The organism is Mycolicibacterium arseniciresistens (assembly GCF_030519285.1).
In the GTDB taxonomy this organism is placed as follows: Bacteria; Actinomycetota; Actinomycetes; order Mycobacteriales; family Mycobacteriaceae; genus Mycobacterium; species Mycobacterium arseniciresistens.
The window spans coordinates 1-55,679 of sequence record NZ_JAUMSQ010000004.1; the positions used below are offsets into that span (position 1 = coordinate 1).

The 55,679-nt window shown below is 67.8% G+C and carries 51 protein-coding genes and 1 tRNA gene; 23 read left to right on the forward strand and 29 right to left on the reverse strand.

Features of this window, described 5'->3' with window-relative positions; all coding sequences use genetic code 11:
- A partial coding sequence (locus Q2100_RS01095) for an SRPBCC family protein (RefSeq protein WP_302912486.1) occupies nt 1–468 on the reverse strand: 468 nt, incomplete at its 3' end.
- 2 nt (nt 469–470) lie between these two features.
- Nucleotides 471–2,828: a xanthine dehydrogenase family protein molybdopterin-binding subunit gene (locus Q2100_RS01100; RefSeq protein ID WP_302912487.1), complete on the reverse strand. Its 2,358-nt coding sequence runs from the start codon at nt 2,826–2,828 to the stop codon at nt 471–473.
- A 401-nt stretch (nt 2,829–3,229) separates the two neighbouring features.
- Between Q2100_RS01100 and Q2100_RS01105 the strand changes: the two genes are divergently transcribed.
- The gene (locus Q2100_RS01105) at nt 3,230–4,120 is read left to right on the forward strand and encodes a CE1 family esterase (RefSeq protein WP_302912488.1); all 891 of its coding nucleotides are present in this window, start codon (nt 3,230–3,232) and stop codon (nt 4,118–4,120) included.
- Here Q2100_RS01105 and Q2100_RS01110 read toward each other — a convergent pair.
- Both Q2100_RS01110 and Q2100_RS01115 read right to left on the reverse strand, forming a co-directional pair.
- Nucleotides 4,109–5,350, reverse strand: coding sequence for a glycosyltransferase family 4 protein (locus tag Q2100_RS01110; RefSeq protein ID WP_302912489.1), 1,242 nt, complete (start codon nt 5,348–5,350; stop codon nt 4,109–4,111). The two genes, Q2100_RS01105 and Q2100_RS01110, sit on opposite strands and share 12 nt — an antisense overlap.
- Nucleotide 5,351: 1 nt before the next feature.
- A complete protein-coding gene (locus Q2100_RS01115) occupies nt 5,352–6,875 on the reverse strand; it encodes a tyrosine-protein kinase domain-containing protein (protein ID WP_302912490.1) in 1,524 nt (507 codons plus the stop codon).
- A gap of 331 nt (nt 6,876–7,206) precedes the next feature.
- Here Q2100_RS01115 and gmd point away from each other — a divergent pair, with 331 nt between their 5' ends.
- The 8 genes from gmd to Q2100_RS01155 all read left to right on the forward strand — a co-directional run bounded on the left by gmd (nt 7,207) and on the right by Q2100_RS01155 (nt 16,879).
- Nucleotides 7,207–8,202: a GDP-mannose 4,6-dehydratase gene (gmd, locus tag Q2100_RS01120; protein WP_302912491.1), complete on the forward strand. Its 996-nt coding sequence runs from the start codon at nt 7,207–7,209 to the stop codon at nt 8,200–8,202.
- Nucleotides 8,195–9,184: a GDP-L-fucose synthase family protein gene (locus Q2100_RS01125; protein ID WP_302912492.1), complete on the forward strand. Its 990-nt coding sequence runs from the start codon at nt 8,195–8,197 to the stop codon at nt 9,182–9,184. The genes gmd and Q2100_RS01125 overlap by 8 nt, the downstream gene beginning before the upstream one ends.
- 27 nt (nt 9,185–9,211) lie before the next feature.
- Nucleotides 9,212–11,416 carry an acyltransferase family protein gene (locus Q2100_RS01130; protein WP_302912493.1) on the forward strand — a complete coding sequence of 735 codons (2,205 nt, stop codon included), beginning with the start codon at nt 9,212–9,214 and terminating at the stop codon, nt 11,414–11,416.
- Between the two features lie 29 nt (nt 11,417–11,445).
- The gene (locus tag Q2100_RS01135; protein ID WP_302912494.1) at nt 11,446–12,693 is read left to right on the forward strand and encodes an O-antigen ligase family protein; all 1,248 of its coding nucleotides are present in this window, start codon (nt 11,446–11,448) and stop codon (nt 12,691–12,693) included.
- Complete coding sequence (locus tag Q2100_RS01140; protein ID WP_302912495.1) at nt 12,651–13,886, forward strand: lipopolysaccharide biosynthesis protein; 1,236 nt, start codon at nt 12,651–12,653, stop codon at nt 13,884–13,886. Before Q2100_RS01135 ends, Q2100_RS01140 begins: the two co-directional genes overlap by 43 nt.
- A gap of 40 nt (nt 13,887–13,926) precedes the next feature.
- Nucleotides 13,927–15,039: a glycosyltransferase family 4 protein gene (locus Q2100_RS01145; protein ID WP_302912496.1), complete on the forward strand. Its 1,113-nt coding sequence runs from the start codon at nt 13,927–13,929 to the stop codon at nt 15,037–15,039.
- Between the two features lie 246 nt (nt 15,040–15,285).
- Complete coding sequence (locus tag Q2100_RS01150) at nt 15,286–16,053, forward strand: polysaccharide lyase family 20 protein (RefSeq protein ID WP_302912497.1); 768 nt, start codon at nt 15,286–15,288, stop codon at nt 16,051–16,053.
- A gap of 1 nt (nt 16,054) precedes the next feature.
- Nucleotides 16,055–16,879 (forward strand): polysaccharide lyase family 20 protein, encoded by an 825-nt coding sequence (locus Q2100_RS01155; RefSeq protein ID WP_302912498.1) that lies wholly within the window; start codon nt 16,055–16,057, stop codon nt 16,877–16,879.
- Between the two features lie 7 nt (nt 16,880–16,886).
- On the opposite strand, the gene Q2100_RS01160 is transcribed toward Q2100_RS01155, so the two are convergent.
- The 5 genes from Q2100_RS01160 to Q2100_RS01180 are packed head-to-tail and all read right to left on the reverse strand — an operon-like array spanning nt 16,887 to nt 24,981.
- Complete coding sequence (locus Q2100_RS01160; protein ID WP_264014023.1) at nt 16,887–17,996, reverse strand: FAD-dependent oxidoreductase; 1,110 nt, start codon at nt 17,994–17,996, stop codon at nt 16,887–16,889.
- Nucleotides 17,993–18,937 carry a Gfo/Idh/MocA family protein gene (locus Q2100_RS01165; protein ID WP_302912499.1) on the reverse strand — a complete coding sequence of 315 codons (945 nt, stop codon included), beginning with the start codon at nt 18,935–18,937 and terminating at the stop codon, nt 17,993–17,995. Before Q2100_RS01165 ends, Q2100_RS01160 begins: the two co-directional genes overlap by 4 nt.
- The gene (locus Q2100_RS01170) at nt 18,934–21,108 is read right to left on the reverse strand and encodes an acyltransferase family protein (RefSeq protein WP_302912500.1); all 2,175 of its coding nucleotides are present in this window, start codon (nt 21,106–21,108) and stop codon (nt 18,934–18,936) included. The genes Q2100_RS01165 and Q2100_RS01170 overlap by 4 nt, the downstream gene beginning before the upstream one ends.
- Nucleotides 21,109–22,596, reverse strand: coding sequence for a sugar transferase (locus Q2100_RS01175; protein WP_302912501.1), 1,488 nt, complete (start codon nt 22,594–22,596; stop codon nt 21,109–21,111). It abuts the gene before it with no gap.
- Between the two features lie 54 nt (nt 22,597–22,650).
- Nucleotides 22,651–24,981: a UDP-glucuronate decarboxylase gene (locus Q2100_RS01180; protein ID WP_302912502.1), complete on the reverse strand. Its 2,331-nt coding sequence runs from the start codon at nt 24,979–24,981 to the stop codon at nt 22,651–22,653.
- 787 nt (nt 24,982–25,768) lie between these two features.
- On the opposite strand from Q2100_RS01180, the gene Q2100_RS01185 reads away from it, so the two are divergent.
- Genes Q2100_RS01185 through Q2100_RS01195 form a run of 3 tightly spaced genes read left to right on the forward strand, consistent with a single transcriptional unit; the run spans nt 25,769 to nt 28,753 of the window.
- Nucleotides 25,769–26,641: a DKNYY domain-containing protein gene (locus Q2100_RS01185; protein ID WP_302912503.1), complete on the forward strand. Its 873-nt coding sequence runs from the start codon at nt 25,769–25,771 to the stop codon at nt 26,639–26,641.
- Nucleotides 26,638–27,894: a spinster family MFS transporter gene (locus Q2100_RS01190; protein ID WP_302912504.1), complete on the forward strand. Its 1,257-nt coding sequence runs from the start codon at nt 26,638–26,640 to the stop codon at nt 27,892–27,894. The genes Q2100_RS01185 and Q2100_RS01190 overlap by 4 nt, the downstream gene beginning before the upstream one ends.
- A 10-nt stretch (nt 27,895–27,904) precedes the next feature.
- Nucleotides 27,905–28,753 carry an EamA family transporter gene (locus Q2100_RS01195; protein ID WP_302912505.1) on the forward strand — a complete coding sequence of 283 codons (849 nt, stop codon included), beginning with the start codon at nt 27,905–27,907 and terminating at the stop codon, nt 28,751–28,753.
- Here the strand turns inward: Q2100_RS01195 and Q2100_RS01200 are convergent.
- Both Q2100_RS01200 and Q2100_RS01205 read right to left on the reverse strand, forming a co-directional pair.
- The gene (locus Q2100_RS01200) at nt 28,750–30,429 is read right to left on the reverse strand and encodes an alpha-amylase family protein (protein WP_302912506.1); all 1,680 of its coding nucleotides are present in this window, start codon (nt 30,427–30,429) and stop codon (nt 28,750–28,752) included. The two genes, Q2100_RS01195 and Q2100_RS01200, sit on opposite strands and share 4 nt — an antisense overlap.
- Nucleotides 30,426–31,421, reverse strand: coding sequence for a TIGR03885 family FMN-dependent LLM class oxidoreductase (locus Q2100_RS01205; protein WP_302912507.1), 996 nt, complete (start codon nt 31,419–31,421; stop codon nt 30,426–30,428). Before Q2100_RS01205 ends, Q2100_RS01200 begins: the two co-directional genes overlap by 4 nt.
- 122 nt (nt 31,422–31,543) lie before the next feature.
- Here Q2100_RS01205 and Q2100_RS01210 point away from each other — a divergent pair, with 122 nt between their 5' ends.
- Both Q2100_RS01210 and Q2100_RS01215 read left to right on the forward strand, forming a co-directional pair.
- Entirely contained in the window at nt 31,544–32,263 is a 720-nt protein-coding gene (locus tag Q2100_RS01210; protein WP_407667556.1) for a cutinase family protein, read from the forward strand.
- Between the two features lie 5 nt (nt 32,264–32,268).
- The gene (locus Q2100_RS01215; protein ID WP_302912508.1) at nt 32,269–32,424 is read left to right on the forward strand and encodes a hypothetical protein; all 156 of its coding nucleotides are present in this window, start codon (nt 32,269–32,271) and stop codon (nt 32,422–32,424) included.
- A 30-nt stretch (nt 32,425–32,454) separates the two neighbouring features.
- Here Q2100_RS01215 and Q2100_RS01220 read toward each other — a convergent pair whose 3' ends face one another.
- The 4 genes from Q2100_RS01220 to Q2100_RS01235 all read right to left on the reverse strand — a co-directional run bounded on the left by Q2100_RS01220 (nt 32,455) and on the right by Q2100_RS01235 (nt 36,202).
- Nucleotides 32,455–34,413 carry a serine/threonine-protein kinase gene (locus Q2100_RS01220; RefSeq protein WP_302912509.1) on the reverse strand — a complete coding sequence of 653 codons (1,959 nt, stop codon included), beginning with the start codon at nt 34,411–34,413 and terminating at the stop codon, nt 32,455–32,457.
- 104 nt (nt 34,414–34,517) lie between these two features.
- Nucleotides 34,518–34,895 carry a heme-binding protein gene (locus Q2100_RS01225; RefSeq protein WP_302912510.1) on the reverse strand — a complete coding sequence of 126 codons (378 nt, stop codon included), beginning with the start codon at nt 34,893–34,895 and terminating at the stop codon, nt 34,518–34,520.
- Between the two features lie 41 nt (nt 34,896–34,936).
- Nucleotides 34,937–35,263: a hypothetical protein gene (locus Q2100_RS01230; protein ID WP_302912511.1), complete on the reverse strand. Its 327-nt coding sequence runs from the start codon at nt 35,261–35,263 to the stop codon at nt 34,937–34,939.
- 303 nt (nt 35,264–35,566) lie between these two features.
- Nucleotides 35,567–36,202 (reverse strand): TetR/AcrR family transcriptional regulator, encoded by a 636-nt coding sequence (locus Q2100_RS01235; protein ID WP_302912512.1) that lies wholly within the window; start codon nt 36,200–36,202, stop codon nt 35,567–35,569.
- Between the two features lie 94 nt (nt 36,203–36,296).
- Between Q2100_RS01235 and Q2100_RS01240 the strand changes: the two genes are divergently transcribed.
- The gene (locus Q2100_RS01240) at nt 36,297–37,469 is read left to right on the forward strand and encodes an aromatic ring-hydroxylating oxygenase subunit alpha (RefSeq protein ID WP_302912513.1); all 1,173 of its coding nucleotides are present in this window, start codon (nt 36,297–36,299) and stop codon (nt 37,467–37,469) included.
- 13 nt (nt 37,470–37,482) lie between these two features.
- Here the strand turns inward: Q2100_RS01240 and Q2100_RS01245 are convergent, their stop codons facing one another.
- Both Q2100_RS01245 and Q2100_RS01250 read right to left on the reverse strand, forming a co-directional pair.
- On the reverse strand, nt 37,483–37,890 hold the full coding sequence (locus tag Q2100_RS01245) for an HNH endonuclease (protein ID WP_302912514.1): 408 nt from the start codon (nt 37,888–37,890) through the stop codon (nt 37,483–37,485).
- Nucleotides 37,891–37,931: 41 nt separating this feature from the next.
- Nucleotides 37,932–38,006, reverse strand: a tRNA-Thr gene (locus tag Q2100_RS01250).
- Between the two features lie 46 nt (nt 38,007–38,052).
- Here Q2100_RS01250 and Q2100_RS01255 point away from each other — a divergent pair.
- Nucleotides 38,053–38,376: a hypothetical protein gene (locus tag Q2100_RS01255; protein ID WP_302912515.1), complete on the forward strand. Its 324-nt coding sequence runs from the start codon at nt 38,053–38,055 to the stop codon at nt 38,374–38,376.
- Nucleotides 38,377–38,379: 3 nt separating this feature from the next.
- Here Q2100_RS01255 and Q2100_RS01260 read toward each other — a convergent pair whose 3' ends face one another.
- On the reverse strand, nt 38,380–39,120 hold the full coding sequence (locus Q2100_RS01260) for a hypothetical protein (RefSeq protein ID WP_269892862.1): 741 nt from the start codon (nt 39,118–39,120) through the stop codon (nt 38,380–38,382).
- Between the two features lie 94 nt (nt 39,121–39,214).
- Between Q2100_RS01260 and Q2100_RS01265 the strand changes: the two genes are divergently transcribed.
- Together Q2100_RS01265 and Q2100_RS01270 are read left to right on the forward strand one after the other, a co-directional pair.
- Entirely contained in the window at nt 39,215–39,934 is a 720-nt protein-coding gene (locus Q2100_RS01265; protein WP_269892861.1) for a response regulator transcription factor, read from the forward strand.
- 63 nt (nt 39,935–39,997) lie between these two features.
- Complete coding sequence (locus Q2100_RS01270; protein ID WP_302912517.1) at nt 39,998–41,443, forward strand: sensor histidine kinase; 1,446 nt, start codon at nt 39,998–40,000, stop codon at nt 41,441–41,443.
- A 55-nt stretch (nt 41,444–41,498) separates the two neighbouring features.
- On the opposite strand, the gene Q2100_RS01275 is transcribed toward Q2100_RS01270, so the two are convergent.
- From Q2100_RS01275 to Q2100_RS01320, 10 genes are all read right to left on the reverse strand, one after another.
- Nucleotides 41,499–41,903: an HIT family protein gene (locus tag Q2100_RS01275; protein WP_264014000.1), complete on the reverse strand. Its 405-nt coding sequence runs from the start codon at nt 41,901–41,903 to the stop codon at nt 41,499–41,501.
- Nucleotides 41,904–41,927: 24 nt separating this feature from the next.
- Nucleotides 41,928–42,791 (reverse strand): SDR family NAD(P)-dependent oxidoreductase, encoded by an 864-nt coding sequence (locus Q2100_RS01280; protein ID WP_302912527.1) that lies wholly within the window; start codon nt 42,789–42,791, stop codon nt 41,928–41,930.
- On the reverse strand, nt 42,787–43,224 hold the full coding sequence (locus tag Q2100_RS01285; protein WP_407667557.1) for a nuclear transport factor 2 family protein: 438 nt from the start codon (nt 43,222–43,224) through the stop codon (nt 42,787–42,789). Before Q2100_RS01285 ends, Q2100_RS01280 begins: the two co-directional genes overlap by 5 nt.
- 2 nt (nt 43,225–43,226) lie before the next feature.
- The gene (locus Q2100_RS01290; RefSeq protein WP_264013999.1) at nt 43,227–44,354 is read right to left on the reverse strand and encodes an NDMA-dependent alcohol dehydrogenase; all 1,128 of its coding nucleotides are present in this window, start codon (nt 44,352–44,354) and stop codon (nt 43,227–43,229) included.
- 93 nt (nt 44,355–44,447) lie between these two features.
- Nucleotides 44,448–44,987: a nuclear transport factor 2-like protein gene (locus Q2100_RS01295; protein ID WP_302912518.1), complete on the reverse strand. Its 540-nt coding sequence runs from the start codon at nt 44,985–44,987 to the stop codon at nt 44,448–44,450.
- 2 nt (nt 44,988–44,989) lie between these two features.
- Nucleotides 44,990–45,196 (reverse strand): ferredoxin, encoded by a 207-nt coding sequence (locus Q2100_RS01300; RefSeq protein ID WP_302912519.1) that lies wholly within the window; start codon nt 45,194–45,196, stop codon nt 44,990–44,992.
- A 6-nt stretch (nt 45,197–45,202) separates the two neighbouring features.
- Entirely contained in the window at nt 45,203–46,558 is a 1,356-nt protein-coding gene (locus tag Q2100_RS01305) for a lanosterol 14-alpha demethylase (RefSeq protein ID WP_302912520.1), read from the reverse strand.
- On the reverse strand, nt 46,555–47,382 hold the full coding sequence (locus tag Q2100_RS01310; RefSeq protein ID WP_302912521.1) for an SDR family oxidoreductase: 828 nt from the start codon (nt 47,380–47,382) through the stop codon (nt 46,555–46,557). Before Q2100_RS01310 ends, Q2100_RS01305 begins: the two co-directional genes overlap by 4 nt.
- A gap of 27 nt (nt 47,383–47,409) precedes the next feature.
- Entirely contained in the window at nt 47,410–48,618 is a 1,209-nt protein-coding gene (locus Q2100_RS01315) for a cytochrome P450 (RefSeq protein ID WP_264013994.1), read from the reverse strand.
- On the reverse strand, nt 48,615–49,226 hold the full coding sequence (locus tag Q2100_RS01320; protein WP_302912522.1) for a TetR family transcriptional regulator: 612 nt from the start codon (nt 49,224–49,226) through the stop codon (nt 48,615–48,617). Before Q2100_RS01320 ends, Q2100_RS01315 begins: the two co-directional genes overlap by 4 nt.
- Before the next feature lie 185 nt (nt 49,227–49,411).
- On the opposite strand from Q2100_RS01320, the gene Q2100_RS01325 reads away from it, so the two are divergent.
- Genes Q2100_RS01325 through Q2100_RS01345 form a run of 5 tightly spaced genes read left to right on the forward strand, consistent with a single transcriptional unit; the run spans nt 49,412 to nt 54,171 of the window.
- On the forward strand, nt 49,412–50,881 hold the full coding sequence (locus tag Q2100_RS01325) for an aldehyde dehydrogenase (RefSeq protein WP_302912523.1): 1,470 nt from the start codon (nt 49,412–49,414) through the stop codon (nt 50,879–50,881).
- Nucleotides 50,882–50,896: 15 nt separating this feature from the next.
- Entirely contained in the window at nt 50,897–51,658 is a 762-nt protein-coding gene (locus tag Q2100_RS01330) for an SDR family oxidoreductase (RefSeq protein ID WP_269892853.1), read from the forward strand.
- Nucleotides 51,658–52,518 (forward strand): NAD(P)-dependent oxidoreductase, encoded by an 861-nt coding sequence (locus Q2100_RS01335; RefSeq protein ID WP_302912524.1) that lies wholly within the window; start codon nt 51,658–51,660, stop codon nt 52,516–52,518. The genes Q2100_RS01330 and Q2100_RS01335 overlap by 1 nt, the downstream gene beginning before the upstream one ends.
- A gap of 2 nt (nt 52,519–52,520) precedes the next feature.
- Nucleotides 52,521–52,955, forward strand: a complete 435-nt coding sequence (locus tag Q2100_RS01340) for a carboxymuconolactone decarboxylase family protein (protein WP_302912529.1) — start codon at nt 52,521–52,523, stop codon at nt 52,953–52,955.
- On the forward strand, nt 52,945–54,171 hold the full coding sequence (locus Q2100_RS01345) for a hypothetical protein (RefSeq protein WP_264013989.1): 1,227 nt from the start codon (nt 52,945–52,947) through the stop codon (nt 54,169–54,171). The genes Q2100_RS01340 and Q2100_RS01345 overlap by 11 nt, the downstream gene beginning before the upstream one ends.
- On the opposite strand, the gene Q2100_RS01350 is transcribed toward Q2100_RS01345, so the two are convergent.
- On the reverse strand, nt 54,172–55,605 hold the full coding sequence (locus Q2100_RS01350; RefSeq protein WP_302912525.1) for an HNH endonuclease signature motif containing protein: 1,434 nt from the start codon (nt 55,603–55,605) through the stop codon (nt 54,172–54,174).
- Between the last annotated feature and the right edge of the window lie 74 nt (nt 55,606–55,679).

Here is a 55,679-nt window from a genome sequence, read left to right on the forward strand (position 1 = left end):
CGGCGCATTGGCCGCCGGCGTCGAGTCGCCGAGCACGCTGGCCTCTAGCGATCTCGCGAACTGGCCGATCAGGTTGCCTGCCACATCGGCCAGCACCCCGCGGCCGAACTGCGCCGCCTTGCCGGAGATCTGCAGATCCGTACTGATGTAGACGGAGGTGGCGTCACCCTCGTCCTTCAACTGGGCGGTGACGACGGCCGCCGCGCTGCCGTTCCCGCGCGTCTCCTTGCCGGTGGCGCGCAGCACCACCCGCCGGGCCGTCGCATCCTTCTCCTCGAACGCCGCAATGCCTTTGTACGACACGGTGATCGGGCCGACCTTGACCTTGACGGCGCCGGTGAACTCGTCGCCGTCGACGGAGAGCAGCGTGGCGCCCGGCAGGCACGGCGCCACCCGCTCGACGTCGGTGAGCACCTCCCAGGTCTTGGCGGCGGGCACCGCGACGCGGAATTCGTTGGTCAGCTCCACAGTCAGTGGTCCTCTCGCTTGGCCTTTTCCAGCAGTTCTACGATCGTCGCCGGGCTCGCGGGCAACGTGGTCACCGTGACGCCGAGGGGCGCCAGCGCATCGTTGACGGCGTTGATCACGGCGGGTGTCGACCCGATGGCGCCGCCTTCGCCCGCACCCTTGTAGCCGCCGACGCCCGGGCCGGGGATCTCGACGTGGCCGAACTCGATCGGTGGCACCTCGGTCGCGGTGGGCAGCAGGTAGTCGACGAAGGTGGAGGACAACGGATTCCCGTCGGCGTCGTAGACCAGGCTTTCCAGCAGCGCGCCGCCGATGCCCTGCACGGTGCCGCCGGCCACCTGGCCCTCGACCACGTTGGGGTTGATCATCGGTCCGACGTCCTCGCTAACGATGTAGCGCGTCAGGGTGACCTGCCCGGTGTCGATGTCGACCTCGCACGTGCAGGCGTGAGTGGCGTTGGCCCAGTGGATCATCGCCTCCGGTGGCGACGTGAACCGCGCGGTGGCCTCGAGCGCGGCCGACATTCCCGGCGGCAGCTGCGCGGGCTCGTAATGCGCGCGGTAGGCGATGTCGCCGAACGTCACGCACTTGTCCGGGTCGTCGCGGACGTACGCCGTCGACCCGCCCAGCTCGATGTCGCCGGCCTCGACACCCAGTCGGTGCGCAGCCATCGCGGCGATCTGCCCGCGCAGGATGGTGCCCGCCTCGTTCACCGCGCCCGCCGTCATCGGTCCGCTGCGGCTGCCCTGGGTCCCGGCCCCGTAGGGGGTGACCGCCGTGTCGCCCTGGATGGTCGAGACGTCGTCGATGTCGGCGCCCAGCGCGTCGGCGGTGAGCTGAACGACCGTGGTCTCCAGGCTGTTTCCAGTGGACCCGCCGTTGACATAGACGTTGATCTTCCCGGTGGACTCCATCCGGATGGTGCAGCCCTCGGTGGCCAGGTGACCGGTCGCCGCACCCGTCGGCTCGATGTAGGCGGAGAACCCCAGCCCGATGTAGCGGCCCTGCGCGAGTGCCTCGGCCTGCTCCTTGCGGAAACCCTCGTGGTCGAGGATCTTGACCGCCTGCTCGAACGTGTCGGCGGGGGCGACGTGGTCGTACGGCATGCCGTTGGGGTTGAAGTAGGGCATCTCGTCCCCGCGCAGGATGTTGCGGCGGCGCAGTTCGACGGGATCCATCCCGAGCTTGCGCGCGGCGATGTCGAACATGATCTCGCGGGCCAGCGTCTCGTACTGCCACGGGCCGCGATAGGCGTGCAGCCCTGCGGTGTTCGAGAACACCGTCTTGTAGTTGAAGCTGGCCTTCGGCACCCGGTACGGGCCCGGATAGAACATGCCGATCGCCGCGGTGGTCAGCACCGGATACGGCGTGGGATAGGCGCCGATGTCCTGGACGAAGTCGATGTCGACGGCCAGGATGTTGCCCTCGTCGTCGAACGCCATCCGCGCGGTGCCGTCGACGTGGCGTGCCTGACCGGCCGACATGAGGTTCTCGCGGCGGTCCTCGATCCACTTCAGCGGCCCGGGCACCTTGCGCGCCGCGAGCATGATGACCATGTCCTCCCGCATGGGGACGACCTTCTGGCCGAAGCCGCCACCGGTGTCGCGCATGATCACCCGCACCTTGCTGGCGGGGATACCGAGCAGGCGGGCGCAGAACGCGCGCAGTTCGTGCGGTGTCTGCGTCGAACCCCACAGGGTCAGCTCCCCCGTGGTGGCCGTCCACTCGACGACCATGCCGCGCGTCTCGATCGGCACCGGCACGTGCATCTGCTGGTAGATCTTCTCCGCGACAACGCATGCCGCGGTGCTGAACGTCTCCTCGTCGGGCGGCGCGCCGCCCATGCCGCCCGCGACGTTGTCCGGATACTCGTCGTGCACCACGGCAACGCCGGCCTCGGCGCCGCCGACGGCGACACGGAAGTCGGCGACGGCGGGCAGCGGTTCGTAGTCGACCTCGACGGCGTCGGCGGCGTCCTCGGCGAGATAGCGGGATTCGGCGACGACGAGCGCGACGGGGTCGCCGACGAACTTCACCTGGCCCTCGGCCAGCGGCGGGCGCGGGGTGTCCGGCATGTCCTTACCCGCGACCGCATGCCAGGCCTCCACAGCGTCGCCGTTGATGTCGGCGGCGGTGAGAACGGCCCGCACTCCCGGCATCGCGAGTGCCGCGGCGGTGTCGATGCCCTTGATGGTGGCGCGGGCGAACGGACTGCGGACGAAGCAGGCGTGCAGCATGCCGGGGCGCTGGATGTCGTCGACGAACGTGCCGCGGCCGGTCAGCAGGCGGTTGTCCTCGACGCGGGCGTGCCGGGTGCCCGAATAGCGGGTGGCGACGGTCTCCGTCGACGTTGACGTCATCGTCGGTCACCTCTCATCCGTCGAGAATGCTGTCGGAACTTCTGCGCGTAAGCACGCCCGCACGGGCTGGCGGACACCGCTCAAGAGTCTGCTTATCGTAGTTGACTAAGGTCTATGTCAAAAGAGGAGAGTGCCATTTCCGCCCGTCCCGGCGTGAGGAGGCCGTCGGACATCGACTCGATCACGACATCGTCCGGCGGTTGCACGGGACTGACGCGGGGTTTGCCGGGGTGTGGATCAGCTGTCGCGGCGCTGCGCCGCGCGCGCAGCGGTACGATCGGCGACAATGGATTTCGTGCGGGCGGAACGCGGTGGCGGGGCACCTCGGCTCGTCGAGCGACTGATAGCTGGCACTGTGCCGGCGTGAGCGACGGGGGACCAGCCGAATGCAGCGCAGGGCTTTGAGCCGGCATCTGCCGGCGGCACTGGCTTGGAGCTTCGCGCTCGCGCTCCTGCTCGGCCTGGTGTCGGCGTGCGGTGCCGCCGACGACCGGACGATCGCCCTGCCCGGACCGGCGGGTGAGCGTTCTGCGATCGTCTTCCATCCCTCGTCCGCGGGACCGGGTGCGCCGTTGGTGATCGTCTCGCACGGCGCCAACGGATCCGCCGAGCAGGCGCGGAAGTCGTTCGGCTGGGACGGCCTCGCCGAACGGTTCGGGTTCGTGGTCGCCTATCCCGACGCGCTCGAGGGCCGCTGGAGCGCCGGCTTCTGCTGCCGCAAGTACAACAGCCCGAAGGTCGACGACGTCGCCTTCCTGCACGAATTGCGGGACCGGCTCATCGCGGAGGACGACGTCGATCCGAAGCGTGTGTTCGCCGTCGGCGCCTCCAACGGCGGCATGCTCTCGTACGCCTGGGCATGTTCGCGTCCGGGAGATCTCGCCGGCATCGGCATCGTCGCCGGTGCGCTGACGGTGCCGTGCCCTGACCCGGCGCCGTTGACTGTGGTCGCGGTGCACGGCGCACAGGACGCGGTCGTCCCGGTCGCCGGCGGGACGAGTGTCGGCGGACCGGGCAACAACCTGGTGTATCCGTCGATCGACGAGGCGCTGGCCCCGTTCATCAAGGCTGCCAATTGTGCGCCCGAACCCCGGGTGCAGTCGGAGCCGCCGGCGACCGTCACGACGTGGGCGTGTGCGAGTGGCCGCGAGGTGGTGCGCGATGTGGTCGACGGTGAAGACCACGGGTGGCCGGGCTCAGGCGGCGACGCCGGCACCACCACCGACCCATGGGACAGCACCGGGTTCCTGTGGAGCCGGCTCGGCAACGTCAACGCGCCGTCAGTGAGCTGACGCGCGCGCTCGGTCCCGCAGCTCCTCGATCCAGGCCTCGTAGGCGTCCAGTGCGCTGGCACGGGAAAGCACCTGGCGGGCGTACTCACGTCCCCGGTTGCCCAGCCGGCTCGCGTCGCTGCGGTCTCCGCCCGTGCGCAGCGCTGCGTCGAGGAGAGCCTGCGGCTTCCCCGATTCCACGCAGGTACCGGCGCCGGCCGCCTGCATCTCCCGCTTGGATCCGCTGCGCGGGTCGGTGGCCGCCACCACCGGCCGGCCCGCCGCGAAGTACGACGTCAGCTTGCTGGGCACGCTCATCTCGGCGACACCGGGCTTCTCGTTGAGGATGAGCACGTCCGCGGCGCCGAGTGCGTTCTCGAATTCGCCGTCGGGAAGCGGATCGAGGAACTCCAATGTGCTCAGGCCCGAACCGAGCGACTCGAGCGCCCGCCGCCGTGCCCCATCGCCCAGGAGCACGAAACGGATGGGCAGCGACTCCTTCTGCGCGATGCGCGCGGCGTCGACGACGTTCTCGAGCCCCTGCTTCTCGCCCATGTTGCCGGCGTGCAGCGCGATCACCTCGTCATCACGCCAGGCGAGCCGGCGGCGGGAGGCCGATCTGTCGCGCGCCGGTTCGGCGATGTGACTCCAATTGCGGATGACGGTGACCTTCGCCGGATCGATGCCCAGCTCGGTGACCACGTCGCCGAACAAGTCGTGGATGACCGAGACGCCGTCGACCCGCGACAACAGTCGACGCTCGAGCCGGGCCACCGCGCCCGCGCCGCGGCCACCTAGCGCCCCGGTCTCCACGGCGGCACGCGAGTAGATGTCCTGGGTGATGACTCCGACCGCGGTCCGGCCCGCCCGGCGCCACGTCAAAGCCGTTGCCACACTGAGTAATGCGGGGCTGACGGCCAGCACGACATCGGGCCTGCGGCCTCGGATCATCGCGGCGTGGGCCGCGAACGCCGCTTCCATCGCGATGCGGCCGACGCCGGTCGAGGTGTTCGGGACAGGGTGACGCACCCGGGTGACATCGACGCCGTCGATCACCTCACGCATCCGCAACCCGCGGTACCCCTCGGCGATCTTCCACTGCGGGTAGTGCGGATACCCGACGACGGCCCGGACCCGGTGCCCCCGTTCGACGAGCCCGCGGGCCAATCCGGCGGCGTACGGCGCTATCCCCGTCGGTTCGGGCTCGTAGTAGAAGCTGACAAGGAGGACGTCGAGGCCGCCCACCACCATGTCAGTCCGTCCGGGGCGGAACGTGCGGATCGTTCCCGTTCTGCCGTGGCGGTTTCACCATCGTCGACGTCGCGTGCTCCGGTGGTGTGCCGTTGCGCACCTGCGGCGCGGGCCTCGGCGGATTCCTGCGTGGTTCGGTGATCGCCGTGTCGACCGGCCTGGCATGCGGCCGGTAGGTGTAGCCGTTGCCGTACCAGTACCGGCTCTTGCCGGCATTCCTCGACGGCACCATGTTGAGCACCGTGCCGAGCACCCGGGCGTTCACCTGCTCCAGGCTCTTGAGCGCCCGCTGCATCTGCGGCATGGTCGTCTTGCCCGCCTGCACGACGAACAGCACGGCGTCGGCAAGAGCCGCCAGCACCACCGCATCCGCCGCGGGGAGCGTGGGCGGCGCGTCGATCAGGACCACCTCGAATTTCTCGGTGAGTTCGCGCAGCAACCCCGGGAACCGCTTGGAGCTGAGCAGCTCAGCCGGATTGGGTGGCACCGGGCCGCTGGTGATGACCGCGAACCCGTTGTCCACCGGCTGCAGTATCTGGTCCAGGCTGGCGCGGCCGACCAGTGCATTGCTCAGACCGAGAGGTGCATTGAGTTTGAAGTAGCTGGCCACAGACGGCCGTCTGAGGTCGCCGTCGACGAGGCACACCCGCACGCCGACGTGTGACATCGCCACCGCGAGATTGCCTGCCACCGAACTCTTTCCCTCGCCGGCGAGCGCGCTGGTGACGACGATGACCTTCGGCATCCGGTCCACGGCGGCGAACTGCAGGTTGGTCCGCAACTGCCGGTAGGCCTCGCTACGGCTGCCGAGATGGTCGTCGCGCACGATGGCGGTGGCACCGCGACGGGTGTCACGAACGACGTGCGCCAGCACTGGGATGTCGGTCACCGCCGCGAGATCAGCGGTGTCCTTGACGCTGGTGTTCAGCTTCTCCAGCAGCACCGCCAGCCCCACTCCGGCGATGAGTCCGACCAACAGTCCCAGACCGAGGTTGATCGGAATGCTGGGCGACGTCGGCGAGGCCGGCACCATGGCCGGGGTCACCACCGTGGCCTTGACCGGGGACGAGCCCCTCGTCTCCGACGACTCCAGTTCCCCGATCACCTTGGCCAGGCTGTTGGCGACGGAGTTGGCGATCGCGGCGGCGATCTCCGGCGAGTCCGATGTCGCGGAGATGTCGATCATGACCGTCTCCAGCGGAACCTTCGCCGAAACATGATCGGCTAATTGCCGAGCGTCCATCGGCAGGCTCAGTTCCGCGATCACCGGATCGAGCACGGTCGGGCTGGTGACGAGCTGTGAGTAGGACTTGACACGCTCTGCCGAAAAGTTGCTGCCCTGGAATAGCTCCTGGTTGAGATTGCCGGAGCTGATCTGCGTGGACACGAACAACTGGGCGTCGCCGCGGTACGTCGGCGTCATCAGCAGGATCGAACCCGCAGCCGCCGCCAGGCACATCACCACGACACTGACGATCAGCCACGCCCGCTTGGCCAATATGGCGAGGTAGAAGCGAAGATCCACGATTTCCCCCATCGGTGCCGGACATCCGGCAGAGCCGTTGATTGGTATTCTTTTTTCACTACGCAACCGCCATGCCGCGGCCAAGCCCAGTCCCGCCCCGTGCGCAACTCTAAGGCACGAAACGCATGTTGGCCGGGTTTGCGGTGAAAGTTGCCCGTATTTCCGTGCGAAGTCAATTTCTTACGCCGGAGGCAATGACACGATCAGGAAAAATCGGGGTTAAAGATTGCTGTTCCGTTCGCGGAAACCTTGATCACCGTGTAAGCACTGCAACCAGGGGAACGTTTGCCAGCGCGGCATCGAAGTGACGGACGGGGCGGGAGTGCAACATATGAAACGGGCGTTCATCACGGGGGTCACCGGGCAGGACGGGTCCTACCTGGCGGAACTCCTGCTCGAGAAGGGTTACGAGGTGCACGGGCTGATCCGCCGCGCATCGACCTTCAACACCGGACGGTTGGAACACATCTACACCGACCCGCACGTGGAGGGTGCCCGCTTCTTCCTGCACTACGGCGATCTCACCGACGGGTCGCGTCTGGTGACACTGCTGCAGCGGATCAAGCCGGACGAGGTCTACCACCTCGCCGCCCAGTCCCATGTGCGCGTGAGCTTCGACGAGCCTGAGTTCACCGGCGACACCACGGGACTGGGGACCACCCGGTTACTCGAGGCCATCCGGATGATCAACCTGAACTGCCGGTTCTACCAGGCGTCGAGTTCGGAGATGTTCGGCGCGAGCCCACCGCCGCAGGACGAACACACGCCGTTCTGGCCGCGCAGTCCGTACGGGGCGGCGAAGGTGTACTCCTACTGGATCACCCGCAACTACCGCGAGGCGTACGGCATGTTCGCGGTCAACGGCATCCTGTTCAACCACGAATCGCCCCGTCGCGGCGAGACGTTCGTGACCAGGAAGATCTCCCGCGCGGTGGCGCGGATCCAGGCCGGCCTGGACGGCGACCTCTATCTGGGCAACCTCGACGCCGTCCGCGACTGGGGCTATGCCAAGGAGTACGTCGAGGCCATGTGGTTGATGCTGCAGGCCGAACGACCTGATGACTACGTGGTGGCCACCGGCACCGCCTACTCGGTGCGGGACTTCGTCCAGTTCGCGTTCGACCACGCCGGGCTGGACTGGCAGCGCTACGTCAAGTTCGACGATCGATACCTGCGCCCCTCGGAGGTCGATTCGCTGATCGGGGACGCGTCCAAGGCCCGGGAAGTGCTGGGCTGGAAGGCCAAGGTGCTCGCTCCGGATCTGGCGCGGCTGATGGTCGACGCCGACAGCGAGCTGGCGCTCGCGGAAGTCCGCAGCCGTGGTTGACCTGCAGCCCCTCGACCGGGACGCGAAGGTGTACATCGCCGGCCATCGGGGCCTGGCCGGTTCGGCGATCCAGCGCGCGTTCGTGGCGGCCGGATTCGACGACATCGCGGGTGTCGGTTCTTCGCAACTCGACCTGCGGGACCGCGCGGCGACATTCGACTACTTGCGTGGTCTGCGGCCGGAGGTGGTGGTGCTGGCGGCGGCGCGAGTGGGCGGTATCGCCGCCAACGACTCGTCGCCGGCGGAGTTCCTCTCCGAGAACGTCCGCATCCAGGTGAACGTGATGGATGCCGCTCGCGAGCTGCAGGTGCCCCGGTTGGTGTTTCTCGGGTCGTCGTGCATCTACCCCAAACACGCGCCGCAACCGATTCCGGAGTCGTCGCTGCTGACCGGTCCACTGGAGCCGACCAACGAGGCTTATGCGGTGGCCAAGATCGCCGGCATCACCCACCTGCGCGCGGTGCGCCGGCAGTACGGACTGCCGTGGATCGCGGCGATGCCGACCAATCTCTACGGCCCGGGCGACAACTTCCACCCGGAGAACTCACACGTACTTCCCGGCATGATCTTCCGGTTCCACACGGCGGTCGAAGAGAACCGGGACGAGGTGGTGCTGTGGGGGTCCGGCGAGCCGCGCCGAGAGTTCCTGCACGCCGACGACCTGGGCCGTGCCATCGTGCACCTGCTCGACACCTACGACGATCCGGAGATCGTGAATGTCGGTGTGGGAGAGGATCTCACCATTCGAGCGCTGGCGGGACACGTCGCCGCGGCGGTCGGTTTCACGGGCCGAATCACCTGGGACACCTCCCGGCCTGACGGGACGTTGCGCAAGCTGCTCGACGTCTCCCGCATCGCCGCGACCGGGTGGCGACCGCGCATCGAACTCGACGAGGGCATCCGTGGGGCCTACGAGTGGTTCCGGGCCAATGTCGCCGGCGAGCGGCCGGTCGCCTGTGCTCCGGGGGGTCGAGATGCCTGACATCACTTCCGCAAAGGAGGGGCGACGGTGACGTACACCGTGGAGCGCGGCCCGTCCGCCGCGCAGGACAAGCCGCCCGCAGGCCCGACACGTAAGAAGGCGACCGCGGTCGCCACCCCGAAGGCGGGTGCTCACCGCAAGGACATCGAGGGGCTGCGCGCCCTGTCCATCCTGATGATCATGGTGTGGCACGCCGGCGTGCCGTTCTTCCCCGGCGGCTTCGTGTCGCTGGACGTGTTCTTCGTCATCTCGGGCTTCCTCATCACGCAACTGCTCGTCCAGGAGCTGCGAACGACGGGGCGTCTGAAACTGCGACGCTTCTACGGCCGGCGTGCCAAACGGCTGTTGCCCGCGCCCACCGTGGTCTTCGTGGCTGTCGCCGTTCTCACCATCGTGCTGCTGCCGCGCAGCCGGTGGATTCCCACCGCTCAGGACATCATCGCCACCGCGACGTACAGCATGAACTGGCGACTGGCCGCGGAGAGCACGGATTACTTCTCCCAGAACTCCACGGAGAGCATCCTCGAACACTTCTGGTCACTGTCGGTCGAGGAACAGTTCTACCTGTTGTGGCCATGCCTGTTGGCCTACACCGCCGCCCGCACGTTCCAGCGCGGTCGGCGCGCCATGGGTCCGGCGCTGCTCGCTGCGTTCGCACTCGTCGGTGTGCCGTCATTCCTGTGGTCGGTGTACTACTCGGTGGAGAACCCGGCCAAGGCCTACTTCGTCACCACCACCAGAGCATGGGAATTCGCTCTCGGCGGCGCACTGGCGATGCTGACGTTCACCGCCTGGAAGCTGCCGAAGCCGGCCGCGATCGTGGTCGGCTGGGCCGGCCTGGTCACCATCTTCGCCGGGGCGTTCTACATCACGACGGAGTTTCCCTATCCCGGTTACTGGGCCCTGATCCCGTGCCTCGGCACCGCGGCGATCATCTTCGCCGGCTTCACCGCGGGCCGCGCCGGACCCGTGGCGGTGCTCGGCACCGCGCCGATGCAGGTCGTCGGGCGAATGTCGTACTCGCTCTATCTGTGCCACTGGCCGGTGCTGATGTTCACCGCCGCGGCACTCGGGCGGCCGCTCACCCCGGTCGAGGGATTGATCACGGTGACGGCGTCGGCGATACCGGCCTACCTCCTGTACCGGTTCGTCGAGAATCCGATTCGATACTCCCGCAACCTCTTCCCGACCTCGGCGCACATGCTGCGGGCTGCGGGTATCGCCACGGTGGTGTCGCTGATCGTCGGCATGGGCCTGTACATGGCGAACTGGCCGCCGCCGCCGCCGTTCGTGCCGCCGACGATCGGCCAAGTCGCGGTTGGGGACTCGTCAGCCGACCAGACCGCCGCCGGTCCGCAGGCGAATCTCGACCCGAAGGCAGTGGTGGGTGCCGGTGCGCTCGGCCCGAAACCGTTGGGCGATCAGAACGGCGCGCCGAAGGATCAGTCCGCCTCGATCGTTCCGGCGCCGAACGTCGCGGCCAATGACTACACCGATTGCACACAGACACAAGAGAACAGCGACGTGATGTCGTGCGTCTACGGCAAGAAGGACTCGTCGACGGTGGTGGCCGTCGTCGGTGACTCCCATGCCAATCAGTGGGTGCCCGGCCTCGCCGAGGTCGCGACGGCGCGGGGCTGGAAACTCGTCGAATACACCAAGGCCGCGTGTTCCTTCGCCGACGTCCTGACCACCACCAAGGACGGCGACCCGTACCCGTCCTGCCAGGAGTGGGGCAGGTCCCTGCTCGACAAGCTGCTCACCACGGAGAAGCCGACCATGTTGATCACCAGCAGCATCAAGAAGCGGGTGATCCTGGACGGGCAGGCCAACTTCGACGCAGCCAACATCAGTGCGCTGGCGGAGGGCCTGAGGCGCAATTACGAGGCGCTGAACAAGGCCGGTGTCCCGGTGGTCGTCATCCAGGACACGCCCACCCCGACGTTCGACATCCCCGAATGCGTACAACAGAATCCGGACAAGCTCACCAAGTGTGCCGGTGACCGGTCGGAGATGGTGCCGGGAGATCTCGGCGCGGAGCAGTTCGAAGCGAAGGCCGGGCTCGACGACGTCCACATCATCGACCTCAACGGAGCCATCTGCCCGACGGAGCAGTGCGCCGCGGTCATCGGCAATGTTCTGGTCTACCGCGATGCGAGCCACCTGACAGGAACCTATGTCCGGACCCTGACGCCGAGGCTCGACGCTGAGATCGGCGCCGCGACAAAGTGACCCTCCAGCGCGGCGATCCCATCGAGCGGATGCCGGCGAGTTCACCGCCGACGTCCGACGGCCCGCAGCGCGACGGCCTGCTCACCCTGGGCCGGGCGATGCTCTACCCGGGGCTCGCGCTGACCTCGCTGTTGCTGCTGAGGGGTCCGCTGGCGCTGCCGATCGGCGACATCCTGATGGCAGGGGCGGGGTTCTGCGCGCTGCTGTCCATGCGGCGTCCGCCGCGCCAGGTCCCCCCGATGCTGTGGGTGGCGGCCGCCCTGCTGGTGGTGGGCGGCGCGGTGGCCTCTGCTGCCAGCAGCGATCCCGTGGGCAGCCTGAGCATCCTGGCTCGCCTGGTCTACATGGTCGTCATCGTGCCGTGGATCCTGCTCAACCTGCTCGTCGAACAGCGGCACGTCACCCGGGCGGTCGCCTGGTGGCTGATCGGAGCGGCGATCTGCGGGTTGGGCGCCGTCGTCCAGCTGCTCTTCGGTGACGTGATCCCGGGTGGTCAGGTCACTGTCGACGGGCGGTTCACCGGCATCACCACCCACCAGAACGACCTCGCAGGCATCAGTGTGATGGCCGCGGCAGCGGCACTCGCTGCGTTCGGTAACGCAGTGACGAAACGCTTCCGCTTCTTCGCCTTCGGCATCCTCGCCGTCTGCACGACGGGGTTGATCCTCAGTGGCAGCGTGAGCGGGGTGCTCGGCATGCTCGCCGCTGTGCTGTTCCTGCTGCTGTCCAGGGCGATCCACCTCGGCCGGGCGGCCGTCGTCACCGCCGCCGGGTCGGTGATCATCGTGTTCGTGCTCAGCCAGCTGGAGGGCCTCGGCGCCCTCAACCCGATCGAACGGCTGCTGCGGACCACCGGGTTCACCACCACCAAGGCCGAGTACGACACCGCGGGAACGCGAATGGAATTGGCCCGTCGTGCGATGGACGAGATCCGCGAGTCACCCATCATCGGCAACGGCATGCTGATCGACGACAACGTCCTGATGAAGCGCTTCACCGTGCACAACAACTTCCTGGGGACCTGGACCGCCGGTGGTGTGCTCGCCTTCCTGGGCGTCGTGATAGCGACCGGACTCGCCGCGCGCTACTGCCTGCGCCGCGACCCGAGGAACGCCCTGCACGGCGTCGTCGCCACCGCGTTCGTGGCGGCACTGGCCTTCGCGCAGACGGCGCCGGGAATCTACAACCGGTACTACTGGATTCCCGTGGCGTTCATGATCTTCCTGGTCTGGCAGTGGCGTCCCACGGCAACGTCGGCCGGCCCACGACGATGTTGAGGGCCCTGGGCCTGGTCGGCGGCGCACGCATCACGTCAACGGCCGCGCAGGCGCTGAGTCTGCTGGTGCTCGCCAGAAGCCTCGGACCGTCCGACTTCGCCGAATTCGCCGCGGTGCTGGGCGCACTCATGGCGCTCAACCTGATCTCCGACGGTGGCGCCACCTACGCGGTGGGTCGTCATCACGACGACCCCACGACGATCATCAAGATCCTTCGCGCCGGGCGCATGCTCTCCGCGGCCACCATGCTCATCTCGGTTCCGGTGCTCGTGGCGTTCGCCGTCGCAAGCGGATCCGCCGTGCTCGTCGCGTGTCTACCGCTGTGCCTGTGGGTGCCCCTCGAGCGGCAACTGGAGGTCAGCAGCGCCTACCTCATGTCGAGGAACCAGCAGGTTCCCGTCGGCGCAGCGTTCCTGCTGCGCAGGCTGCCCACCCTGCTGGCGGTTCTGCTGTTCGCCTCGACCGCAAATCTCGTGTGGGCGTTCTCGTTCACCATGCTGATCACCGCCGGAGTCGCGAACCTGTACCTCGGCCGGCGAGTCGCCGACGAGACGGTGGCCGGTGAGAGGGAGGCGCGTCCCGACCAAACCACCTGGCGGATGCTCCGGCCGTTCTGGGCTGCCATAGCGGGGCAGGGGGTCCGCCAGATCGACGTCGCCGTGCTGTCCTTCGCGGCCGGCACAGCCGTCGCCGGCATCTTCGCGCCGGCCACCCGTTTGGTGCCGGCCCTGCTCCTGGTTCCCGGCACCTACACACAGCTGCTGCTGGCCCGCCTCGCGACCACCAAGGAGACACTGACGCTCCGGGCGGTCGCGGTGCTGGGACTCGTCACCGGTGCGGTGTTCGCGCCGTTGGCGATGACGGCGAACCACTGGATCCCACTACTGCTCGGCGACGAGTACAGCGCCAGCGTGCCTGTGGTGCAGATCGTGATCGGCAGCCTGGTGTTCGCCGCCATGTCGTCGGCCTTCGCCAGCGGACTGCACGCCGTTGATCGCGCCTCCCGGGTGGCGGCCGCGGTGTGGACCAGCGCATCGACCACGCTGGTGCTGATCGCGGTTCTGGGCTCGATACACGGCGGGATCGGCGCCGCGTGGGCCGTGGCCGTCGGTTACGTGCTGCAGTTCGTCCTGATGGCCGGCGCCTACCGGCTGAAGCGGCAGCAAGCACCGACAACGGTTCTCGCTCACTGATGGGGGACAACGACCGATGACCAGTGACACGATTCGTTCGGTGACCGGCGACCGGGTCCGCGCGCACTCTCCTGTGCGGCGCCGACGCGATCTGGTCGTGACGCAACTGGCGATGCCGTCGTACCGGCAGGAGTTCGTGCGCGCACTCGAACTGTCCGGTGAGGACATCCTGCTGTTGGTCGGCGACGCGCAGTTCGGCGACGGCGTCGTCACCGATGTGGCGTCGCCGATCGTGTTGCGTACCGGACGCAACCGCTATCTCGCCGGGCGCCGGGCGGTGTGGCAGCACGGATGCCTGGTGCGCGGATTCCTCGCCAGGAACCTGGTGATCGAGATCAACCCGCGCAACCTCACCTCGTGGCTGTTGCTGATCGGGCGGCTGCTCACCCTGCGCGGCACGGCCGCGTGGGGGCATGCGCACTCGCGGCGCGGACCCCGACCGGAACACAACCGCATTCGCCGGGTGATGGAGAGCCTGTGCTCGGAGCTGATCACGTACACGGAGACGGAGGCCGCTGAACTGCAGGCGCTGTTCCCGCGGAAGAACGTGATGCCCGCGCGCAATTCGCTGTACTCGATCGAGCAGATGTCGCGATTCGAGGTGGGCGAGCCGGCCGACCGCCCTGACCTGGTGATGATCGGCCGCCTGGTCCCCGAGAAGAAGCCGCTGCTGGGCCTCGAGGCGTTCGAGCGTGCCCGCGCCGCTCTGCCTGCGGACACCGTCCTGCACATCGTGGGGTCGGGGCCGATGGAGGGCGCCATCGCCGACCGGGTGGCGATGGCGGGCCTCGATGCCCAGGTCCGGTGTTACGGCTGGGTCAGCGACCTCGACCAGCTGGCGCCGATCTTTCAGCGCTGCCGCGGACTCCTCGCGCCCGGTTACATCGGTCTGAATGCCACGCAGGCGCTGTACTTCGGTGTGCCCGTACTGTATCCGCGCGATGATCCGCACGCGCCCGAGATCGAGGCTCTGGATACGAGCAACAGCATCGTGTTCGAGACCGACGACGCAGCAGGCTGCTGCGAGGCGATCATGTCGCTCTACCGCGAGCCCTGGTCCTTCGATTGCGCGCAGATGGCCCGGCTTGCGCGGTCGAAGTATTCGGCCGACCGGATGGTCGAACCGTTCCTCGCGCTGGCGAGGCGCGGTTGACGACCTCCGCCGAGCGGCCCATCTCGCCCCGCCTGGACCCGCTCCGCACAGTCGTGCACAAGGGCCGCCTGCTTCGCATGCAGGTGGTGAGCGGCAGGAAAGTGAGCGGGGGAAGCACGATCATCCCGGGTTCCGTCGTGGTGGCGTACGGCGCGGCGATCGGAGCGGGCAGCCTCGTGCTGCATGACGTACCGTCCAACGCAGTGGTCGCCGGCCGGCCGGCCCGTGTGATCCGGACGAGGTGACATGCGATTTCGCTCCGCTGCGTTGGCGGCCGCCGTTCTGGCGACGGCGGCGGGCTGCGTCACCGAGCCGCCCCGGGTGCCGGTGGGATCGCGGGTGGTGTTCGTCGGTGACTATGACACCGGCGACCTCACGCAATGGGCGACGCTGCAGACCCAGGATTGGAGCCAGTTCGCCGGCGATTACTGCACCTACCGCGCATGCGTCCACGATGACGGCGAAGGCCACTCGACTGCTGCCCGGTTCGAGGTGCGGGACGGGGACGTGCCGCCGTTCGGCGGCGGAGAGCGCGCGGAAGTGCGCACCGGCGACGGTCCGTCGAGCGGCGGCTACGCCTTCGAGGGTGACGAGCGCTGGTATGAGATGTCGGTGAAGTTCGACGAGACCTTCCGCAATCCCCGGGTGTCCAGCGCGGGTTGGTTCATCGTGATGCAGTGGTTCGGCTACGGCGCCCCCGCGCTGGCGCTACAGGTCTCCGAGAGCAACACCCTGGAATTCGGCGGTGACGGGGTGCCTCGCAGGTACCACCGGCCGATCGGTGAGGTTCGGCCCGGCGAATGGGTCGACTACATACTGCACGTGAAGTTCTCGAAGAACCCATCGGTCGGATTCGTCGAAGCGTGGGCCGGCGGCCTACTGGTGCTCCCGAGGTACAACCGGCCGACGATGACCACCGAGAGCAGCTACCTGAAGCAGGGCATCTACCGTGATGCGGATGCCGGTGGTACGCAAGTGGTGTGGCATGACGGCCTCCGCGTCACGGCACCCTGACATGCGTAGCGCGGCCATCGTCTCAGCCGTCATCTGCTTTTCCTGGCTCGCCGCCGGCTGCGCGGCGGCGCCTGCCCCCGCGTCGCCGCTGTGCGCGACTCCCCGCGACGCCGCCGACGCATGCCTGGTGCCCGCGGGGTCTCGTGTGGTGTTCACCGGCGATTACGACACCGGTGACCTCAGCCAGTGGGCCACACTTCATGTCCGTGACTGGAACGAGCCGCCGGGCGAGTACTGCGGGTACAGCGCATGCGTCCGTGACGGTGGGCCGGGCCACCCGAGTGCGGCTCGGTTCGAGGTGCGCGACGGCGACGTCCCGCCGTTCGGTGGAGGCGAGCGCGCAGAGGTGCGCACCGACGACGGTCGGACCAGGGGTGCCGCCGTCGCGGAGGGCGATGAGCGGTTCTACGAATTGTCGGTGAAATTCGACGAGACGTTCCAGAATCCGCGGGACGGCAGCGACAGCTGGTTCGTGCTCATGCAATGGCTGCCGAGCGACGATTCATCGCCGCCGCTCACCCTGCAGGTGTCCAAGGCGAACACGCTCGAACTCGGGGGTGACGGTCCGTCGATTCCCTACCGGCGCTCGATCGGGCCGGTGCGGCCGGGCGTGTGGACGGACTACGTCCTGCACGTCAAGTTCTCCGCTGATCCCGCAGTCGGTTTCGTGGAGGTCTGGCAGGACGGGGTGTTGGCCGTGCCCCGGCACAGCCGCCCGACGCTGAGCGATCGACCCGCCTATCTCAAACAAGGGGTGTACCGGGATGCGGGGAGCTCCGGGACGCAGATCGTCTGGCACGACGGCTTGCGCGTGACCGCCCCGTAGCGAGTTCTCAGACCGCGGCCAGGGAGTGCGGCGCTTCCATCAGCTTGCAACGCATCTCGTCGACCACGGTGTCGGCCGCGGTGACGGCGGTGACGAGCTTGCCTGAGAACAGCGTCATGACCGTCGGCGCCACCCAGTTGACGATCGTCGGGCGCGCGTCGGTGGCGTCGACGTCGGCCAGGACGGTACGCACACTCCACAGCGAGCCGCAGTACTCGGCGTCGTCGAGCCCGTTGACGAACCTGCTGGCGGTCTCGCGCATCGCATCGAAAGCGGTGAGCGCCGAGGGCTCTCCGCACGGATTCGTCAGCAGGTCGCGATACGCCTCGGGCGGCTCGAAGGACTCCGAGATCGACCGGTGATGCACGCTGTGTTCGACGTCGTAGAGGATGTGCAGGTCTTCTCGGCGGCCGTAGGGGGACAGCGAGTTGAACGGTCCGTCCATCACGACGATGTCGGTGTCGCCCAACGCCGCACCCTTCATGATGGCGACCTCGCACACCTCGAATTGACGGCGGGGTGGTGTGATGCCCCATGCCCGCATCAGCGCATTCGAGCGGGCGTTGCCACACAGCACCACGTAGTCGTAGTGGTCCACCACATCGGGGCCGGCCTCGACCCCGCCGTACAGCCGCACGCCTGACTCCGCCAGCCGGCGCAACCCGATGTTCTTCAGCTGCACCGGATCCATTCGCGACTCGGTTGCCCTGATGACGAGTTCCGTGGTGTCCTCGCGCAACAACGGCGACTTCACCACTTCGAACTCCAGGCCCGCCCTGGTGCAGTGGTCGAGGAATTCCTGGCCGGTGACCCTGCTGCCGACGCGGCTCACCGCGTAGAGGTGCTGCTCGGAATCGATGACCGCCGCCCCGTATTCCGCGAGGAACGACGTCACACTCTCCTTGGTCTCCAGCGCGGTGTCGAGGCTGCGCGGATAGTGGTAACCGCGGTGCAGCCGAAAGACGTTGTTGCCGGTCGCCCCGTTCATGATGGAGCGCTGCGCCTCGAAAACGTCCACCTCCCAGCCGTCTTCAGCCAACCGCACAGCGGCGGATACGCCGAACACGCCGGCGCCGACGACCGCGACACGGCCGAATGTGATGGGTTTGGAGATCATGCGGGACGCTCCTGTCGGGTGGTTAACGCGCGATTGATGAGATCGGTGACGGCGACGGACAGCGCCATGTCGGTGCGCATCGCGCGACGGTCGGTGCGATGGTCGAGGAACCAATCCACCTCGCGGAGAAGGGGCAGGTTCGGTGCGAACTGTGCGTCGACCGGGTCCGCACCGGGTGGCCGGTTCCCGTCCGGCGTCTGCCGCAGCCGGTGGTCGGACCACTCCCAGGACTCACCCGATGCGGTCGTCAACGCCAGCTGCTTGCGTTTCGGCCCCGGGCCTGAGCCCGTCAGCTCTATCGACACGGTGGCCCCGCGGGACGTGGTCCACCAGCATCGGGCGGTGTCTCCACCGCCGGACACGCAGATCGCGTGCGGGATCTCATCGGTGAGCGTGATGGCCAATGCCACGTCGTGCGGGAGCAACTCCCACTCGACCGGGCCTTCGAGTGCCGGGCGGTGCCACGCGAACCGCAGCGCCGCAACGTCATCCGGGCCGACGGCGGCGCGCAACCGCTCGACGGCCGGGTGGTAGAGGTAGGTGAACCCGGTGAAGAGCGCCAGCCCACGGTTCTCCGCCATTGCGGTCAAGCGCCGGCCGTCGGCGGGATCGAGCGCCATCGGTTTCTCGACGAACACGTGTCTGCCGTCGGAGAGTGCCAGCTCCGCCAGGGCGACATGCGTCTCCTTCGGCGTCGTGATCACCACGGTGGGGGCATCGTCGGTGGCCAGTAGTTGCCGGGGGTCGGTCGACACCGGCACCCCGGGATGGGCGGTGGACAGCCACGTCAGGGTCGACGCGGTCCCGGTCACCGCGAACCCGCTCGCGGTGGCGCCGCACGCGGTGAACGCCGTGATGACATTGCGGCCCCAGTTGCCCGCCCCGAAAAAGAGGCAGGAGCTGTCGGGCTGACTGCTGGGCGGCAAGGTCAGGACGTTCATTGCGGCAGCGATATCCGCTTGTCGAGGAACGGCACGAGCGTGCGCACGTACGTCCCGGTCATATGACTGTTGTCTCGGTAGAGGAGCACATTGCCGATCACTGCCGCGCACTTGTCGGTCGGGCAGATCGCATCGTTGAAGTCGACGACGCGGACATTGCCCAGCCCCTGGACCGCCTCCATCTGGTCGGAGCCGTGGTCGTCGGGGACCATCACGGCGCGATCGGCGGCGCAGGCGGTGAGTTCGTCGGCGTTGGCCTCCACGCAGTCCGGGATGTCCTGGGTGGGTGCGGGGCTGTCCTGGATCACCAGGACCGGTATCCCCGCCTTCGTGAGCGCCTCGTAGGACCGCCGCAGGCCCGCTGCGAGCGCACTGCGTCCCACAGGGTCGTACCGGAGCTCACCGTTGACGAACACGCCCTTGGAGGACTGAGAGGTGATCACCATCGTCGGCTTTTCCTTGATCAGCTGGTCGAGCACCGCCGCGCTCCACTCGTTGCACGAGGGATAGGGCTTCTGGTCCTTGGTGGCCACCGGGACGTCGCTGAACGAGCATGCGGCCTTGGTGTACTCCACCAACGCCCAGCCCTTCTTCTCGGCGACCTTGGCCAGTCCGGGCACCCACTGATTGGCGTGCGAGTCGCCCACGACGGCGACGATGACATCGGAGTCCTGTTTCCCGTATGCGCATGAGCGCACCTCAGCGCTCTCGATCACCTGAGTGCACTGGGTGTAGTCCTCGTTCGCCACCAGGGGATCGGGGACGATGTGAGCGGACTTGTCCTTCGGCGCCCCGTTGGGATCGTTGAGCGGATCATCGCGGAGCAGGGAAGCGCCGAGGATCGCATTAGGATTCGACTTGTCGACCGGCTGTTCGTTCTGTGTGCCGCCGGTCTGGCTGACGGGACTCGTCGTGCCGGCGCCGTTCATCACCGTGATCGCGGGCGGCACGAACGGGGGTGCGGGGGGCCAGTTCGCGATGTAGAGAGCCATTCCAGCGGTCAACGAGACGACCGTGGTGACGGCGGCGAGCTTCAGCATCGGGCCCGAATACTGCAATCCCGCCTGGGAGAACCGGATCGGATTCTCGACGTGGTGGTGCAGGAGATAAGCAGGGATGAAGGCCGCGGACACCGCGATCAGTCCCGTGACGGTGTCGAGTGTTCCCAGCGCGGCGGTGGCCACGACGATGATCGGCCAATGGCACAGGTACAGCGAGTACGACAGGCGGCCGACCGTTTCCATCGGGCCGGTGGACAGGATCCAGCCGACGGACCCTGTTCTCCTGCCCTCGGCGGAGAGACCCGCGACGATGACGGCCGCGGTACCCAGCGTTGGGACCAAGGCCCAGTAACCGGGGAACGGGGTCTCCGTGGTGAACAAGACGCCCGCCGCGACGATCGCAGCGATGCCCGCCCACCCGGCCAGTACGGCGAGGCCCCGCGGGAGGTTTCGTCCGTTGACCGCCAGTATCGCCACCGCCGCCCCGAGCGCGAGCTCCCACACCCGGGTGGTGGACACGAAATATGCTCTGTCGGGGCTCGTCTCGGTGTAGTAGATGGACCATGCCAGCGACGGCAGACCCACGAGCGCAAGTGCGCACAGCATTGCGCCGTTGAGGCTGCGACGATGAGCCAACCGGGCGAAGAACGCCGCCGCGATCAGCAGGCACGGCCACAGGATGTAGAACTGTTCCTCCACGGCGAGCGACCAGAAATGCTGCACGATGCTCGGAGCGGCATCGGCCCGCATGTAATTGACGCTCTCTTCGGCGAATCGCCAGTTGATCGCGTACACCGCGCTGAACATGATGTCGTAAGCGGTGTTCACCCAGCGGTTCTGGGGCAGGAACAACCATGCCAGGAGTGCCGACGCCACCAGCGTGACCGCCGATGCGGGCAGCAGACGCCGGGCCCGGCGGGCGTAGAAGCGGCGCACACGGAGCCGCCCGGTGGAGCGGACCTCGCGGACGAGCATCTGGGTGATGAGGAAGCCGGAGATCACGAAGAAGACGTCGACGCCGACGTAGCCTCCCTCGAGCCGGCTCACTCCGGCGTGGGCGAGCAGCACCAGGATGATCGCGACCGCCCGCAGCCCCTCGATGTCGGGCCGATAGCCGGCGCGGACCTTGGGCTGGTCCGGGGCCGACTCGACCCTGGCGACCTGTGTCATCTAGTAAGCACCCTTGCGCTCGAAGACGACGCGCGGCGTCTGCAGCATGATCCGCAGGTCCCACAGCAGCGACCACGACCGGACGTACACCGAGTCGAGGTGCTGCAGATCGGCGTAGTTGAGGTCGCTGCGACCGCAGACCTGCCACAGCCCGGTGATGCCGGGGCACACGTCGAGGCGGGTCAGCGCGGCGCCGTCGAGTCCGTCGGCCATGTCGGTGGGCAGCGGCCGCGGGCCGACCAGCGACATGTCACCGAGCACCACGTTGAGGAACTGAGGCAGTTCGTCGAGGCTGGTGCGGCGCAACAGTCCGCCGACGCGGGTGACCCTGGGGTCGTGCTCCGCCTTGAACAGCGGGCCGTCCACCTTGTTGTGCTGCGCGACGGCGTCGAGTTGTGCTGCTGCGCCGTCGGTCATCGTGCGGAACTTGAAGATCTGGAACGGCTTCCCGGCCCGTCCGATCCGTTCCTGCCGGAAGAAGACCGGTCCCGGGCTGTCCAGCCGGATGGCCACCGCGATGACCAGCCAGATCGGCGCCACCACGGCCAGCGCGCAGGACGCCAGCGTGATGTCCATGGCCCGCTTGAGAGTCCGGGCGCTGAGCCCCAGCGACGCGGCGGGCACGTGCATGAGAGCGAGCCCGTGCAGCTCCTCGACCTCACTGCGCCAGTTGTGCAGTTCGAAGAAGCGGGGGATCACCGACACCGGCACCTGTCCCAGCAGCAGCCGGAGCGCGTCGAGCGTGTCCTGGTCGGTCGCGTTCGGGAAGGCGACGATGACGCGGTCCGCGCGGTGGTCCGCACAGACATCGGGCAGATCGGACAGGCCGCCGAGCACCGACGAACCCCGTGCCGGGTTGTCGTCGACGTGACCGACCACGATCGTGTCGGCGCATCTGCTGAGTCGCGCGGTCAGCCGGTCGGATATCGGTCCCGTGCCGACCACCACGATCCGGGTGACGGTCGGCGTGTCGAACATCCGGACCATCAGCCCTCGTCCGAACGGCACCAGGGCGACGGCGGGCAGTGTCATCGCCACTGCCGAGGTCAATGTCATCCGGCCACCGTGGAACAGCAGGGCGTCGGCGCCGAGCGCGAGCAGCGCCGCCGTCGGCAGGCAGCGGGCGATCACCGTCGGCCGCCACCAGCCGCTCGGCCGCAATCGCGATGCGGGCCTGCGGTACAGCCCGTGCAGGTGCAGGGCCACCACCATCGCCAGCACGGTGACGACGAGGTCGCGCAGGCCGAGGTTGCCGGCCCTGACCGGGCTGACGAGATTGAGCGCCGTCGCGCCGAGCGCGGCGGACGCGGTCAGCGCCACCACGTCGGCGATCCGCAACAGGTAGCGGTGACGCTGACCCAGTTCGGGGGCTGCGGGCGCCGGCCGGGTGTTGTTGAGCGGCAGCACAGCCGAGGGCGGGGCGATGTCGGCAGGCACCGGCATGGCGGGTGATGTGGTTCGACTGGCGAGAATGGCCTCACTGGTCATGATGACTCCTGGAAACTTTCGGGAGTGTGGTGGCGGAGTTGAGTTGTTGTGCGGTCACCAGCCGAAGCCGATGAGGCGAAGGCCGGAACCGACGAAAGCGGCTTGCGGCAGGAAGTTGCGGCCGTCGACGACCAGGTCGCCGCGCATGACGCGTCGCAACGCGGCGGCATCGATGAAGCGGAACTCCGGCCAGTCGGTCATCAGGATCAACGCGTCCACCCGGTCGGCCGCGTCGTAGGGGTCGCTGGCAAGTCGGATCGCCGCGTACTCGTCCGGCAGCGACTTGACCACGGGGTCGAACGCCGAGATCACCGCTCCGGCGGCCAGCAGCCGCTTGGCCACGTCCAATGCCGGTGCATCGCGCAGATCGTCGGTCCCCGGCTTGAAGGTCAGCCCGAGCAGTGCGATTCGGCGGCCCTTGAGCACGTGCAGCTCCCGCTGCAGCTTGCGCACCGCCGTCGCGCGCTGTGCCTGGTTGATCTCGACCGTCGCGCACAGCATGGACGGCGTATAGCCGTACTCCTGGCCCGTCGAGATCAGGCCGGCGACATCCTTGCCGAAGCACGAACCTCCCCAGCCGACACCGGGATTGAGGAACGCGTTGCCGACCCGGCGGTCGGCTCCGATGGCGGGAAGCACCTCCCGTACATCTGCGCCGACCAGCTCGCACAGCTGCGAGATCTCGTTGGCGAAGCTGATCTTCGTCGCCAGGAAGGCATTGGCCGCGTACTTGATCATCTCCGCCGAGGCCAGCTCGGTGGTGATCAGTGTCGGCCGGTGGTTGCGGCGGCCGGCGTCGAAGGACTGGTCGACCACCGGCTGGTAGAGCTGGGCGACCCGGTTCACGTCGGAGGGATCGCCGCCGAGAACGATCCGGTCCGGGTACAGGAAGTCCTCGATCGCGCTTCCCTCGCGCAGGAACTCAGGGTTGGAGACGACATGGAAGAAGGTCTGCCGCCCGCCGGGCAGGGCTTCTTCGAGGATCGTGCGGGTCCAGTTGCCGGAGCCGACGGGCACGGTGGACTTGTTGACGATCACCACGCCGGGACGCAGATGCGGCGCGAGCGACCGGATAGCGCTCTCGAGCTGCGTCAGGTCCGGTGACCCGTCGCGGCCGAGCGGAGTGCCCACACAGAGGAAGACGAAATCCGCGTCGGTCAACGCCTCGGTCGGCTGGTCGGTGAATTTCAGCCGGCCGGTGCCGAGGGTCGCGGTCAACATCTCGGGCAGGCCCGGCTCGTGGAACGGCGCCTGACCGTCGTTGAGCTGGCCGGCCCTCGCCGGATCCGCGTCCAGCCCAGTCACCACATGACCCAGCGACGCCAGACAGATGGAGGTGACCGCGCCGACGTAGCCGGTGCCGATCACCGCGACCTTGTGCCGCGGCCGGTCCTGTTCGACCTCGAGGATGGGGCGTCGCGCCGCGGGGAAGCCGGCATGTGATCTTTCGTCGGCCCGGTCACGGAACCAGTCGATGGTCTGCAGCAGACCGTCGCGGACGTCGACCTTGGGCTCCCACCCCAGCTCCCTGCGGGCCAGTCCGATGTCGGGCCGTCGCTGGGACGGGTCGTCCTGGCCGCGGTCGGTGAACTCCACCGGAGACTGCGATCCGGTGAGTTCGCGGACCAGGTTCGCCAGCTCCAGCACCGTCATCTCATGCGGGTTGCCGACGTTCACCGGGCCCGACAGGTCCGAGAACAGCAGCCGCAGGGCGCCGTCGACCAGGTCGTCGACGTAGCACACCGAACGGGTCTGACTGCCGTCGCCATGCACGGTGATCGGCGTGTTCGACAGCGCCTGGCCGACGAAGTTGGGAATGGCCCGCCCGTCGCGCGGCCGCATCCGGGGACCGTAGGTGTTGAAGATCCGCATGATCGCGGCGTTCACACCGTGCTTGACCCGGTACGACGTGGTCAACGCCTCGGCGAACCGCTTCGCCTCGTCGTAGCAGGCGCGCGGGCCGACCGGATTGACGTTGCCCCAATATGTTTCGGGCTGCGGGTGGACAAGCGGATCGCCGTAGGTCTCCGAGGTCGACGCCAGCAGGTAGCGTGCGCCCTTGTCCTTCGCCAGACCCAGCGTGTGCAGCGTGCCGACGGAACCGGCCTTCATGGTCTGTATCGGCAGTTCGGCGTAGTCGACCGGCGATGCCGGCGAGGCGAAGTGGAGCACGTAGTCGACGGGTCCCGGGACGGAGATGTAGTCGGAGACGTCGACCTTGAGGAGGCGGAATCCGTCGCGTCCCTGGAGGTGGGCGACGTTCTCCGGGGCTCCGGTCACGAAGTTGTCGAGACAGACGACGTCGATGTCGTGTTCCAGAAGGCGCTCGGCCAGGTGGGAGCCGACGAATCCCGCCCCTCCGGTCAATACCGCACGTCGACGCATGGTCCCCTCCTCGTCTATCACCGCTCCGGCGACGCCGACGCGGTGACACCTCCGGTCAAAAGTTTGCCCCCGCGCGTGACTTTAGCGCGTTTCGGTGGACTACGCGCGCTAAAGAACAAGCCGAATTGTGATCTTGGCAAATTTTCTTTGAAAACAAGATCAATTGCGCGGTCAGGGTTCTGATGTGCGGCGCGCGGAGAGCGGTGATGTAGGCACCGTACAGGCGCGAGGGCGCCGGACGGCGCTGGTGGCAACGAAACGGCGCCTTTCGTTGAACAGCTTGGTGTACGTAAGAGTGCGCGCAGTGCTGCCGGGGATCGGTGCCGCTTCCGCCATGTCGTCGATGCTCTCATTCGGCTCGGCGAGCTATAACTCCAGTTCAAAGCCCTTACAAGACCGTCGCAAGGCGTGCCGGTCGGCGGCCGCGCGACGCGGCGCCTGCGGCGTCGGTGACGGGAGGCGCGGACGGAAATGACACTCCGGCTCAGATTTCGTTGTTTTGGCGAACATTCGGCGCGAATGCCTCGCCATCGCTATCATCCGGCCCTCTGTGTGATGTCGGCACGGAATCGTCGCCCGAGGTGGCATCCGGGCACTCCAGCGAAAGCGTCATTTGTTACGCCGGTGTTATTTTTTGGCGAAGGGAAAGCGTCCGGTCCATTACGGAGTAACGCAGCTGCGGGGTAGGCCGATTGATCTTTGCCAACGAAAGCGGAGTGCTGCCGGCACCACGGGCGGTCGGGCGGATCGATCGACGCGCCGGCCGGCGGGGTGCTTCGATCATCGAATGCGCAGACCGGTCGCCGCGGCATGCGTGGTCACGCTGGGCCTGATGGTCGCGGCCTGCGGCAGCGGGAAGCCGCCGCACTCGCTGTTCGACGCGGCGGGCTACCACGTCCGCGACGACACGGTGTTCTACCTCGAGGCGTTCCCCGGTGAGGCGGTCGAGATCGCCGGCGCCGACGCCTCGTCGTTCCAGGCGCTCGACCGGACCTTCGCGCGTGACCGGGACAGCGTCTACGTCGACGGCCGGCGTCTCGAGGAGGCGGACCCGGGCAGCTTCGAGCTGCTCGACCGCCAGGACTTCGCCAGGGACCGGTCGCACGTCTTCCGGCGCGACCGCATCGTCAGCGACGACCCCGCACACTTCGCCCTGCTCGACGGCGACCTGACCCGCGACGGCCGCGCGGTGTACTGGAGCGACGGTCGCGTCCTGTCCGAGGATCCGGCCAACTTCGCGATCATCTCGAACACCGGGTCCTACCTGTTCACCAAGGACAGTGCCGCAGTGCACGTCAACGGGGGCGTCATCGCCGGCGCCGAGCCTGCGACATTCCGCGTGTTGCAGGGCGCCTACGCGCAGGACGCGCGGCAGGTCTACTACTTCGCCGACGCGGTCGCAGGCGCGGACGTCGCGACGTTCCGTCCGCTGGAGGGTCCCTACGCGAAGGACGACACCCGGGCGTACTGGATGGGCAAGCCCGTTCCGGGCGCCGACCCGGCGTCGTTCCGCGTGCTGAACGCCGACGTCGAGTGCTCGTCGGATCGGGCCCGCGCCTACTACCGCGACGCCGTCATCGCCGGCGCTGATCCCGCGTCGTTCCCGGCCGGTGTGGCCGTGACGAATTGCTCGGCGACGTCGATATCGTTCGCCGGGTGAGCGTCGACGGTCATTCCCCTCGCCGCGCGTGGGTTGCCGTGGTGCTGCTGGCCGTCGTCGGCACCCTGAACTACGCCGACCGCTTCCTGCCCGCGGTGCTCGCCGAACCGATCAAGAAGGATCTCGCGCTGTCCGACACCGCGATCGGCGTGATCAACGGGTTCGGGTTCCTCGCCGTCTACGCCGTCCTCGGGCTCTTCATCGCCCGCATCGCCGACCGCGGTGCGTTCGGGCTGGTGGTGTCGTCGTGTCTGACGCTGTGGGGCGCGATGACGATGCTCGGTGGGGCGGTGACGTCCGGCGTGCAACTCGCGCTCACCCGGATCGGCGTCGCGGTGGGTGAGGCGGGCAGCACCCCGGCCGCCCACGCGTATGTGGCGCGCAACTTCCCGCCGGAACGCCGTGCCGCACCGCTGGCCGTCATCACCCTGTCGATCCCGCTGGCCAGCGCGGCCAGCCTGCTCGGCGGCGGCCTGCTCGCGCAGTCACTGGGCTGGCGCACCGCGTTCGTGGTGATGGGCGCGATCAGCGTCGTCGTCGCTCCGCTGGTGCTCGTCGTGCTCGGCCGGCGTCAGGCGATGCCCGCGCTGCCCGCCGGGCCGGGGCAGGGGCCGGCGCGGCCCTGGGGCCTGCTGCGCAAACCCAGTTTCATCGCCGTCGTCACCGGTGCCGCCTGCATCTCGGTCGCGGGCTATGCGCTCACCACCTTCGCGCCTGCATTCCTGATCCGCACGCACGGCATGTCGCTCGGCGAGGTAGGGGTGCACTACGGGATCGCCAGTGGGCTGTCGGGCATCCTGGGTCTGCTGCTCGTCGGCCGGGTCGCCGACCGGCTGTCGGCCAGGGACCCGCGCTGGCTGCTGTGGCTGGTCGCGGCGGTGACGGCAGCGTTGCTGCCCTTCTCGGTTGCGGCGTTCCTGGTGGAGAGCCGGCTGACTGCGGTCTGGTGCATCGCGTTGAGCTACATCGTCGGAACCGCCTACATGGCGCCGTCGATCGCCGCGATCCAGCGACTGGCGGCGCCCGAGCAGCGTGCCACCGCATCGGCGATCTTCCTGTTCTTCGGCGCCATCCTGGGCAGTGCGGGCCCGTTCGTCACCGGCGTCATCAGTGATGCGCTGACGGCCGAACTCGGCGTCATGTCCCTCGGCCGTGCGCTGCTGCTGGTGGTTCCGGTGATGCAACTCGCGGCGGTCGCCTGCTACGTCGTGGCGAGCCGGCGATTCGTCGCCGAGCTCGTGCGCGTCACCTGACCGGGCCGTCATGCCCTGGGTGCCACTGCTGTTCGTCGTCGGCGCGGTGTCGCAGTACCTGGGGGCGGCCATCGGGGTCTTCCTGTTCGACACCACCGAGCCGTCGACGGTGGCCTGGCTCCGGGTTGCGACCGCGGCAGCGCTGCTCTGCGCGTGGCGCCGCCCATGGCGACTGCCGTGGACGCGGCGCGGCCTGGCCGCCGCGGGGTGCTTCGGCCTGATCACCGCGGGCATGAACTTAGCCATCTACGAGGCGATCGCGCGGATACCACTCGGCACAGCGGTGGCGATCGAATTCCTGGGTCCGGTCCTGGTGGCAGCGTTGGGTTTCCGCCATCGGCGCGATGTCTTCGCCGTCGTCCTCGTGTGCGCGGGCGTGATCCTGCTGGCCGGTGTGCAGTTCGACGCCTCCTGGCTCGGTGTCGCCTTCGCGCTGGCGTCGGCGGCGATGTGGGCCGGTTACATCGTCATGGGCAAGATCGTGGCCGACGCCGGACAGGGCCTCGACTCCCTCGCGGTCGGCATGGCGATCGCGGCGGTGGTCATCGCGCCGGCGATCATCGCCGGCCAGGCGTGGGCCGACGCGTCGGTGTTCCTCGACGCGCGAACGTGGCTGGTCGGCGCCGGTATCGGTGTGCTGTCCACGGCGATTCCGTACGTGCTGGACCAGCTGGTGCTCGCGCGGGTGGGACGCGCGCGGTTCGCCCTCCTGCTGTCATTGCTGCCCACCACGGCGGCGGTGGTCGGAGCCGTTGTGCTGCTACAGATTCCGACGGCCGCCGAGATCATCGGCATCGTCCTGGTGATAGCCGCGCTCGTGGTCGGGGCGCGGCCGACGGCCGCCGGTCCGCCCGCCTAGATGATCGGGTCGTCGTCCGGGCGGCGCAGCCGCAACCACCGGTAGCCGTAGGGCTCCATGCCGATCTCGATGCGGCCCTTGCTGTCGAGCTCATGTTCGGTGAGCCCGTGCAGCAGGTCCACGAGCAGGCATCCGCCCTCGTCCTCGAGCTGCACGGGCACCATGCAGCTGTCCGCGCCGAAGTTGTGCAGCGCCAGCATCAACCAGTCCGAATCGGCCTCCCGGCAGACGTGTGCCAGCACTCCGGTGTGGGGCTGCTTGAGCACCTCTGGAGTCGACCAGCCGATCTCGGGCTGCTGCCGGTAGGTGTAGATGAGGTTGCGCATGAACCACCAAAACGAGTCGTGGTCGTGCCGCTGATCGGCGGCGTTGACGCGATCGGGACCGTACATCCCGTCGGGTAGTGGACGCGGCAGGCGCCGTTTGCCGGCGCGGGAGAAGCCCCCGTTGGGCCCGCCGGTCCACTGCATCGGGGTGCGCACCGCGAATCGTCCCGGGACGTCCAGATTCTCGGCCATCCCGATCTCTTCACCATAGAAGAGCACCGGTGTGCCGGGCAGTGAGAACGCCAGCGAGTAGGCCATCTTCATCCGCCGTTGATCACCGCCGAGCATGGCGGGCAGCCGACGGCGCAGCCCGCGGCCGTAGAGCTGCATGTCCTCCTCCGGCCCGAACGCATCGAACACCTCCTGGCGTTCGTCGTCGCTCAGCTTGTCGAGGGTGAGTTCGTCGTGGTTGCGCACGAAGTTCGCCCACTGGCTGGTGATGTCGAGCTTCGGCCGTTGCCGCAGTGCCTTGGCGATCGGGCGGGCATCGGCCCGGGCGAGCGACAGGAAGATCGCCTGCATGCCGATGAAGTCGAACTGCATGTTCAGGCCGTCGCCGTCGGCACCGCCGAAGAACGCCTTCTGATCCTTGTAGGGCACGTTGACCTCGCCGAGCAGCACGGCGTCGCCAACGCGGCGGTTCACGAAATTGCGGACGTCGCCCAGGTATTCGAAGGGATCGAACGGATCCGGCCGGCCTGGGACGGCGTCCTTCGCGAACAGGAACGGCACGGCGTCGACGCGAAATCCCGAGACCCCCAGCTGCAGCCAGAAGCCGAGGGTGCGCGAGATCTCCTCCTGGACCTTGGGATTCTCGATGTTGAGGTCGGGCTGGTGCTTGTAGAAGTGGTGCAGATACCACTCGCCGGTCTTGGGGTCGAGCTCCCAGAGGCTGTCCTCCTGGTCGGGGAAGACGACGTCCTTCGAGGTGTCGGGCGGCTCGGTGTCGGTCCAGACGAAGTAGTCGCGGTAGGAGTCGTCCTTGCTGCGGCGGGCTGACTTGAACCAGGGGTGGGCATCGGACGTGTGGTTCATCACGAAGTCGATGATCACCCGGATGCCGTGCGCTTTGGCGGTGCGGACCAGCTCGACGAAGTCGCCGAGTGTCCCCAGGCGGGGATCGACGCCCAGGAAGTCGATGATGTCGTAGCCGTCGTCCTTGCGGCCGGTGGGATAGAAGGGCATGAGCCACAGGCAGGTCACACCCAGATCGGCGAGGTATTCGACGCGTTCGGTCATTCCGCGGATGTCACCGCAGCCGTCGCCGTTCCAGTCGTAGAAGGTCTCGATGTCGGCGCAGTAGAAGACGGCGTTCTTGTACCAGAGGTCGCCGGTGTCGGCCCGCCTCATGCGTTCGCCGCCTCGGCGGCCGGTGCGGGGGCCGTCGGGGACAGCTGCGGCAGCACGTGTTCGCCGAACGCGTCGATGAACGGCGTCTGCTGCTGGCCGACGAAGTGCAGGTACAGCTCGTCCCAGCCCTGCTCGAGGTAGCCGTGCAGCCACTCGGCGTGCCTGCCGAGGTCACTGGAGATGTTCACCGACTTCCTGACCTGGTCGACGGTGACGTCCTGGCCGATCGCGTCGAACGCCTCGACGGACTCGGTGTCCCAGCAGACCGGTGGCGGGAACACGTTGCTGCGCCACTGGTCGTGCGCGATGGCCTCCGCGGTGTCCTCGTCGGGCGCCCAGCTCAGGTGGATCTGCAGCCGGGCAGGTCCCCGGCCGCCGGCGTCGCGGTACGCGTCGAGCACCCGCCGCAGGGTCTCGCTGTCCTGGTTGACGGTGATCAGCGCGTCGGCCCAGGCGGCGTGGCGGGCGGCGGTCTCGGGCGTGACGGCCGGGCCGACGAGATCGGGGACGGTGTCGGGCAGCGTCCACAACCGGGCACGGTTGACGTGCACCAGGCCGTCGTGGCTGACCTCCTCGCCGCGCAGCAGCCGCCGGATGACGTCGACGCATTCGACGAGGCGCTGGTCGCGCACCTCTTTACGTGGCCAGACGTCACCGGTGACCCGTTCGTTGGACGCCTCGCCGGAACCGAGGGCCGCCCAGAACCGCCCCGGGAACATCTGCGCCAGCGTGGCGATGCCCTGGGCGATGATCGCCGGGTGATAGCGCTGCCCCGGAGCGTTGACCACGCCGAACGGCAGATTCGTGGTGGCGAGTGCGGCGCCGAGGAAGGCCCAGGCGAATCCGGACTCGCCCTGCCGCTCGCTCCACGGACTCAGGTGGTCGGAGGACATGCCGGCGGTGAAGCCGGCCTGTTCGGCGTGCTGGACGTCGCGCAGTAGCTGGGCTGGGTCGATCTGCTCGTGCGAGCAGTGGAAGCCGATGACCGTCATGACCGGGGCATACCCGTTTCTGGGAGGTCGTGCTCAGCAGTTGTGACGGCCGCGGGTTCGCGGGTTGCGTCAGCAAAGTTCGGGGTATGACAGCACTTCCTGATCGGAAGAAGGAGTGTGCGATGGAGCGCAGAGACTTGGCCGGCCGCGCGGCGGCTGTGATGGCCGCGGTGGCCTTCGTGGCCGCGATGCTGGTGGGAGCGCCGGCCCCGGCGGCAACGGCCCAGCCGTGTGCGGACGTGGAGGTGGTGTTCGCCCGAGGTACCGGGGAGGCTCCGGGCGTCGGAGGCGTCGGCCAGTCCTTCGTCGACGCGCTGCGCAACCAGGCGGCGCCGAGGACGGTCAACGTCTACGCCGTCAACTACCCGGCCAGCAACAACTTCTCCGGCGGCGTCGACTTCGCGCGAACGGTCGTCGACGGCATCAGGGACGCCGGCAGCCACATCCAGGCGACTGCCGCCAACTGCCCGGACACCCGCATCGTGCTCGGTGGCTTCTCCCAGGGTGCGGCGGTTGCCGGCTACACCACCTCCGCGTCGGTTCCCGCTGACATCCCGCCCGCATACGCGTCGTACATTCCGCAGCCGCTGGCACCGGAGATCGCCGAACACGTCGCGGCGGTGACGCTGTTCGGCGCGCCGTCGGAGCCGTTCTTGCGCAGCTACGGCGCACCGCCCATCGTGATCGGCCCGCTGTACGCGCCGAAGACCACCCAGTTGTGCGCCCAGGGCGACACGATCTGCGACGGCACTCCCGGCGGTCAGCCGTCGGTCGCGCACGCGCTCTACGGCGTGAACGGAATGACCGCGCAGGCAGCGTCGTTCGTCGTCGGCCGGCTGTGACGCCGATGACCGAACCCAACGACCCGTCGGCCCGGCCAAAGGACGCCACCGAGGTCACCGACGAGCAACGCGACCAGCAGGAGCTGTTCGAGCATCAGGGTGAGGACCCCGATGCGCCGGGTCAGCACGAGAGCCGCCATCAAATCGCCGACGAGAACTGAGAGCGCTGCGCTGCCTCGATCGAACGATCGTCAGAGCTGATGTGGCGGTCGGTGTCGGATCACCCGCTCGAGCGCCTGGATGTCGGTTTCGATCAGCCGCGACAGCCAGTACACGAGGACGAACGCGGCGATCCCCCCGATACAGAGCACCCTGATCGGCACGATGACTTCGGCGATCTCCGCGGCGGTCAGGAAACTCACGGCCACGACGCCGAGCAGGGGCACCGAGGCCGCGACCGCCAGATAGCGGGGCAGCCGACGGCTCAGTGCGCGTAGCTGCTCGGCCTCCCGCGGGTCCGTCTGCCCGTGTGCCACCAGTTCCGGGTAGACGCTACGAACGACGTAGAAGGTCACCAGGAAGAACGGATATGCGATCGCGATCGCGCCGCACACCGTGATCGACCCGAAGAAGTGGATCGCCGACCTGCCCGGGATCCCACCCGCGGCGAACTGCATGGTGAACGGAAACGCCAGCGCAGACAGGAACCACAGACCGAACACGACGAACACGACCCGGTCACCTGCGACGAGGCAGTCGTGACGCGCTCTGGCCAGGGCCTCCGCGGCCGGCGGCGGCCCCCGGCGCAGGCGCCGCGGGACCGAGATGACGTAGCGGAACCAGTAGATCAGCACCGCCCCGCCGAGCGGGAAGAAGACCAGGTTGATCAGTGTGGTGACCACCATGAACCGGGTCTGGGCATGCTCGGACAGCTGGCTGACGATGAGCAGCTGATTGTGCTGGATGTTGTACGCGCTGGCCAGCACATTGGGGATCAGGATGGCCAGCGTGGCGATCGGCAGGAAGAACGGCCGCAGCCGCAGCCGCCAACTTCGTGCTGGGGGATCGACCAGGTCACGGGCATGCGGATCGAGGCACAACTGCAGTTGCTCGGCGAATTCGGCGCCCGAGGTCCAGCGCTGATCGCGATCGCTGCTGAGTGCCTTCAACAGCACGCGACGCAGCGCGGCGGGGCAGTCCGCGGGTAGTGCGGTGAGTGCGGACGCCGAAACCCCCTGCGCCCGGGCGGTCAACATGAGCTCGAGTGCAGTGGTGTCGCCGATCGACCCGCCGGAGTCCGCCCTCGCGGCTTGTGCCGCGGAGTCGTCGAACGGTTTCACGCCGGTCAGCAGCTCCCACAACACGACCGCCAGCGAGAAGTTGTCGCTGCGGGTGTCGAGATCTGCCGCGTCCTGGGTGTGTCCGGGCCGGCATGCCATCAGCTGCTCGGGCGACATGTAGGACAGCGAGCCGCCGAAGTAGTCGAACGGGCTTGCGCCGGTGACGTTGCGGGCGAAGCTGATGTTGAAGTCCGCGAGTTTCGGGGTGCAGTCGGGGGCGAGCAGGACGTTGGCGAGCTTGATGTCGCGGTGCAGGACACCCCGCGACGTCGCGTAGTGCACCGCCTCGGCGAGTCTCTTCCCCAGCCAGGCGACCGTCTCCGGCCAGGTCAGGTCCGCGAGCTCTGCCCGGGTGGCAGATTCGGTGGGCCGGATCTCGCCGCGCGACTCCAGCGCGCTGTCGACCGTGTCGATCAAGGCCTGACCCGAGTCAGGTGGCCGGCCCGCACGGTGCACGGCTTCGACGAGGTCGAGCAGCGTCCCGCCGGGCAGGTACTGCATGTACAGCAGCCGCCAGTCTCGATCGGGGAGGATCCGCTGGTCGAATACCCGGACGATGTAGTCGTGATCGAGCTGGGCGAGGGTTTGTGGCTCGTGGCCCAGGTTCTCCGAGATCTTGACTGCCACCAGCCGCTGCAGCGACAGTTGCCGGGCCAGGAAGACACGCGCGAATGCGCCGCTGCCGAGTTCGATGAGCAGATCGAAGTCGTCGAGCCGCTGGCCGACCTCGATTTCCGTGAAATGGGTGCACGGTCCGACGACAGGCGCTGGTCCGAAAGTCCCGGTGCGGCCTTCTGTTTCTTCGCCGAAGAAGGGCGTGGCTTGAGTGCGGGTCAACTCGGCCGGGTAGTCGGCAGTCGGATCTGTCATCGCAACCTCGTTCAGGTCACCTAGATCCTAGCGGCTGCGGTGCTCCCAGCCTGCGAGTTTGCGGCGCTGATGTCCGTGGGCGAGCCCTCGCCACGTTTCTGTCGTCAGGGTGTGAGGGGCGCCCCGCAACGCTGACGGAAGTCGACCGAGGGTTGCCGGATGCGCTGGAGCTCCTGCCGGACCGCGGGATTGGCGTCGAGATACACCTGGACCTTCTCGCCGATCTCGTTCTTCGGCTGGCCCTTGAGGCCGGTGAAGAAGTCGTTCACCGGTGGATTGAGGGTGAGGTAGTTCGACGTCTCGAACGTGACGCCGGACATCACTCGTGCCAGCTCGGCGGCTGTGCACGGAGGCGGGATCGGAGCGGGCGGAAGAGGTTGTGCGCCGGCGGATCCGGTGGCGATCGCGAAGGCGCAAGCCAGGGCGCCGAAACCGGCCACTCCCATCGCTGTGCGGCGTCCGGGGCGGGTTGCAGGCAACATCGTGTCTCCTTGATCGATGGATTGGCCGGTCACGTCGGGGCTCACCGTGGTCCTCTTCCGCCGCCGCCGCCCCCGCCGCCGGGCCGGTTCGGGCGGTTGGGACGATCCGGACGATCGATGCCGGGATCCCACGCGACGTCGAGATCCCAGCCGCTGTTGCAGTACCAGTCGTTCTCGCACGGGTAGGGGACCACCGGGGTGGCTGCTCTGGGCACGCCGTTGGCGCCGCGCACGTCGCCCTGGGCGCAGATCGTCGTCCCACCCGAGTAGGTGCAGTCCGCCTCTGCCGGGGGCGCCGACACGATGACCGCCATGGGGACCGCCGCAGCGGCCACCCCCCACGCCAGGTAGCGCCGCTGTGATCGCATGACAGCTCCCGTTCGTCGGATGCGCGGGCGCAGGCGCCCGTACAGCCGGACTATAAGTCGCCGGATGAATGGTGGGTGGGGATCCGACATTTCAATGGAGCCCCGAAGCCGCACGCTCTGGTTGATCGTTCGTGAGGCGGCTGAGTGTCGGCAAACATGTTCGTAGTACAACCGTTCGTTGCCGACGGGGCGATTCTCCAGTTTGGTGTCGAGATTCGTGTTCTGGATATCCGATAATCGGCGCTGCAATTTTCCGGTGGCGCGACCAACGATGCTGATCTACCCGAGTCTGTGCTTCTGCGTTCACTTTCGGGCATTGCTCGACGGCGCCGACGTGGCCGCACGTGAGCGCTCCTGAACGGCGGGAGCTATCCATCGGTGCAGGTACGCCCGCAGCCCGTCGCCGTGGCGGGTCGGGCCTCCCGGGTCGAGGATGAAGGACTGCAGGGTCCGCAGCATGAACTCGACGAGTTCGTCGAGGCGGTCACCGCTGAAGCCGGCGGCCACCCAGTCGACGTTGAACCGTTGCAGGATCGAGCGTCCGAAGGAGATGGCGACCTCCGAGGTGACCCCTGCGGCGAAGGCGCTTGCCTTCCCCGGTTGCATCACCAGACCGAGATAACGGTCGTACGGGAGTGTTTCCAGTGTGTACGCGATTCCCTCGACGACGGCGGCGGTGGGGTCGGTGATCGACTGCAGGTCGCCGGCCAGCCGGTCCAGGAAGCCGCCGACCGCCGATATCGCGGTGGCCGTCAGCAGCGCATCGAGAGTCGGGAAGTAGCGGTACACCGTCTGCCGCGTGACACCGAGCGCCGTCGCGACCTCCGACACGCTCACCGTGCCGTGCGCGTCGATCCGGGCGCGCGCCGCTTCCAGGATGCGATTCGCCGCCGCCTCGTCGTCTACGGGGATGTCGCCCGCCCAGCCGTGTCTGCGCACCACCGCATGGTGTCATCCCCGGTGTCGAATCTTGACCATACAATTCATGGTAAGTGTATGTTCAGGCGACGAGCGCAGGACGAAAGGTGAGGCCATGACGACAATCTTCAGCAAGCCGGTGAGTAATCAGGACGCGGAACTCACGCGGCGCGCACTCGGGCACGCGCTCGGTAAGACGACCGACATGGCGGAGCGCGAGTTGCGCGTACCGCTGCACTACTACCGCGACGCCAAGATCACCGAGATCGAAGAATCGCAGATCCTGCGACGGGTGCCGTTGGCGATCCTGCCCTCGGCGCAGATCCCCGACGCCAACGACTACGTCGTCCGGTCGGTGCTCGGTGATTCGCTGCTGGTGACGCGCGACCGCAACGGCACGAGCCACGTCTTCCTCAACTACTGCCGCCATCGTGGGGCGATGCCCGCCTGCGGCACCGGCAGCGCATCACGGTTCACGTGCCCGTATCACGCGTGGACGTATCGCAACACCGGTGAACTGATCACCGTCCCGGGCAGCGCCGGGTTCGATTCGATGGACAAGGCGGACTACGGATTGGTCGAACTACCCAACGAGGAGCGGCACGGCTTCATCTGGGCCGTCCTGACCGCGGATGCGTCCATCGACGTCGCCGCACATCTCGGACCGCTCGGCCAGGAACTCGAGTCGATGAACTACGCGTCCTACGGCTACCACACCGAGCGCGAATTCGAGTCGAACGTCTCGTGGAAGGGCGCGCTGGAGGCGTTCGCAGAGGCCTACCATTTTCCATTCGTCCATGGGCAGAGCGTGATCGGCCAGAACACGCTGGCCAATACGTCGCTCTACGATGAATACGGCAAGCATCACCGGATGGGCTTCCCGTTCAACTGGATCACCTCGCTGGACGCCGACCCGAGCGGATCGTGGGAGCCACACCTCAACATGGGCATCATCTACTGGGTGTATCCGAACCTGATTCTGGCCAACAGCCCGGTCGGCGTCGAGATCATCGACATCCTTCCCGCCGGCGCTCCGACCAGATGCACTGTGCGGCACAGCTGGATGGGTCGCGTGCCGGCCGTCGACGATGCGATGCGCGCCGCCTACGACGAGGTGTACGAGAACGTCCACGCTGCCGTGCGGGACGAGGACTTCGCGATGCTGCCCCAGTGCGGGGAGGGCGTGCGGCACGGCCAACACGACCACATGATCATCGGGCGCAACGAGATCGGCGTCCAACACATGATCAAGGTGTTCGCCCAGGAACTCGGCGTCGCCCTGCAATGAGGGCGGCGCTACCTCAGTACGACTGGCCGTCGGCGTAACGCTGCCTGCGGTAGTGACGCCCCTTGCCGCGGTTGCGGTTCTTGAAGGTCGGTAGCTGCGAGTCGCAGTTCGGGCAGATCAGCCGCAGGTTCTCCCGTCGGTTGTTGGTCGGGTCGCCGTCGATGTGGTCCAGCACCAAGGCCAGCGGCAGATCGAGCCAGACGCTTGCGCCGCCGCAGATTGCGCAGCAACCCGACTGGGCGGCGGCGATGTAGGTACGGATGTAGTGGCCGCGGCTGGAGCCTGGCCACGCCTCGCCGGATTCGAGCCAACGTCGCGTACCGGTGTCACGCCGGACCGTCGCCTGGCAGGCATTGCTGCAGTAGATCTTCTGGCTGCGCTTCGAGAGCGGTGAACCACAGCCGCGGCACTGTTGTGTCACGCCTCGGACGCTACGACGGGCCACCGACAGCCAGTGCTTCGTGGAGCCTCCTATCGGGATTGAACCGATGACATTCCGCTTACAAGGCGAACGCTCTACCACTGAGCTAAGGAGGCGACGGCCAGAGTTTACCGGGTTGCGCTCGCGGGGAACCCGCTGCCCGTGACTGTCAAGGACGATCTGCTGGCCGACTTCCCACACGTGTATCCCGCGCTTCCGCGGGACAGGGTCGAGCGGCTGCTGACGCTGCTCGACCAGAGCGCCGGGACCGAGGGCAGTCTCGCTACGTCCATCGCCACCTCGCTGGAGCCGCTCGCGCCCGAGGTGGCCGGTCGCATCAAGTCATACAAGAGCTCCGACGACGTCGACGACTACGTCCGCATGCTGCGCGGCGCGACCGTGCTGCTGCTCCAGAGGTGGGACGGAGAGCCGCCGGACGCCGACGCGGTCAGCGCCGCGGTGCGGGACCTCGAAGCCGAGGGCTGACCCCTACTCGTCGGCCTCGACGATGCGCTGTGAGCGCACCACGGTGGTCGTCGGCGCCGGCCGGTTGCGCGGCCTCCGACCCGGGAACGGGATGCGGTCGGCGATGTTGCTCAGCGGGTTGACCACCTGGCTGAGCGTGATCACCGCGTCCCGCAGCGCCTCGATGGTCGGTTCGAGTGCCTCCAGCCCCGGCGCCAATCGGTTCAGGGTGTCCGCGACGGCGGCCAACTGCTCGAGCGGGCCGTTGCGGGCGGTCAGCCTCTCCACCAGCCCACCCTCGGCAAGCAGCCGGTCGGCCAGTCCGTCCTCGGCCAGCAGCCGATCGACGATGCCGTCCTCGTCGAGCAGCTGATCGACCAGCCCGCCGGGCTCGATGGCCCGCATCAGGCCGCCGTCCTCCTTGGTCAGCCGGTCCAGCACGCCGCCGGGCATGGTCAGCTTGTCCACCACTCCGCCCGGCTGCAGCAGGCGGTCGATCGGCCCGCCCGGTATCAGCGCCCGCCCGAGCGGCTGGTCGTCGTCCATCAGCCGGGCCAGCCGGTTGGCGCGCTGCACAGCCTCGTCGATGCCCAGCAGGTGCGCCATCGAGTTGGGGGCGTTCCTCGTCTGCGTGCCTGCTTCGCCGAGGGTGCGCTGCGCCAGTCCCACCGCGCCGGTGGCGGCGCCCAACGATGCCTCGGCGACGGCGAGTCCCACCCGTGCCGGTGCGGTCGCGAGGTCGACCAGGTTCTTGGCCAGGTTCATCTGACCAGTGTATGAACTGCGCAAGCATCGATTCACAGGAAGTCCACAGCCGCCCCGCAGGAAGACGATAGGCGGAGGGAGGACTCTGATGACCATGGCGATGCCTGCAATGACCGAGTCCGTTCCGGAAGCGCGGGTCCTCGTCGTCGACGACGAGGCCAACATCGTGGAACTGCTCTCTGTGAGTCTGAAGTTCCAGGGCTTCGAGGTGCACACCGCGTCCAACGGCGCGGCGGCGCTGGACAAGGCCCGCGAGGTCCATCCCGACGCCGTGATCCTCGACGTGATGATGCCCGGAATGGACGGCTTCGGCCTGCTGCGCCGGCTGCGGGCCGACGGCATCGACGCGCCCGCGCTGTTCCTGACCGCGCGCGATTCACTGCAGGACAAGATCGCGGGGCTGACGCTCGGCGGCGACGACTACGTCACCAAACCGTTCAGCCTCGAAGAGGTGGTGGCCCGACTGCGGGTGATCCTGCGCCGCATCGGCCACGGCGTCGAGGAGCCTCGCAGCGCGCGCCTGACCTTCGCCGACATCGAGCTCGACGAGGACACCCACGAGGTGTGGAAGGCCGGCGAACCGGTCTCGCTGTCGCCGACCGAGTTCACCCTGCTCCGGTACTTCATCATCAACGCGGGCACGGTGCTGTCGAAGCCGAAGATCCTCGACCACGTCTGGCGCTACGACTTCGGTGGCGACGTCAACGTCGTCGAGTCCTATGTCTCCTACCTCCGGCGCAAGATCGACACCGGCGACAAGCGGTTGCTGCACACGCTGCGCGGCGTGGGCTACGTCCTGCGCGAACCGCGATGAGCGCTTGCGCGAAGAGCCGACGGCGGCGATGAGCGCTTGCGCGATGAGCCGACGGCGCCGATAGTGCGGCAGGGCGTGCCGCTGCGGGTGGGGCTGGTGGCCGCCACCCTGGTGCTGGTGGCCTGCGGCCTGCTGGCCTCGGGCATCGCCGTCACCACGATCATGCGGCACAGCCTGGAGAACCGGGTGGACCAGACGCTGCTCGAGGCGTCGCGCGGATGGGCGCAGGCGCCCGCCCGGTCGTCGTCGATGCCCGCGGAGGGGCCGAATCCGGCCCGGCCGCCGTCGAACTTCTACGTCCGTGGCGTCGACCCCGACGGCCGGATGTGGATGGCGGTCAACGACCGTGACGCCGAACCGGTGCTGCCTGAGGACAACGACGTCGGCCCCGAACCGGTCACCGTCCACTCGGTCGACCACTCGAACGTGACCTGGCGCGCGATGACGGTGCGCGGGCCCGACGGCACCGTCACCACGGTGGCCGTCGATCTGTCCGACGTGCAGTCGACCGTCCGCGCGCTGGTGTGGTCCCAGGCCGGGATCGGCGCCGCGGTGCTCCTGGTGCTCGCAGTGCTGGGCTATGCGGTGGTGCACCGCAGTTTGAGGCCGCTGACCGAGGTGGAGGAGACGGCGGCCGCCATCGCCGCGGGCCAGCTCGACCGCCGAGTCCCGCAGCGCGACCCGCGCACCGAGGTGGGCCGACTGTCGCTGGCGCTCAACGGCATGCTCGCCCAGATCCAGCGCGCGGTGGCGTCGTCGGAGTCGTCGGCCGAGGACGCCCGCACCTCCGAGGAGCGGATGCGCCGCTTCATCACCGATGCCAGCCACGAACTGCGCACCCCGTTGACGACCATCCGCGGGTTCGCCGAGCTGTACCGCCAGGGCGCGGCCCGCGATGTGGAGATGCTGATGAGCCGCATCGAGAGCGAGTCGCGACGGATGGGCCTGCTCGTCGAGGATCTGCTGTTGCTGGCGCGTCTCGATGCGCAGCGCCCGCTCGAGCAGCGCCGGGTCGATCTGCTGGCGATGGCCACCGACGCGGTGCACGACGCGCGATCGATCGCGCCGAAGCGCTCGATCACCCTTGACGTGTTCGACGGTCCGGGCACGCCCGAGGTGCTCGGGGACGAGGCCCGGCTGCGTCAGGTGCTCGGCAATCTCGTCGCCAACGCGTTGCAGCACACTCCGGAGACCGCAGGCATCGCGCTGCGGGTCGGCACCGAAGGCGACGATGCGGTGCTCGAGGTGTGCGACGAAGGTCCCGGCATGAGTCCGGAGGACGCGCAGCGGGTGTTCGAGAGGTTCTACCGGACAGATTCGTCGCGGGCCCGGGCCAGCGGCGGCACCGGTCTGGGGCTGTCGATCGTCGATTCGCTGGTGTTCGCGCACGGTGGGACGGTCACCGTCTCCACCGCGCCCGGCGAAGGCTGCCGGTTCCGTGTGCAGCTGCCGCGGATCTCGGAGACGCCGGTGGCGGCGAGTTCGGCGGACGATTCCTCACGCGCGTAACGCCACGGCGATTTTCGGCGCCGTTTCACGCCACAGCGTTACGGACGCGGGGGCCTCAGGTCAGTTCGGCGAGCGCGGCCTTGATCTTGCGCTGAGCGTCGTCGAGCGACTCCGGCGAGGGATTGTTGTCGACGTTCGCGAAGCCGAAGTCCGCGAGATCCCGGGCCGGGAAGACGTGCACGTGCAGGTGCGGCACCTCGAGGCCGGCGATGATCAGCCCGGCGCGCTCGGCGGGGAACGCCTTGATGACGGCCTTGCCGATCAGCTGCGCCACCTCCATCACGCGACCGAAGACCGCGGGTTCGATGCCCTGCCACTGATCGATCTCGGCGCGAGGGACCACGAGCGTGTGGCCCGGCGTCATCGGCTGAATCGTGAGGAAGGCGACGATGTCGTCGTCCTCGTAGACGAATCGGCCCGGCAGTTCTCCGTTGATGATCTTGGTGAAGACGGTCGCCATGGGGACGAGCATGCCAGATCGCGGTCACCGTGTGGAAAGCAGCGCGTCCAACTCGTCGAGGGTCCACGGCGGCGAATCGTGGTGGTCCCGGTAGCCGATGAAACCGGGTGAAGGCCGGGCGAATTCGCCGATGAAGCCGCCCGCGGCGATGAAGATCCGGCCGGTGATGTCGCGGGCCCGGTCGCTGACCAGGTAGGCGTAGGCCGGGGCGACGTACTCCGGCGGTGCGGCGTCGAGCGCGCCCTGCATGCTGACGTCGTCGAGCAGGCCACGGCGGTTCAGGTCGGCGATGTGCGCCTCGTACTCCGGACCGGTCGAGAGCCTGGTCCTCGCCCCCGGGCAGACCACGTTCGCCCGGACGCCGTTCCCTCTGAGTTCCGCGGCGATCGCCAGCGTGAGCCCGTTGACCGCGCCTTTCCCGGCCGGATAGCCGGTGCCGCCGTAGTCGCCGAGGAATGCGAACGAACTCGTGTTGACGATCGCGCCGCCGCCCTGGGCGACCATCCGCGGCGCCGCGGCCCGGCACGTCTCGAACACCGTGCCGAGATGTGCGTCGAGCAGCTCGCGGAACTCCCCGCTGGTCACCGTGAGAATGGACGACCCGGGCGGCTCGGCGGTGCCCGCGCAGTTCACCAGGATGTCGATGCGGCCGAACTCCTGCACGCACGCGTCGACGAGTGCGTCGGCCACCTCGGGGTCCGCGGGTGACCCGGCGACACCGTGCGCACCCGGGATGCCCTGCGCCGCAGTCGCAACCGCGTCGCCATCTCGGCCGTTGAGCACCACTCCCGCGCCGTGCGCCGCGAGCAGCGATGCCACCGCGAGGCCCACACCCCGCGAGCCGCCGACGACGACCGCGCCACGCCCGTCGAGCGGGCCGGCGCTAATCGCCCTCGCCCTCCTGGCTGAACTCCATCGAGTCCTCCATGTTCCAGTAGCCGCGCAGGTTCGTGATCAGGCCGTCGTCGTTCACCCGGTAGGTGAAGACGCCCCGCACCGTGGCGACGAAGCCGTTGGGGAAGCGGGTGCGCAGCACCAGGATGTAGGCGATCTCCGTCGGGGAACTCGACGCGAACGTCGCCTCCCGGGTGACGGTCAGCTGGTTGGGACCGATGTTGGCGTCGAAGAACTCCGACACCGCCTGCTTGCCCCGCACCCCGTTGCCGTCCGGGTTGGTGACCGCCTGGCCGATCGGGTCCTCGAGCACCACGTCGTCGGCCATCAGGGCCAGCCAGCCCTCCTTGTCGCCGGCCTGCACGCAGCGCCACGACGACTCCGACGCGGTCACCACCGGCGTCTGCTGGGCGGTGTCGGTGCCCACGGTCAGCGGTCCGCGTCGGTGTAGCGGATGATGCCGCGGATGTTGCGGCCCTCGAGCATGTCCTTGTACCCGTCGTTGATCTGTTCGAGTTGGTACTGGCGGGTGATCATGTCGTCGAGGTTGAGCTTGCCCGCCTTGTACATCGACAGCAGCTGCGGGATGTCGTAGTGCGGGTTGCCGCCACCGAAGATGGTGCCCTGCAGGTTCTTCTGCATCAGCGTCAGCATCGCCAGGTTCAGCGTGACGTTGGTGTCCAGCAGGCTGCCGATCGCGGTCAGCACGCAGGTGCCGCCCTTGGAGGTGAGGTTGACGTAGCTGTCGACGTCGGCGCCCTTCAGCTCGCCGACCGTGACGATCACCTTCTTGGCCATCAGGCCCCAGGTGACTTCGGCGATGCCGGCGAATGCGGACTCGAGGTCCGGGTAGGTGTGTGTGGCGCCGAACTTCAGCGCCGCGTCGCGCTTCCACTCCACCGGCTCGATCACGAAGATGTTGCGCGCACCGGCGTTGACGGCGCCCTGCAGCGCCGACATGCCGACGCCACCGACGCCGATCACGGCGACGTCGTCACCCGGGCGGATGTCCGCGGTGCGGGTCGCCGAGCCGTAGCCCGTGGTGACGCCGCAGCCGACCAGGCAGGCCACCTCGAACGGGATGGACGGATCGATCTTCACGACCGAGCTCTTGTGCACCACCATGTACGGGCTGAACGTGCCGAGCAGCGTCATCGGGATGACGGGCTGACCCTTGGCGTGGATGCGATGGGTGTTGTCGGACACCGCGAGGCCGCCGAGCAGCCCGGCGCCGAGGTCGCAGAGGTTGCGGAGTCCGGCCTGACACGACGGACACCTGCCACACGACGGGATGAACGACAGCACCACGTGATCGCCGGGCGCGATGTCCTCGACTCCCGGACCGACCTCGGTGACGATGCCCGCGCCTTCGTGGCCGCCGAGCACCGGGAAACCGGCCATCGGGATGTCACCGGTGACCAGATGGTGGTCGGAGTGGCACATGCCCGACGCTTCCATCTGGATCTTGACCTCGTCCTTGACGGGGTCTCCGATCTCGATCTCCTCGATCGACCACGGCTGGTTGAACTCCCAGATGAGAGCGCCTTTTGTCTTCATCAAAAGCTGCCTTCCAATAGAGCCGGTGAGCACAGACTAGAGGCATTAGTTAGGTGCGTCACACCCGCCCCCAAGCAACTGCTTGGCCGGGAGTCACCAGATCGGGACCGGCGCGTTGCCGAGGGGGTAGTAGCCGGGCAGTTTCTCGCCGGCCAGGCTGCGTTCGATGCGCTTCTGCATGGTCGCGGTGAGGTCGCCGGACTCGATGAGCTTCATGAACATCTTCTGCACGTGGCCGAAGTCGAAGAAGTCGCGCTGCCACTCGATCTTCAGATCGTCGTTCAGCCGGAACCAGCTGCCGCCGATGCCGTAGATCTCGTCCTGGGTGCCGTCACCCTTGTTGACGATCTGCTTCCAGAAGCCGACGATCTCGTTCAGCTTCTCGTCGATGAGCACCTTCTGGTATTCGTAGTACCAGTTCTCCAGGCCTTCCATCTCCAAACCGAGTGCGGTGTCGCGGATCTCGTCCTTCCCGACGCACATCACGTCCTCTTTCGGCCCGATGTTCCAGCCGTAGGTCGCATCGTCGGTGTAGAACTCGGCCAACGGCTTCCAGTCGCCGGCCTTCTCTGCGTCCTTGTTGGCCTGCAGCCAGCGCTCGACCCAGTTCTCGAGCTGTTCACGTGACGCCATTGTCAGTCCTTCTCTTCGATGGATATTGCTCGGGTAGGGCACATGTCGACAGCCAGCTCCACGGCATCGCGGAGATCGTCGGGTGGTTCGGGGTCCAGGATCTGGACGATGCCGCGTTTGGGCACCGTGAACACGTCGGGAGCCTCCAGTTCGCACATCGCGTGGCCCTGGCACAGGTCCTCGTCGAGCACGACTCGATAGCAACCCATGTCGGATCAGGCTTTCGCAAGCTTGCGGTAGCGCACCTTCGCCGGCTGGGCCAGCTGCACGACCATCTTCGAGTGGTCGTTGTGGTAGCTCTCCGCGGGCTGGGCCATTTCGAACTCGTACTCGCGCAACAACACCGAGAAGATCGCCTTGATCTGCATCTGCGCGAACGCCGCACCGACGCAGCGGTGCTTGCCGGCGCCGAAGGGAATCCAGGTCCATCGGTTGGCGACGTCGGCCTGCTCGGGCTTGTTGTAGCGATCGGGGTTGAACGCGTCGGGGTCGGGGAAGTCCTCGGCGATCCGGTTGGAGATCGCCGGTGACGCCGCGACGAAGTCACCCTTGTGGATCGGGAAGCCCTTCACCTCGAACTCGTCCTGCGCGACCCGCATCAGGATGATCAGCGGCGGATGCAGGCGCAGTGTCTCCTTGACCACGTTGTCCAGCTTCGGGATCTGGCGCAGCGCGTGGAAACTCACCTCCTGGCCGTCGGCGTAGAGGTCGTCGAGCTCTGCCCGCACCTCTGCGTAGGTATCGGCGTGGCGGATCAGTTCGATCAGCGTCCACGCCGATGTGCCCGAGCTGGTGTGGTGGCCCGCGAACATCAGCGAGATGAACATCCCCGTCACCTCGTTGGCGGTGAAGCGCGGGTTGCCGTCGTCGTCCTTGATCGACACCAGCACGTCGAGCAGGTCGCGATCGGCCTTGTCCGCGGGCGGGTTCGCGATGCGTCCGTCCATGATCTCCTGGACCAGCGCAACGAGTTTCACCCGCGACTCGTCGCGGATGCGGAAGCTGTCGATGTCGAGGTAGGGGTCGACGTAGCACAGCGGGTCGGTGCCGCGTTCGAGCTGGTGGTAGTAGTGGGCGAACCGGCTGTCGAGCTGCTCGCGGAACTTCAATCCGATCAGGCAGGCCGTCGAGGTGTAGATGGTGAGCTCGGAGAAGAAGTCGAGTAGTTCGATCTCGCCTTCGTCGCCCCATCCGGCGATCATCTTCTTGACTTCGTTCTCGATGGTGGCGGCGTGACCCTTCATCTGCTCACCGCGAAGTGCGGTGTTGTGCAGCATCTCCGCGCGCCGTTCGGGGTCGGCGTCGAACACCACGCCCTCGCCGAAGATCGGTGTCATGAACGGGTAGGCCTCGGCCTGGTTGAGCTCGCTGTCGCTGGAGCGGAAGAAGAACTCGTTGGCCTCGGATCCGGACAGCATGACGACCTGCTTGTCGGCGAGCTGGAACCAGCCGACATCCCCACATTCCTGCCGCACCCTCGACATCAGCCCGATCGGATCGGTGCGGAACTCCTCGAGGTGGCCGTGTTCCTCTTCGCCGCCCGAGACGCGGGGAACGATCGCAGTGGTCATGGCTTCAAGTTCTCCTCGTTCAGCTTCAGCTGTTGACGGTCTGCGGGCGCGTCGGCCAGCGGCGCTTCGGGCTGCAGCTCCATGTTGGCGATGTATCCGCCGCGCGGTGTCTCGGCCACGAAGGTGATGGCGCGCGCGAGATCCGACGCGCGCAGGAAGTAGTCGTGCCGGGCCTGGCCCCACTTGGCCCAGTCCTCGAGCGCGGGCCCGATCTTGTCGGCGGGCAGGCTCCAGCCCATCGACGTCTTGGTCGGCCCGGGGTGGACGATCGAGGCGCGTACGCCGGTGCCCTCGAGTTCCATCTGGTAGTTGTTCACCATGGCCACCAGTGCGGCCTTGGCGGCGCCGTAGGCGCCCATGTGCGGCCGCTGCCGAAGTGCCACATCGGATCCCACGAAGATGAGGTCTCCGCGCTGGCGATCGAGCATGCCGGGCAGTACCGCGGCGGCCAGCCGGTTCGCGCCGACCAGGTGGATCTGCAGCTGCGACTCGAACTCGTCGGTGCTGATCTCGGCCAGCTTGCCGAAGTAGGTGTCACCGGCACCGGCGACCAGCACCTCGATGTCGCCCAGTGCGTCGATCGACTGCGTCACGAACGACTTCACCGAATTGGGGTCGGTGACGTCGAGGTGGAAGCCGACCGCTTCGCCGCCGTCGGCGTTGATCTTTCCGACCAGGTCTTCGAGCTTCTCCACCCGACGAGCGCCGAGCGCGACGGGGAATCCGCGGGCGGCCAACTCGATGGCGGTGGCCTCACCGATGCCGGAGGAGGCGCCGGCCACGATGGCGGGTCGGCGTTCGGGAAGTGGAGCAAAACGTGGCATGGAACGTGAGCCTCTCGGGCGGGCTTGTCAGCGGGACTGGAGGGTCATGGGCAGGTGGGCGAATCCGCGGACATTGCTCGAGTGGACGCGGACGGCGTTGGCCTCGTCGACCTCGTATCCGCGGATTCGTTTGAAGAGCTCGGCCAGCGCGACGCGCGCTTCCATGCGAGCCAGGTGGGCGCCGAGGCAGAAATGCGCGCCGGAGCCGAAACTCATCAGCTTCGAACCGATCTCGCGGCCGATGACGAAGTCGTCGGGGTTCTCGAAGACCCGCTCGTCGCGGTGCGCGGATCCGGGCAGCAGCAGCAGCACGTCGCCGTCGGGGATGGTGGTGTCGTACAGCGTCAGATCACCGGCGACGGTGCGGGCCAGGATCTGGCTGGAGGTGTCGTAGCGCAGTGTCTCCTCGACCCACAGTGGGATCCGGGACTCGTCCTGGTAGACCGGCTGGAGCTGGTCGGGGTTCTTGTGCCCCCAGAACGCGGCGTTGGCAAGGAGTTTGGTGGTGGTCTCGTTGCCCGCGATCACCATCAGGAACATGAAGCCGAGGATCTCGTCGTCGGTGAGCCGGTCACCGTCGATCTCGGCCTCCAGCAGCGCCGTCGTCAGGTCGTCGGTGGGGTTCTTCCGGCGCTGGGCGACCATCTCCTGGTAGTAGACGATCAGGTTGATCGAGGCCTCGATCGCCTCCGGCGGCACGTCGGTCACGCCGTCGTCGCGGTGCATCACCCCGTCGGCCCACGCCCTGACCTGGTCGCGGTCGGGTTGCGGCACACCCATCAGCTCGGAGATGACGTCCATCGGCAGCTTGCCCGCGAATTCGTTGACGTAGTCGACGGTCGCGTTGCCGTCGGCCTTCTCCATCATCGCGTCGAGGTGCTGCACCGCGATCTCGGTGACCCGCGGTTCCAGCTCGCGGATGCGGCGCGGGGTGAAGCCCTTGGAGACCAAGGTGCGCAATCGCAGATGCGCCGGGTCGTCCATCGCGAGGAAGGACATGGTCTTGGCGGCGTGCGGTCCGCGCGACGCCGGGTCCAGTGACACGCCGAACTTGTTCGACAGCGTGGTGCTGTTGCGGAAGCCCTGCAGCACGTCGGTGTGGCGCGACAGCGCCCAGAATCCGAGGGCCTCGTTGCGGTACAGCGGCGCCTCGTCGCGCAGGCGCTGGTAGTACGGGTACGGATCCTCGTGGAAGTCGTAGTCGTACGGGTCCAGTACGACGTCAGAAACGGTCACTTGTCTTCTCCGAGGATGAGGCCGACGACGTAGGACAGCCGGTCGGCGATCTGGTGGTAGGTGAAGGCGCCGCTGCCCGCGTTGACCAGCGCGCCGAAGAACGTCATCTCCAGGGCCGCGACCGCACGCGGGTCGGCGTCCGGGCCGACCGCGGAACGGATGCGGCGGTGGATCTCGGCGCCGATGCGGTCGCGCACCTGACGGACGGTCGGGTCGGTGCCGGTCAGCAGTGCGGTGGTACACGCCGCGGCCACCTCGGGCTCGTCGGCCACCGTCAGCGCCATCGCCCGCAGCGCCTGCGCGACGCGGGCCTGCATGGGCTCGTTCACATCGGTGAAGAACGGCACCTTCTTGATCAGGTCGAGGTAGACCTCGGCGATCAGGTGGTTCTTCGACGAGAAGTAGGTGTAGGCGGTGGCGGGCGCCACCTTGGCCCGCGCCGCCACGGCACGGACGGTCAGATCCGCATACGACGACTCGCGCAGCATCTCGACCCCGGCGGTGAGCACCTTGCGAAAGGTCTCCTCCTGCCGGCGGTTGCGCGGCGCCTTGACCACGTCGGCCGGCGAGCTGCCGTCTGTGATCGCGACCACTGCATCACTGGACACATGTCCAAGTTATCCGACGTCCGCCCCGCGAGGCAAGCCGGAGCCGCAAATTGGCCGTGCGCATGTGCTTTTCGGACGTCACGGCGGAGCCGCAGGTGGCCGGGCCTTGCGGGGCGGTCGGGCCGAAGGCTATGGTTCGACGGAACAGCGCCGGACAGTTGTCCAGTGACGAGACGGGAGTGCGGATGACGCTGCTGGGCGATCGAGAGAGTCGGCTGCTGGTCGACGGCAAGTTGGTGACCGGTAGCGGCGGCACGTTCGCCACGGTCAACCCCGCCACCGAGGAGACGCTCGGTGTCGCGGCGGACGCGACGGCCGAGGACATGGGTGCGGCGATCGAGGCCGCCCGCCGGGCGTTCGACGACACCGGCTGGTCGACCGACGTCGAGCTGCGCGTCCGGTGCATCCGGCAGCTGCAGCAGGCGATGCGTGACCACGTCGAGGAACTGCGAGACCTCACCATCGCCGAGGTGGGCGCGCCGCGGATGCTGACCGCGGCCGCGCAGCTCGAGGGTCCGGTGGAGGACCTCAGCTTCTGCGCCGACACCGCGCAGGGCTATGAGTGGACATCCGATCTGGGTGTCGCGTCGCCGATGGGCATCAAGACCCACCGCACGATCGCCAGGGAGGCGATCGGCGTCGTCGGCGCCATCACGCCGTGGAACTTCCCGCACCAGATCAACCTCGCCAAGGTCGGCCCGGCCCTGGCGGCGGGAAACACGCTGGTGCTCAAGCCCGCGCCTGACACACCCTGGGCGGCGGCGGTGCTCGGCGAGCTGATCACAGAGCACACCGATTTCCCTCCGGGCGTGCTCAACATCATCACCTCGAGCGACCACGCGGTGGGCGCGCTGCTGTCGAAGGATCCGCGCGTCGACATGGTGTCGTTCACCGGGTCGACCAACACCGGGCGGACCGTGATGTCCGACGGCGCGGCCACGCTGAAGAAGGTCTTCCTCGAGCTGGGCGGCAAGTCGGCGTTCCTGGTGCTCGACGACGCCGACCTGGCGGGCGCGTGCTCGATGGCGGCGTTCACCGCGTCGATGCACGCCGGCCAGGGCTGCGCGATCACCACGCGGCTGGTGGTTCCCCGCGCCCGGTACGACGAGGCCGTCGAGGCGGCCGCCGCGACCATGGGCGGACTGAAGCCGGGCGATCCGAACAAGCCGGGCACCATCTGCGGGCCGGTGATCTCGGCGCGCCAGCGCGACCGGATCCAGGGCTACCTGGACTCCGCGATTGCCGAGGGCGGCCGATTCGCCTGCGGCGGTGGGAGTCCCGCCGACCGTGACACCGGCTTCTTCATCGAGCCGACGGTGATCGCAGGCCTCGACAACAGTGCGAAGGTGGCGCGCGAAGAGATCTTCGGGCCGGTGCTGACGGTGATCGCCCACGACGGCGACGACGACGCCGTCCGCATCGCCAACGACTCGCCCTACGGCCTGTCCGGCACCGTCTTCTCGGCCGACGAGGACCGAGCCGCGGGCATCGCCGCCCGGCTGCGCGTCGGAACCGTCAACATCAACGGCGGAGTCTGGTACTCGGCGGACATGCCGTTCGGTGGTTACAAGCAGTCCGGCATCGGCCGGGAGATGGGACTCGCCGGCTTCGAGGAATACCTCGAGATCAAGGCGATCGCCAAGGCAGCGAAGTAGAAAGCGGAGGCCGTGATGGGACTCTACGGAGATCAGTTCAAGGAGAAGGTGGCGATCGTCACCGGTGCCGGCGGCGGCATCGGCCAGGCGTACGCCGAGGCGCTGGCACGTGAGGGCGCAGCGGTCGTCGTCGCCGACATCAACACCGAGGGCGCTGCGAAGGTGGCCGACGGCATCAAGGGCGAGGGCGGCAACGCGCTCGCGGTGCGTGTCGACGTCTCCGACCCGGACTCCGCGAAAGAGATGGCGGCGCAAGCACTGTCGGAGTTCGGCGGCATCGACTACCTCGTGAACAACGCGGCCATCTTCGGTGGCATGAAGCTGGACTTCCTGATCACCGTCGACTGGGACTACTACAAGAAGTTCATGAGCGTGAACATGGACGGCGCGCTGGTGTGCACCCGGGCGGTGTACCGCAAGATGGCCAAGCGCGGCGGCGGCGCGATCGTCAACCAGTCGTCGACCGCGGCGTGGCTGTACTCGAACTTCTACGGCCTGGCCAAGGTGGGCATCAACGGCCTCACCCAGCAGCTGGCCACCGAACTCGGCGGACAGAACATCCGCGTCAACGCGATCGCGCCGGGACCCATCGACACCGAGGCCAACCGCACCACCACTCCGCAGGAGATGGTCGCCGACATCGTCAAGGGAATCCCGTTGTCGCGCATGGGCGAAGTGGACGACCTGACCGGGATGTGCCTGTTCCTGCTGTCGGATCAGGCCAAGTGGGTCACGGGCCAGATCTTCAATGTCGACGGCGGACAGATCATCCGCTGATGAGTGATCCCAAGTACGGCTACATCGGCCTGGGCAACATGGGCGCGCCGATGGCCGCCCGGCTGGTCGAGTGGCCCGGCGGGCTGACCGTGTTCGACGTCCGCACCGACGCCATGACCCCGCTGGTCGAGGCCGGCGCATCGGTGGCCGACAGCGTGGCCGACGTGGCGAGCGCCGACATCATCAGTGTCACCGTGCTCAACGACGCGCAGGTGCGCCAGGTGGTCGCCGAGCTGGCCGAGCACGCGAAGCCGGGAACCGTCATCGCGATCCACTCGACGATCAGCCCCGAGACCGCCGTCGAACTGGCCGAGCAGCTCCGGCCGCAGGACATCCACATCGTCGACGCGCCGGTCAGCGGTGGCGGGGCGGCCGCGGGCAAGGGCGAGCTCGCGGTGATGGTGGGCGCCGACCGCGAGGTGTACGAACGCATCAAGCCGGCGTTCAAGCAGTTCGCCTCGATGGTGATCCACGCCGGCGCGCCAGGCGCCGGGACGCGGATGAAGTTGGCGCGCAACATGTTGACCTTCACCTCGTACGCGGCGGCCTGCGAGGCGATGAGACTGGCCGAGCAGGCGGGCATCGACCTGCAGCAGCTGGGCCGGGTGGTGCGTCACACCGATGCGCTGACCAGTGGCGCCGGCGCGATCATGGTGCGCGACGACATGCGCCCCCTCGATCACGACCACTTCCTCTACGAGCCGTTCCTGCATGCCCGCGGCCTGGGGGAGAAGGATCTCAGCCTCGCGCTCGCGCTGGGCGAGGCGGTCTCGGTCGACCTTCCGCTGGCGCGGGTGGCCTTGGACAATCTGGCCGACGGGCTCGGCGTCCCGCACGTCGAGTCCAGCACGGAGGGATGAGCATGGACGAATTGCGCCGCAAGGGCCTCGACAAGATGAACGAGGTCTACGGCTGGGAGATGCCGGACATGCCCGGCGACTACTTCGCGCTGACCGCCGACCACCTGTTCGGGACGATCTGGACCCGTCCGGGACTGTCGATGCGCGACAAGCGGATCATGACGCTGACTGTGGTGACGGCCCTTGGCATCTCGGATCTGGCGGAGATACAGGCCAACGCCGCGATCGCCAACGAGGAGCTCACCGAGGACGAGCTCAAGGAGATGGCGATCTTCCTCACCCACTATCTCGGCTTCCCGCTGGGATCGAAGCTCGACGGTGTGGTGACGAAGGTGGCCAAGCAGCGCAAGAAGTCCGCCGAGAAAGGCGAGGACAAGAAGGCCAACGTCAACGCCGCGCTGAACATGCACTCGGGAAGCAAGCTCGATGATGAGTAGGTACGCCGCGCTGTCGCGCGAAGAACTCGCCGTGCTGGTGCCCGAGCTGCTGTTGATCGGGCAGCTCATCGACCGGTCCGGAATGGCGCACTGCATCAGCGCGTGGGGACGCGAGGAGATGTTGCAGATCGCCATCGAGGAGTGGGCGGCGTCGAGTCCGCTGTACACCCGGCGGATGCAGAAGGCGCTGGATTACGAGGGTGTCGACATCTTCACCCTCTTCAAGGGTCTGCAACTCGACATCGGTGCGCCGCCGCAGTTCATGGACTTCCGGTACGTCGTGCACGACCGGTGGCACGGCGAGTTCTACCTGAACCACTGCGGGGCACTGCTCGACGTCGAGCCGATGGGCGAGGACTACGTCCATGGGATGTGCCACGACATCGAGGACCCCACGTTCGACGCCACCGCGCTGGCCACCAACCGCAAGGCTCAGGTGCGGCCGATCCACCGGCCGCCGAGGGCATCCGCCGATCAGCATCCGCACTGCCGATGGACGGTGATCATCGACGAGTCCTACCCGGAGGTGCCGTTCATTCCCGCGATGGACATCGTCGCCGCCACCCACGCGCACCACACCGAGCTGGACCCGATCGACCGCGATGACGAGGGCCGGGCGGACTATTCGGGGCCGTTGCTGGCCGATGTCGACTTCGGCGCGTTCTCGCATTCCGCGCTCGTGCGGATCGCCGACGAGGTGTGCCTGCAGATGCACCTGCTCGTCTATTCGTTCAAGCTGGCGGTCGAGGCGCGGGCGAAGGACGATGCCGCGCTGGCGCGGTCGATCCGCACCAAACAGCTGATCGGCATCGCCGGGGTCGCGGCCGAACGAATCCACAAGGCGCTCAAGCTGTCCAGCGACGTCAAGGGTGCGTTGCGGGTGCTCGAGTTGCACCCGCTGCTCAATCCCGCCGCCTACGTGTGGGCTGACATCGACCCGGGATTCGTGCATGTGCGCCCCTCGCCAGCCCACGAGGACGAGTCCTGGATCTCCCTGGTGTCGCCGGTCTCGGACAAGCCGCTGCAGGCGATCGCCACGGCGGTCGACCCGCATCTGCGCGCGGAGGTCTCCGGCACCGAGAGTGACTGGACGGTGCGCTTCGTCGAGACCGACACTCCCGCGAAGGAGCTGGGCGAGGTCGCGGTCACCAAGTTCAGTGGCGGGGCGACGTGGGAGTTCGAGGAGCGCAAGTCGCTGCCGCTCACCGTCGTGTAGCTAGGCCGCTGTGTTGCCGGGTGGTTCCGGTCTACCGGGTTCGTCCTCGGCGGCCGCCCGCGCGTCGTCCCCCTCGAGTGGTAGCCGCAGTTTCTCGGGGTGGTGGTAGTCGTTGGTGCGCTTCTGGCCGGTATCGAGTCCGGCCGGGGGTATCCATTCGACTTCGTGCCGGTCGTTGAGCAGGGTGGTCCAACCGCCGGGGCCGACCGCGCGATTGTCCGGCCCGCACGCCAGGCCGAGGTCGTCGACATTGGTGTCGCCGCCGGCGGTCCAATCCTTCGCGGCGTGGTGGACCTGGGCGCCGTAGGCGGGCACCGTGCAGCCGGGTTTGGTGCAGCCACCGTCGCGAGCGATCAGCGCAAAGCGTTGCGCCACCGAGGCAGTCCGCCGGGTTCTGAACAGGTCGAGTGTGGATCCGGTGGCGTCGTCGAACACGGCGAGGTAGTTGGTGGCGTTGGCCTGCGCTGCCATCCGTAGGACGTCGGCAATCGGGAGTGCAGTGCCGCCACCGGTGACGCCGATGCCGGCGAGGGTGCGCAGCTCCTGCAGCGTGGCCCGTACGATGATCGCGGTCGGGAGGCCGTTGAGCTGGCCGAGTTCGCCCTTGTCGAGGGCAGTGCGACCGATGAACTCGAAGGCGTCGTGGCGGCGTTGCTCGATGCTGCGGGTGTCGCCGTCGATCTGCGACTGCGTCGGTGTGCCGGACGTGCACGGGTCGGCGTCTGCCGGGTTGCACATGCCGGGTGCTGCGTATCGCGCGAACAGGACCTCCCACACCGCCCAGGCTTCGGGGGTGAGGTTCGCCTTCAACTCGGTCATCGCGTCGTGCTGCTGCTTGCCCTTGGACAGCCCCCGGCGACGGGCGCGCTCCTCGTCGTCCGGGGCGGGCCCATCCTGGTCGAGCAGGAACAGCGTCCGTGCGGTCTGGTCCTGGAGTTCCTTGGGGCCCGACCTGACGGCGTGGCGCACCCAGTCGACTTCGATGCGTTCGCGGGTGGCGGTATCGACCCAGCCAGGCATGCGCTTCATCGCGTGACGGATCACCGTGACGTGCTCCGGGGTGATGAATCCGAGTCGCTGTGCGGTGGCGGTCGCGACGAGCAGCGGTGGCAGCGGCGCTCCGGTGAGGGCATGCCGGGGCGCCAGTAGTGCCGCCTCGGTGAGCCGGCGGTTGGCCTCCTCGGTGGAGACGCGCCACCGGATCACGATCACGTCACGCCATGACTTGGCACCGAGTTCCCGCGGTGTCGACTCGGCCTGCAGGCGGGCCAGCAGACGGTGGTTCTGGCTCGGGAGCTGGCAGCCGAGCGTCTGCACCTCGTCGAGGACCTCGAGAATTTCGGTGCGGGTGAGTGTTTCGACGTCACAGTCGGCCAGGGCGTCGTAAGCGGCACGCAGCACCGTGAGCGCTTCACGGATCGGGCCGGACGTCATGAGTCGAATGTATGTTCGAAGACTAAGAGATCCACTGACTCAAACTTTGTGGCAGGGTCGCGCGATTAACAGTG

Excerpts from the sequence above, each read along its gene's own strand:
- Q2100_RS01100 (WP_302912487.1), bottom strand. The coding sequence starts at position 2,828 with ATGACGTCAACGTCGACGGAGACCGTCGCCACCCGCTATTCGGGCACC.
- Q2100_RS01110 (WP_302912489.1), bottom strand. The coding sequence starts at position 5,350 with ATGGTGGTGGGCGGCCTCGACGTCCTCCTTGTCAGCTTCTACTACGAG.
- gmd (WP_302912491.1), top strand. The coding sequence starts at position 7,207 with ATGAAACGGGCGTTCATCACGGGGGTCACCGGGCAGGACGGGTCCTAC.
- Q2100_RS01135 (WP_302912494.1), top strand. The coding sequence starts at position 11,446 with ATGCCGGCGAGTTCACCGCCGACGTCCGACGGCCCGCAGCGCGACGGC.
- Q2100_RS01150 (WP_302912497.1), top strand. The coding sequence starts at position 15,286 with ATGCGATTTCGCTCCGCTGCGTTGGCGGCCGCCGTTCTGGCGACGGCG.
- Q2100_RS01155 (WP_302912498.1), top strand. The coding sequence starts at position 16,055 with ATGCGTAGCGCGGCCATCGTCTCAGCCGTCATCTGCTTTTCCTGGCTC.
- Q2100_RS01160 (WP_264014023.1), bottom strand. The coding sequence starts at position 17,996 with ATGATCTCCAAACCCATCACATTCGGCCGTGTCGCGGTCGTCGGCGCC.
- Q2100_RS01165 (WP_302912499.1), bottom strand. The coding sequence starts at position 18,937 with ATGAACGTCCTGACCTTGCCGCCCAGCAGTCAGCCCGACAGCTCCTGC.
- Q2100_RS01170 (WP_302912500.1), bottom strand. The coding sequence starts at position 21,108 with ATGACACAGGTCGCCAGGGTCGAGTCGGCCCCGGACCAGCCCAAGGTC.
- Q2100_RS01175 (WP_302912501.1), bottom strand. The coding sequence starts at position 22,596 with ATGACCAGTGAGGCCATTCTCGCCAGTCGAACCACATCACCCGCCATG.
- Q2100_RS01180 (WP_302912502.1), bottom strand. The coding sequence starts at position 24,981 with ATGCGTCGACGTGCGGTATTGACCGGAGGGGCGGGATTCGTCGGCTCC.
- Q2100_RS01185 (WP_302912503.1), top strand. The coding sequence starts at position 25,769 with ATGCGCAGACCGGTCGCCGCGGCATGCGTGGTCACGCTGGGCCTGATG.
- Q2100_RS01195 (WP_302912505.1), top strand. The coding sequence starts at position 27,905 with ATGCCCTGGGTGCCACTGCTGTTCGTCGTCGGCGCGGTGTCGCAGTAC.
- Q2100_RS01200 (WP_302912506.1), bottom strand. The coding sequence starts at position 30,429 with ATGAGGCGGGCCGACACCGGCGACCTCTGGTACAAGAACGCCGTCTTC.
- Q2100_RS01205 (WP_302912507.1), bottom strand. The coding sequence starts at position 31,421 with ATGACGGTCATCGGCTTCCACTGCTCGCACGAGCAGATCGACCCAGCC.
- Q2100_RS01210 (WP_407667556.1), top strand. The coding sequence starts at position 31,544 with ATGGAGCGCAGAGACTTGGCCGGCCGCGCGGCGGCTGTGATGGCCGCG.
- Q2100_RS01215 (WP_302912508.1), top strand. The coding sequence starts at position 32,269 with ATGACCGAACCCAACGACCCGTCGGCCCGGCCAAAGGACGCCACCGAG.
- Q2100_RS01220 (WP_302912509.1), bottom strand. The coding sequence starts at position 34,413 with ATGACAGATCCGACTGCCGACTACCCGGCCGAGTTGACCCGCACTCAA.
- Q2100_RS01225 (WP_302912510.1), bottom strand. The coding sequence starts at position 34,895 with ATGTTGCCTGCAACCCGCCCCGGACGCCGCACAGCGATGGGAGTGGCC.
- Q2100_RS01230 (WP_302912511.1), bottom strand. The coding sequence starts at position 35,263 with ATGCGATCACAGCGGCGCTACCTGGCGTGGGGGGTGGCCGCTGCGGCG.
- Q2100_RS01240 (WP_302912513.1), top strand. The coding sequence starts at position 36,297 with ATGACGACAATCTTCAGCAAGCCGGTGAGTAATCAGGACGCGGAACTC.
- Q2100_RS01260 (WP_269892862.1), bottom strand. The coding sequence starts at position 39,120 with ATGAACCTGGCCAAGAACCTGGTCGACCTCGCGACCGCACCGGCACGG.
- Q2100_RS01265 (WP_269892861.1), top strand. The coding sequence starts at position 39,215 with ATGGCGATGCCTGCAATGACCGAGTCCGTTCCGGAAGCGCGGGTCCTC.
- Q2100_RS01275 (WP_264014000.1), bottom strand. The coding sequence starts at position 41,903 with ATGGCGACCGTCTTCACCAAGATCATCAACGGAGAACTGCCGGGCCGA.
- Q2100_RS01290 (WP_264013999.1), bottom strand. The coding sequence starts at position 44,354 with ATGAAGACAAAAGGCGCTCTCATCTGGGAGTTCAACCAGCCGTGGTCG.
- Q2100_RS01295 (WP_302912518.1), bottom strand. The coding sequence starts at position 44,987 with ATGGCGTCACGTGAACAGCTCGAGAACTGGGTCGAGCGCTGGCTGCAG.
- Q2100_RS01300 (WP_302912519.1), bottom strand. The coding sequence starts at position 45,196 with ATGGGTTGCTATCGAGTCGTGCTCGACGAGGACCTGTGCCAGGGCCAC.
- Q2100_RS01305 (WP_302912520.1), bottom strand. The coding sequence starts at position 46,558 with ATGACCACTGCGATCGTTCCCCGCGTCTCGGGCGGCGAAGAGGAACAC.
- Q2100_RS01310 (WP_302912521.1), bottom strand. The coding sequence starts at position 47,382 with ATGCCACGTTTTGCTCCACTTCCCGAACGCCGACCCGCCATCGTGGCC.
- Q2100_RS01325 (WP_302912523.1), top strand. The coding sequence starts at position 49,412 with ATGACGCTGCTGGGCGATCGAGAGAGTCGGCTGCTGGTCGACGGCAAG.
- Q2100_RS01330 (WP_269892853.1), top strand. The coding sequence starts at position 50,897 with ATGGGACTCTACGGAGATCAGTTCAAGGAGAAGGTGGCGATCGTCACC.
- Q2100_RS01335 (WP_302912524.1), top strand. The coding sequence starts at position 51,658 with ATGAGTGATCCCAAGTACGGCTACATCGGCCTGGGCAACATGGGCGCG.
- Q2100_RS01340 (WP_302912529.1), top strand. The coding sequence starts at position 52,521 with ATGGACGAATTGCGCCGCAAGGGCCTCGACAAGATGAACGAGGTCTAC.
- Q2100_RS01345 (WP_264013989.1), top strand. The coding sequence starts at position 52,945 with ATGATGAGTAGGTACGCCGCGCTGTCGCGCGAAGAACTCGCCGTGCTG.
- Q2100_RS01350 (WP_302912525.1), bottom strand. The coding sequence starts at position 55,605 with ATGACGTCCGGCCCGATCCGTGAAGCGCTCACGGTGCTGCGTGCCGCT.